This window comes from Vibrio sp. 2033 (assembly GCF_033339735.1).
This window is the reverse complement of record NZ_JAWOVC010000012.1, coordinates 1-56629: the sequence shown is the minus strand read 5'-3', so window position 1 is coordinate 56629 and position 56629 is coordinate 1. Positions and strand designations below refer to the sequence as shown.

The 56629-nt window shown below is 44.9% G+C and carries 58 protein-coding genes and 3 pseudogenes (1 of these 61 cut by a window edge); 19 read left to right on the top strand and 42 right to left on the bottom strand.

Annotated elements, in window-relative coordinates; all coding sequences use genetic code 11:
- Positions 1 to 617: the 5' portion of a LysR family transcriptional regulator gene (locus R7P74_RS15730; RefSeq protein ID WP_005387224.1), read on the bottom strand. 268 nt of this gene lie to the left of the window's left edge; the window shows 617 of its 885 coding nt (coding positions 1-617); its start codon is at positions 615 to 617; its stop codon lies beyond the left edge, outside the window.
- 93 nt (positions 618 to 710) lie between these two features.
- Here R7P74_RS15730 and R7P74_RS15725 point away from each other — a divergent pair, with 93 nt between their 5' ends.
- Positions 711 to 1592 carry a DMT family transporter gene (locus tag R7P74_RS15725; protein WP_005373940.1) on the top strand — a complete coding sequence of 294 codons (882 nt, stop codon included), beginning with the start codon at positions 711 to 713 and terminating at the stop codon, positions 1590 to 1592.
- 63 nt (positions 1593 to 1655) lie between these two features.
- Here the strand turns inward: R7P74_RS15725 and R7P74_RS15720 are convergent, their stop codons facing one another.
- The 4 genes from R7P74_RS15720 to pncB form a co-directional block, all read right to left on the bottom strand.
- Complete coding sequence (locus R7P74_RS15720; protein ID WP_318118868.1) at positions 1656 to 2435, bottom strand: methyltransferase domain-containing protein; 780 nt, start codon at positions 2433 to 2435, stop codon at positions 1656 to 1658.
- A gap of 170 nt (positions 2436 to 2605) precedes the next feature.
- A complete protein-coding gene (locus tag R7P74_RS15715; RefSeq protein ID WP_005373945.1) occupies positions 2606 to 3124 on the bottom strand; it encodes a glycine zipper 2TM domain-containing protein in 519 nt (172 codons plus the stop codon).
- 214 nt (positions 3125 to 3338) lie between these two features.
- Positions 3339 to 3698, bottom strand: coding sequence for a hypothetical protein (locus R7P74_RS15710; RefSeq protein WP_033906302.1), 360 nt, complete (start codon positions 3696 to 3698; stop codon positions 3339 to 3341).
- A gap of 320 nt (positions 3699 to 4018) precedes the next feature.
- Positions 4019 to 5329, bottom strand: a complete 1311-nt coding sequence (gene pncB, locus R7P74_RS15705) for a nicotinate phosphoribosyltransferase (RefSeq protein ID WP_042523435.1) — start codon at positions 5327 to 5329, stop codon at positions 4019 to 4021.
- Positions 5330 to 5627: 298 nt separating this feature from the next.
- On the opposite strand from pncB, the gene R7P74_RS15700 reads away from it, so the two are divergent.
- The 4 genes from R7P74_RS15700 (at position 5628) to R7P74_RS15685 (ending at position 8473) form a co-directional block, all read left to right on the top strand.
- Positions 5628 to 6353, top strand: coding sequence for an NUDIX domain-containing protein (locus R7P74_RS15700; protein WP_005373953.1), 726 nt, complete (start codon positions 5628 to 5630; stop codon positions 6351 to 6353).
- A gap of 32 nt (positions 6354 to 6385) precedes the next feature.
- On the top strand, positions 6386 to 7039 hold the full coding sequence (locus R7P74_RS15695) for an isochorismatase family protein (protein WP_053307171.1): 654 nt from the start codon (positions 6386 to 6388) through the stop codon (positions 7037 to 7039).
- Between the two features lie 29 nt (positions 7040 to 7068).
- Entirely contained in the window at positions 7069 to 7425 is a 357-nt protein-coding gene (locus R7P74_RS15690) for a VOC family protein (protein WP_042523322.1), read from the top strand.
- A gap of 154 nt (positions 7426 to 7579) precedes the next feature.
- Positions 7580 to 8473 carry a DMT family transporter gene (locus R7P74_RS15685; protein WP_005373960.1) on the top strand — a complete coding sequence of 298 codons (894 nt, stop codon included), beginning with the start codon at positions 7580 to 7582 and terminating at the stop codon, positions 8471 to 8473.
- On the opposite strand, the gene R7P74_RS15680 is transcribed toward R7P74_RS15685, so the two are convergent.
- Positions 8474 to 9214, bottom strand: coding sequence for a DeoR/GlpR family DNA-binding transcription regulator (locus R7P74_RS15680; protein WP_054865466.1), 741 nt, complete (start codon positions 9212 to 9214; stop codon positions 8474 to 8476).
- 211 nt (positions 9215 to 9425) lie between these two features.
- On the opposite strand from R7P74_RS15680, the gene R7P74_RS15675 reads away from it, so the two are divergent.
- Positions 9426 to 9905: a peptide-methionine (S)-S-oxide reductase gene (locus R7P74_RS15675; protein ID WP_318122958.1), complete on the top strand. Its 480-nt coding sequence runs from the start codon at positions 9426 to 9428 to the stop codon at positions 9903 to 9905.
- 38 nt (positions 9906 to 9943) lie between these two features.
- Here R7P74_RS15675 and R7P74_RS15670 read toward each other — a convergent pair whose 3' ends face one another.
- From R7P74_RS15670 to R7P74_RS15655, 4 genes are all read right to left on the bottom strand, one after another.
- Entirely contained in the window at positions 9944 to 10999 is a 1056-nt protein-coding gene (locus R7P74_RS15670; protein ID WP_318122957.1) for an NAD(P)H-dependent flavin oxidoreductase, read from the bottom strand.
- 187 nt (positions 11000 to 11186) lie between these two features.
- The gene (eat, locus tag R7P74_RS15665) at positions 11187 to 12590 is read right to left on the bottom strand and encodes an ethanolamine permease (protein WP_170890216.1); all 1404 of its coding nucleotides are present in this window, start codon (positions 12588 to 12590) and stop codon (positions 11187 to 11189) included.
- Between the two features lie 11 nt (positions 12591 to 12601).
- Complete coding sequence (gene eutC, locus R7P74_RS15660; RefSeq protein ID WP_318122956.1) at positions 12602 to 13486, bottom strand: ethanolamine ammonia-lyase subunit EutC; 885 nt, start codon at positions 13484 to 13486, stop codon at positions 12602 to 12604.
- Positions 13479 to 14891, bottom strand: coding sequence for an ethanolamine ammonia-lyase subunit EutB (locus R7P74_RS15655; protein ID WP_318122955.1), 1413 nt, complete (start codon positions 14889 to 14891; stop codon positions 13479 to 13481). The genes eutC and R7P74_RS15655 overlap by 8 nt, the downstream gene beginning before the upstream one ends.
- Positions 14892 to 15075: 184 nt before the next feature.
- On the opposite strand from R7P74_RS15655, the gene R7P74_RS15650 reads away from it, so the two are divergent.
- On the top strand, positions 15076 to 16026 hold the full coding sequence (locus R7P74_RS15650) for a helix-turn-helix domain-containing protein (protein WP_005373973.1): 951 nt from the start codon (positions 15076 to 15078) through the stop codon (positions 16024 to 16026).
- 44 nt (positions 16027 to 16070) lie between these two features.
- Here R7P74_RS15650 and R7P74_RS15645 read toward each other — a convergent pair whose 3' ends face one another.
- Entirely contained in the window at positions 16071 to 16598 is a 528-nt protein-coding gene (locus R7P74_RS15645) for a TetR/AcrR family transcriptional regulator (RefSeq protein WP_005373975.1), read from the bottom strand.
- Positions 16599 to 16720: 122 nt separating this feature from the next.
- On the opposite strand from R7P74_RS15645, the gene R7P74_RS15640 reads away from it, so the two are divergent.
- Entirely contained in the window at positions 16721 to 16942 is a 222-nt protein-coding gene (locus R7P74_RS15640) for a hypothetical protein (protein ID WP_017635120.1), read from the top strand.
- A gap of 98 nt (positions 16943 to 17040) precedes the next feature.
- Here R7P74_RS15640 and R7P74_RS15635 read toward each other — a convergent pair whose 3' ends face one another.
- Positions 17041 to 17412, bottom strand: a complete 372-nt coding sequence (locus R7P74_RS15635) for a VOC family protein (protein WP_005373979.1) — start codon at positions 17410 to 17412, stop codon at positions 17041 to 17043.
- Positions 17413 to 17471: 59 nt separating this feature from the next.
- Positions 17472 to 18362 carry a LysR family transcriptional regulator gene (locus R7P74_RS15630; protein WP_318122954.1) on the bottom strand — a complete coding sequence of 297 codons (891 nt, stop codon included), beginning with the start codon at positions 18360 to 18362 and terminating at the stop codon, positions 17472 to 17474.
- Positions 18363 to 18471: 109 nt separating this feature from the next.
- Between R7P74_RS15630 and R7P74_RS15625 the strand changes: the two genes are divergently transcribed.
- Positions 18472 to 19083: a LysE family translocator gene (locus R7P74_RS15625; RefSeq protein WP_318122953.1), complete on the top strand. Its 612-nt coding sequence runs from the start codon at positions 18472 to 18474 to the stop codon at positions 19081 to 19083.
- Between the two features lie 131 nt (positions 19084 to 19214).
- Here R7P74_RS15625 and R7P74_RS15620 read toward each other — a convergent pair whose 3' ends face one another.
- The 3 genes from R7P74_RS15620 to R7P74_RS15610 all read right to left on the bottom strand — a co-directional run bounded on the left by R7P74_RS15620 (position 19215) and on the right by R7P74_RS15610 (position 21452).
- Positions 19215 to 19424, bottom strand: a complete 210-nt coding sequence (locus tag R7P74_RS15620; RefSeq protein WP_005373984.1) for a hypothetical protein — start codon at positions 19422 to 19424, stop codon at positions 19215 to 19217.
- Positions 19425 to 19529: 105 nt separating this feature from the next.
- Positions 19530 to 21128: a chaperonin GroEL gene (gene groL / locus R7P74_RS15615; RefSeq protein WP_053304624.1), complete on the bottom strand. Its 1599-nt coding sequence runs from the start codon at positions 21126 to 21128 to the stop codon at positions 19530 to 19532.
- Between the two features lie 33 nt (positions 21129 to 21161).
- A complete protein-coding gene (locus tag R7P74_RS15610; protein WP_005373989.1) occupies positions 21162 to 21452 on the bottom strand; it encodes a co-chaperone GroES in 291 nt (96 codons plus the stop codon).
- Between the two features lie 267 nt (positions 21453 to 21719).
- Between R7P74_RS15610 and R7P74_RS15605 the strand changes: the two genes are divergently transcribed.
- Complete coding sequence (locus R7P74_RS15605) at positions 21720 to 22070, top strand: rhodanese-like domain-containing protein (protein WP_025768015.1); 351 nt, start codon at positions 21720 to 21722, stop codon at positions 22068 to 22070.
- A 93-nt stretch (positions 22071 to 22163) separates the two neighbouring features.
- Here R7P74_RS15605 and R7P74_RS15600 read toward each other — a convergent pair whose 3' ends face one another.
- The 4 genes from R7P74_RS15600 to R7P74_RS15585 all read right to left on the bottom strand — a co-directional run bounded on the left by R7P74_RS15600 (position 22164) and on the right by R7P74_RS15585 (position 26330).
- Complete coding sequence (locus tag R7P74_RS15600; RefSeq protein WP_005388696.1) at positions 22164 to 22562, bottom strand: GFA family protein; 399 nt, start codon at positions 22560 to 22562, stop codon at positions 22164 to 22166.
- Between the two features lie 252 nt (positions 22563 to 22814).
- The gene (locus tag R7P74_RS15595; RefSeq protein WP_005373992.1) at positions 22815 to 23078 is read right to left on the bottom strand and encodes a DUF3012 domain-containing protein; all 264 of its coding nucleotides are present in this window, start codon (positions 23076 to 23078) and stop codon (positions 22815 to 22817) included.
- Positions 23079 to 23272: 194 nt separating this feature from the next.
- Entirely contained in the window at positions 23273 to 24292 is a 1020-nt protein-coding gene (gene fni, locus R7P74_RS15590) for a type 2 isopentenyl-diphosphate Delta-isomerase (protein ID WP_005388695.1), read from the bottom strand.
- A gap of 238 nt (positions 24293 to 24530) precedes the next feature.
- Positions 24531 to 26330: a cation:proton antiporter gene (locus tag R7P74_RS15585; RefSeq protein ID WP_104976290.1), complete on the bottom strand. Its 1800-nt coding sequence runs from the start codon at positions 26328 to 26330 to the stop codon at positions 24531 to 24533.
- Between the two features lie 440 nt (positions 26331 to 26770).
- On the opposite strand from R7P74_RS15585, the gene R7P74_RS15580 reads away from it, so the two are divergent.
- Entirely contained in the window at positions 26771 to 29434 is a 2664-nt protein-coding gene (locus R7P74_RS15580; RefSeq protein ID WP_394628231.1) for a DUF2339 domain-containing protein, read from the top strand.
- Positions 29435 to 29522: 88 nt separating this feature from the next.
- Here the strand turns inward: R7P74_RS15580 and R7P74_RS15575 are convergent, their stop codons facing one another.
- Genes R7P74_RS15575 through flgB form a run of 12 tightly spaced genes read right to left on the bottom strand, consistent with a single transcriptional unit; the run spans position 29523 to position 39513 of the window.
- On the bottom strand, positions 29523 to 30563 hold the full coding sequence (locus R7P74_RS15575; RefSeq protein WP_005373996.1) for a flagellin: 1041 nt from the start codon (positions 30561 to 30563) through the stop codon (positions 29523 to 29525).
- An 18-nt stretch (positions 30564 to 30581) separates the two neighbouring features.
- The gene (flgL, locus tag R7P74_RS15570) at positions 30582 to 31481 is read right to left on the bottom strand and encodes a flagellar hook-associated protein FlgL (protein ID WP_005373998.1); all 900 of its coding nucleotides are present in this window, start codon (positions 31479 to 31481) and stop codon (positions 30582 to 30584) included.
- A gap of 13 nt (positions 31482 to 31494) precedes the next feature.
- Positions 31495 to 32868, bottom strand: coding sequence for a flagellar hook-associated protein FlgK (flgK, locus tag R7P74_RS15565; protein WP_225473822.1), 1374 nt, complete (start codon positions 32866 to 32868; stop codon positions 31495 to 31497).
- A complete protein-coding gene (locus R7P74_RS15560) occupies positions 32869 to 33417 on the bottom strand; it encodes a rod-binding protein (RefSeq protein ID WP_005384422.1) in 549 nt (182 codons plus the stop codon).
- A 10-nt stretch (positions 33418 to 33427) separates the two neighbouring features.
- Positions 33428 to 34564, bottom strand: coding sequence for a flagellar basal body P-ring protein FlgI (locus R7P74_RS15555; protein ID WP_086026720.1), 1137 nt, complete (start codon positions 34562 to 34564; stop codon positions 33428 to 33430).
- Positions 34549 to 35220: a flagellar basal body L-ring protein FlgH gene (gene flgH, locus R7P74_RS15550; protein WP_017635111.1), complete on the bottom strand. Its 672-nt coding sequence runs from the start codon at positions 35218 to 35220 to the stop codon at positions 34549 to 34551. The genes R7P74_RS15555 and flgH overlap by 16 nt, the downstream gene beginning before the upstream one ends.
- Before the next feature lie 32 nt (positions 35221 to 35252).
- A complete protein-coding gene (flgG, locus tag R7P74_RS15545; protein ID WP_005374008.1) occupies positions 35253 to 36038 on the bottom strand; it encodes a flagellar basal-body rod protein FlgG in 786 nt (261 codons plus the stop codon).
- A gap of 24 nt (positions 36039 to 36062) precedes the next feature.
- Entirely contained in the window at positions 36063 to 36794 is a 732-nt protein-coding gene (gene flgF, locus R7P74_RS15540) for a flagellar basal-body rod protein FlgF (protein WP_005374009.1), read from the bottom strand.
- A 12-nt stretch (positions 36795 to 36806) separates the two neighbouring features.
- Complete coding sequence (gene flgE, locus R7P74_RS15535; RefSeq protein WP_017635110.1) at positions 36807 to 38003, bottom strand: flagellar hook protein FlgE; 1197 nt, start codon at positions 38001 to 38003, stop codon at positions 36807 to 36809.
- A gap of 27 nt (positions 38004 to 38030) precedes the next feature.
- Positions 38031 to 38714 (bottom strand): flagellar hook assembly protein FlgD, encoded by a 684-nt coding sequence (gene flgD / locus R7P74_RS15530; RefSeq protein ID WP_005384410.1) that lies wholly within the window; start codon positions 38712 to 38714, stop codon positions 38031 to 38033.
- On the bottom strand, positions 38714 to 39148 hold the full coding sequence (gene flgC / locus R7P74_RS15525; RefSeq protein ID WP_005374012.1) for a flagellar basal body rod protein FlgC: 435 nt from the start codon (positions 39146 to 39148) through the stop codon (positions 38714 to 38716). The genes flgD and flgC overlap by 1 nt, the downstream gene beginning before the upstream one ends.
- A gap of 2 nt (positions 39149 to 39150) precedes the next feature.
- Positions 39151 to 39513: a flagellar basal body rod protein FlgB gene (gene flgB / locus R7P74_RS15520; RefSeq protein WP_005374013.1), complete on the bottom strand. Its 363-nt coding sequence runs from the start codon at positions 39511 to 39513 to the stop codon at positions 39151 to 39153.
- Positions 39514 to 39590: 77 nt separating this feature from the next.
- On the opposite strand from flgB, the gene flgA reads away from it, so the two are divergent.
- From flgA to R7P74_RS15500, 4 genes are all read left to right on the top strand, one after another.
- Positions 39591 to 40388 (top strand): flagellar basal body P-ring formation chaperone FlgA, encoded by a 798-nt coding sequence (gene flgA / locus R7P74_RS15515; protein WP_031777223.1) that lies wholly within the window; start codon positions 39591 to 39593, stop codon positions 40386 to 40388.
- A gap of 135 nt (positions 40389 to 40523) precedes the next feature.
- Positions 40524 to 40805: a flagellar biosynthesis anti-sigma factor FlgM gene (flgM, locus tag R7P74_RS15510; RefSeq protein WP_005374016.1), complete on the top strand. Its 282-nt coding sequence runs from the start codon at positions 40524 to 40526 to the stop codon at positions 40803 to 40805.
- Between the two features lie 20 nt (positions 40806 to 40825).
- Positions 40826 to 41263 carry a flagellar export chaperone FlgN gene (gene flgN, locus R7P74_RS15505; RefSeq protein ID WP_005374018.1) on the top strand — a complete coding sequence of 146 codons (438 nt, stop codon included), beginning with the start codon at positions 40826 to 40828 and terminating at the stop codon, positions 41261 to 41263.
- Positions 41244 to 41990: a lytic transglycosylase domain-containing protein gene (locus R7P74_RS15500; protein WP_318122952.1), complete on the top strand. Its 747-nt coding sequence runs from the start codon at positions 41244 to 41246 to the stop codon at positions 41988 to 41990. The genes flgN and R7P74_RS15500 overlap by 20 nt, the downstream gene beginning before the upstream one ends.
- Before the next feature lie 435 nt (positions 41991 to 42425).
- On the opposite strand, the gene R7P74_RS15495 is transcribed toward R7P74_RS15500, so the two are convergent.
- Positions 42426 to 42944, bottom strand: a complete 519-nt coding sequence (locus R7P74_RS15495) for an NUDIX hydrolase (RefSeq protein ID WP_005374021.1) — start codon at positions 42942 to 42944, stop codon at positions 42426 to 42428.
- A gap of 277 nt (positions 42945 to 43221) precedes the next feature.
- Between R7P74_RS15495 and R7P74_RS15490 the strand changes: the two genes are divergently transcribed.
- Positions 43222 to 43488: a putative hemolysin gene (locus tag R7P74_RS15490; protein ID WP_005374023.1), complete on the top strand. Its 267-nt coding sequence runs from the start codon at positions 43222 to 43224 to the stop codon at positions 43486 to 43488.
- Positions 43489 to 43736: 248 nt separating this feature from the next.
- On the top strand, positions 43737 to 44393 hold the full coding sequence (locus R7P74_RS15485) for a hypothetical protein (protein ID WP_005374025.1): 657 nt from the start codon (positions 43737 to 43739) through the stop codon (positions 44391 to 44393).
- Here R7P74_RS15485 and R7P74_RS15480 read toward each other — a convergent pair.
- The gene (locus tag R7P74_RS15480; RefSeq protein WP_318122950.1) at positions 44383 to 45225 is read right to left on the bottom strand and encodes a YdcF family protein; all 843 of its coding nucleotides are present in this window, start codon (positions 45223 to 45225) and stop codon (positions 44383 to 44385) included. The genes R7P74_RS15485 and R7P74_RS15480 overlap by 11 nt on opposite strands.
- 131 nt (positions 45226 to 45356) lie before the next feature.
- Here R7P74_RS15480 and R7P74_RS15475 point away from each other — a divergent pair, with 131 nt between their 5' ends.
- The gene (locus R7P74_RS15475) at positions 45357 to 46727 is read left to right on the top strand and encodes an L-serine ammonia-lyase (protein ID WP_017819764.1); all 1371 of its coding nucleotides are present in this window, start codon (positions 45357 to 45359) and stop codon (positions 46725 to 46727) included.
- A 121-nt stretch (positions 46728 to 46848) separates the two neighbouring features.
- On the opposite strand, the gene R7P74_RS15470 is transcribed toward R7P74_RS15475, so the two are convergent.
- A complete protein-coding gene (locus R7P74_RS15470; protein WP_005374030.1) occupies positions 46849 to 47085 on the bottom strand; it encodes a hypothetical protein in 237 nt (78 codons plus the stop codon).
- Between the two features lie 248 nt (positions 47086 to 47333).
- Between R7P74_RS15470 and R7P74_RS15465 the strand changes: the two genes are divergently transcribed.
- Positions 47334 to 48209, top strand: a complete 876-nt coding sequence (locus R7P74_RS15465) for a LysR family transcriptional regulator (protein ID WP_318122949.1) — start codon at positions 47334 to 47336, stop codon at positions 48207 to 48209.
- 68 nt (positions 48210 to 48277) lie between these two features.
- Here the strand turns inward: R7P74_RS15465 and R7P74_RS15460 are convergent, their stop codons facing one another.
- The 7 genes and pseudogenes from R7P74_RS15460 to R7P74_RS15430 form a co-directional block, all read right to left on the bottom strand.
- Positions 48278 to 49147 (bottom strand): LysR substrate-binding domain-containing protein, encoded by an 870-nt coding sequence (locus R7P74_RS15460; RefSeq protein ID WP_318122948.1) that lies wholly within the window; start codon positions 49145 to 49147, stop codon positions 48278 to 48280.
- Between the two features lie 200 nt (positions 49148 to 49347).
- A complete protein-coding gene (locus R7P74_RS15455) occupies positions 49348 to 50328 on the bottom strand; it encodes an OmpA family protein (protein ID WP_005374035.1) in 981 nt (326 codons plus the stop codon).
- Positions 50329 to 50783: 455 nt separating this feature from the next.
- Positions 50784 to 51908: a M14 family metallopeptidase gene (locus R7P74_RS15450; RefSeq protein WP_017819760.1), complete on the bottom strand. Its 1125-nt coding sequence runs from the start codon at positions 51906 to 51908 to the stop codon at positions 50784 to 50786.
- Positions 51909 to 52021: 113 nt separating this feature from the next.
- Positions 52022 to 53422: pseudogene (locus R7P74_RS15445) on the bottom strand (FAD-dependent oxidoreductase).
- Between the two features lie 116 nt (positions 53423 to 53538).
- Positions 53539 to 54286 (bottom strand): annotated as a pseudogene (locus R7P74_RS15440) (IS5 family transposase).
- Between the two features lie 122 nt (positions 54287 to 54408).
- Positions 54409 to 55947, bottom strand: a complete 1539-nt coding sequence (locus R7P74_RS15435) for a hypothetical protein (protein WP_155489403.1) — start codon at positions 55945 to 55947, stop codon at positions 54409 to 54411.
- 165 nt (positions 55948 to 56112) lie between these two features.
- Positions 56113 to 56447, bottom strand: a pseudogene (locus tag R7P74_RS15430) (transposase); the annotation flags it as partial.
- Positions 56448 to 56629 lie beyond the last annotated feature (182 nt).

The window sequence follows — 56629 nt, the reverse complement described above, 5'->3', positions numbered from 1 at the left end:
CTACACCACTCAGCCCAGTCTTTTCCTCTCTCACGATAAATTGAGTCTGTCGACAAAATAGGGTATCGCCAAAGCGCTTCTGGAATCGGTTGATCTTGCAACTCTTTCCAAATTTTATGGCTGCAGACCGGATACAACGTCTCCGCGTATAACTTTACCGACATGTAGTTTCGCTTTGGCTTTTCTACCGTGATAAAACAATCGCCAACGCTGTCTGTCTGTTCAGGATCACCAACGACCATATTGAGTGTCAGATCGATTTCTGGATGTAAGCGCTTAAAATCAGACAAACGCGGAATAAGCCACTTTACGGCAAGCGAGCTATAAATCGCCAACCGTATGCTGCCTTTGTCCCCTTCTCGCACCTTTTGGCTGGCCATCGCAATTGAGCTAATTGCTGGGCTAATATCCTCTAAATAGCGGGTGCCCGTATCGGACAAAGAGAGCTTTCTGCCTTGACGGATAAATAATGATTCACCCAAATAATCTTCTAATAATCGTATCTGGTGACTAACGGCACTTTGCGTCACATTGAGTTCTTCAGCAGCAAGCGAAAAGCTAGAGTTTCTGGCAACAGATTCAAAACAGTGAACCGCTCTGAGTGGTGGCAATTTCATTATCTAAAAATCTCATACTTAAACTAATAAATATCACTTCACTTCATCCTATGACATCACCTACTCTTTGGCAAAGACAGAGGAGAGGAAAAAGTGAAAGTTACATCGGTCGGAGCAGCGATGCTGCTATTAATTGTTGGAAATCTCATTGCGGTGCTTTCGGACTCTTTAATTAAAAGTGTCGGAAATGAAGTGCCTATTTTTCAATTTGTCTTTTTCCGACAAATTTCAGCGGTGCTTTTCCTGCTGCCAGTCTACTTGCTAACAAAAAATGCGCCTTTTCTTGAAGGGTTTAAGTGGCACGCTGTTCGCGCTCACGTATGGTTACTTGGTGCAATATTCATGGTTTTGGCGATCTCATCTTTACCGCTCGCAACTGCGAACGCGATCTTTTACGCCGCGCCATTGATCATGTTGCCACTTGCAGCAATCTTTTTTGGAGAACAGTTGTCTAAGCAATCGGTCGCCGCAGCGATAATGGGCTTTGCCGGTGTGTTAGTCATCATTCGTCCAGACCAAATCGATTGGGCAGCAATTTCAGCTTTAGTTGTTGCAATTACTTTAGCAATCAATAACTTGCTCATTCGAAAACTGCCCAAAAATCAGTCTGTGATGCAAACGTTATTGATGACAAACTTGGCAGGTATTCCAGTAGCCTTCTTGCTTGTTCTGATCGAAGCAGAACCTTGGGACTGGAGTGCTTTCCCTGTTGCTGCTGGATCAAGTCTGTTCATCATGATTTATGCAGCAACATGTGTCATCGCTTACCGCTCGATCGATAGCAACAAAATTGCCAGCGCTGAATACAGTGGCTTAATTGGTGCCGTGTTTGTGGGATTGATTTGGTTTGGAGAAGTGCCAGATATATTTATGGCAATAGGAACCATTATGATTGTTGTGCCTCTGGTTTGGCTTTCTAAACGAGAACGTCGCAAGAAAAAGTTGCAAGAGCAACAAGAAGCGCACGTTACTTAAAGTTGTGCTCTAACCCAAAGACTAAAAAACCGAGCCGTAAGTGCTCGGTTTTTTTATGTGGCTCTAATCGGTTTTTACGTAAGCGACTACGTGAGATAAAAACTGCCTTGCAAAGCGATCATTAAACCGGATGCGATATTCATGCTCGGCTTCCGACACTAGACGCCAGCCTTCAGCAAAGTATTCTTTGATATCATCAACCGCCTCTTCTTTATTTTTGATGTGTTTCGCGTTCCACTGATAAGTGCAAGAGACAACGATCAGCCCACCCACCTTGGTGGTTTTTTTTAGAGCATTGATCACGCTAAGTGGCGACTCACATTGATCAATCACATTTAAACATACGACTAAATCAAAGCGAGATTGGAGAGTATCGAGCTCAAAAGGCTGGTTAATTAGCGTCAAATCAACATGAGCACATTTCTGTACGATATCTCTATTCTCTACCTCTAAAGTGTTTAAGGTGTTCACATCGTGAAGGTAAGTAAGCTCGACGCGTTGTTCTTCTATTAATAGTTGCTTCAAGCCATCCATTAACCTATTTGAAGGCTCCACAAGCGTCGCTTCTTTAAGGTTAGGTAAGCGTTGCACTAACTCATAATAATTTCTTCCCAGCGCCGCCCCAACCTCAAGTAGGGAATACGGCTGAACGCTGCTTTCGATTACCGCCTGCGCAATAAAATCAGCAACTTGAGAGCAGTGAGGTGATGACAAAAAAGAAAGTGGGACTTGTTTTGAGCGACTGCTTATCATCTCAATCTGTTGATCCTCAATGAACTTGTCGAACCATTGCGCTTCGAAATAACCAGCCAGACCGTGCTCGGTCAGGTAAAAATCTTCCATGTTTTTTCCGTTCGTACTTTAAGAAAAGTGATTGTATCGAACGCGGAAATTAACGGGTATTTCTGGCCGCACATTCCAATAGGAAAACAGATGAAAACGCCGCTTATGTGAAAAAGCCCTTTCATCTCAAAGATAAAAGGGCTTGTTAATCGCTTCGGTTAAGTCGCTAACTATTGTGGTAGAACAACGTTACCATCTTGAATTGGGAACGTTTTTGTCGCTGGCTTGCTCGCCAAACGAACCGTCGTTGGTGCACCTGAAACTTCGTAAGTGACGTCGTAACCCACTACTTTATCAGATGTCGTATATTCTGTATGACACTGTTTTTTCGTCGTTGTTACTACATCACCTTTTTGCACATTTTCCTGGATCTTACGACCTGTCAGTGCACCAGCAATCGTACCAGCTGCAGTTGCAATCACTTTACCTGAGCCACCACCGATTTGGTTGCCCAGCGCAGCTCCAGCTGCTGCGCCACCAACCGTACCAATAATTTTATTGTCATCCGCAGGGGCAACTTGCTCGGTTACTACCACGTCTTTACATACTTGGTGCGGCTTTTTCACCGTTTCAGTCACCGCTTCAACCAAAGTAATGTTTGCTTGAGTTGGAGCTGGTGGCGTTTTGTCTTTACAGCCTGCTAGTACAGCAACAACTGCCGTTGCAATTGCGATAGATTTCATATTCATGATTTACATCCCAGTATGGTTTGCTTTGATGAGCGTTATGGTAAATCGCAAAAGGGAAATCACATCAGACGAAAACAAACCCTCTGTTATTAACAAGTAAAGAAACACTGTTTTATAAGAGATACGTCAAGAAACACTCAGCAGAATGTCAACAGAGCTAAAACTGTATCACTACTGATTATGATTGGACTGGACTAGTCTATGAGATTTATTTTTAAGCCAAGCTCAAAAATAGTTCGTCATCCGTTAAATACTTATGACGGTGGCTTAGATTACGCACGTGCATAAACATAAAATCAGGGAAACCAGGCGCTATAATGTTATTTGGTTCCCAGCATACACCGCCAACAAACACATATCGCCCCTGCTTGCCATCTTCGTGAAGGGGGTTATTAAGAGGAGAAGAAAACTCTGCTCGGCAACCTTCAACCACACAAACAATTTGTCCTTTAAAAAGGCCAATCACGCGCTTTACAAGATTTGCCTTGATACCACACTTCCATGCTTGGCGAGTGGCCATCTCATAGCCATATTTTCGGATCGCTTTCTTTTGCAAATGTACTACTAGGTTCATTTTGACTCCTGATTCAAGCAACTACGTGAAGCCCAAAGTCATAAAAGCAGATAGACGTCTATACCCGAGTGAGCTCATGGTACGTGGGAATAAACTACGTGATTAGACTGAGTTTAGTGTCGGATGAGATACACCGTCCACGATGCTGTAACGTATCGATTTACACCAATCAAAGGCAGATAACACATCAACTTTTGAGTGCTTTCCTGCGCTGTATCTGGTTACTTCTGTATATTACTATAACGAAATCACCCTCCACGTTTACCTATATAAATTTGTCGTAACGATAGAGGGTGCTTATCATGGAGAGAGGATAACGCCTACGCGTCGATGAGATAATTTTGACCTTCAGTTTCTAAACGATCAATCATTTTACGACACTCATTTAAATCAAGAGGTTGTTCAAAGCGGCGCTTGAGATTCATCAAAAAGAAGATATCTTCACACATGGCTTTCTCAGGTTCGTCACTGATTTTGGCGACCGGTGAACCATTGCACGTGACCATTTTTATCACGATAGAAAGTGGCTGGTAGGCTTCACCATCTTTATTGACATAATCACCCATATCATTGGCAAGAAAAGTACCGATACCAAAACTCACCTGAATACGTCCTTGGAAATACTCGCAAATATCTAACGCTTGTTCGAAGTTAAGTCCGTCGGTAAACACCAGTGTTTTTGTTAATGGGTCTATATTCAGCGACTGGTAGTGTGCAATCATTTTTTCACCCCAGCTATAAGGGCAACCACTATCGTGACGTACACCGAAGTACGCGTTACTTAGTTCTTCATCAAAGTCTTTAAGGAAAGCATCGATACCAATCGTATCGGTTAACGCAATACCTAGTGCACCATTAAACATTTTTTGCCAACGTTGCAACGCCACTTTTTGCGAATCTCGCACATTCACCAGAGCTTGGTGTCCCATAAACCATTCATGAGCAACGGTGCCGATAGGCGTCAAATTCAGCTCTTTTGCTAAGTGATAGTTGCTTGTTCCTGTCAAACATTCCGGCACTTCCTGGCACAAATATTCCAGCATAGTGCGCTGAGCTTGGAAGGAAAAACGTCGACGCGTCGACATGTCAGAAAATTTAAAGTTAGTGATGTTACGACGTTTTAGTTCCGACTTTAGGTGCCGAACTTTCTCTTCTAAAACAGTGGTAAATTGCGCAACAGGGATATCTGACCAACGCTGACGGCTACGAACTTCAGACACGATGCTCATGATGATCGTTTCGTACAAGATGGTATCTCGCCACAAACCGTTAATAGTAATTCTTAACTGGCTTGAGCCATCAGCCATGGCTTTGTTATGGAAAGAGACATCGCTTTGTGGGTTGAAACGGAAATGGCGCAGTGCATCAACAAAGTCAGGATTCAGGTAAGGCGCGACACGCTTAATATATTCAATTTCTTCTTGCGTAAATTGAATATCTTGCAGTTTAAGGACTTCGGCTTTTACCTCAGGCAAAAGCTCAGAAAGGTCTTCCTCACTGCGCACGATAAACTTATATGACACCATCGCATCAGGGTAAAGCGCTGTTACAGCACTCATCATATTGACTTTGTAGACATCGAAATCCAAAGCGCTTTGAATGATGCGGGAAGAAAATAGTTTGGTGGTCATTAGGTGCCCTTCTACATGCCCTTCCTGGGTATATAACTTTTTGTTACTAACTAATTTGCGTAAACAATAAACACCCATCTATAGTTTGTCAACTTTTGTTACTAACCACTCATTTTTATAAGGTTTTTTTGTCTAGAATTCGAACAAGAATTGTGAATAAGTCAGAGTCATCCGTAAATTTATGCTCAAACCGTATTACGAACACTACCAAAAACGTTTCTAACAACTCGTTACTTACCCATTGATTGACCACTTGTTATGCGCTAGATTATTTACAAATCAATATTAGGACCCAACCATGATCGTATCTGTCGACATTATTCCATTCAGGCTATCTGGCTGTGCCGATAAGGGATTGGAAGTGTTGTTGATTAAACGTTCAAATCCAAATCGGCCATACCATGGAGTCTGGGCACTACCGGGCGGATTTGTCTTTGATAAAGACTTAACCAGTGAAGGCGGACGCCCGGCCGATGAAAACTTTGAAGCGGCGCGTCGCCGAATTTGCCGTGAGAAAATCCATACCTACCCTCGCCATTTTAGCGAAGCGTTTATCGACGGTGATCCAAAGCGCGATCCAGAAGACTGGAGCTTAAACATTACGCACTACGCCTTAGTTGATCGTAACAATGTAGAGCAAATAAATAATGCAGGTGTACCGGAATGCCAACTTAAATGGTTTTCGCTACAGGCTATTCTCAATGGAGAAGAGACTCTCGCATTTGATCATCAAAAAACCATTGAAAAAGCGTGGCAAAAGCTTCGTGCATCCATTGAATACACATCGGTTCTTTTGTTTGCATTAGACAAAGAGTTTTTGGTTGCGGACATCATTTCTGCTTATCAAGAGTTTGGTATTGATATCAGCCGAATGACGATTAAGCGCCGCTTGATAGATTCAGGCGTACTAAAACCCACTAATAAAGTCGCTTCAACCAACAAAGGCAAAGGTGGAAAACCCGCAATGGTATATACGCTGACTAGCGACGAAGTAACCTTTTTTCAAAACTGTTTGCGTGGATAAACGCAGACAATCAGACAGACAAGGAGTCTGCCATGACTGTTCGAGTAAACTATCAAACTACAGCAGTGATCGACGTTGATCCAGAGAAAGGCTTTAGTGAGTTATGTCCAGATGAACTGCCCGTTGCAGGTGCGTTGGAAATCGTACCGGAACTTTTGAACAATCATGCCAAAGGCCGATTAAAACTGGTCAGTCGTGACTTACACCCACCAAAAGCAAAGTGGGATGCAGAATCGCCATCCAATATGCTTGAGCCCGTTGGTTTACCGAATGTGGATATAAAGTGGAACCGTCACTGTGTGCTTGGCACAACAGGTTCTGAGCTGCTAGATGGCTTACCACCCGTGTTGGACTACGATTTTCAAGTTAATAAAGGTATGGATCCTGACGCACACCCTTACGGTATTTTTTTCCATGATATTGCCGACACCAAAACGACAGGCGCGCATGAATTTCTAAAGTTCAACGGGATTGATACCTTAGTTATCGGTGGCCTTGCCTTAGACTTTTGCGTGAAAAAATCCGTCATGCAAGCGCTGGAACTTGGCTACAATGTGGTAGTTAATCTTGCTTCAACTCGTGCGGTGCTGCCTGATAATGTAGAGAATGTGCTGACAGAGCTCAGAGATAATGGCGCATTATTTGTCGAAAAAGCGGACGACATCATCGTAGAAAAGTTCGCTTAGAAACGATAGTAACCGAGAAGGATTTCACCATGCATCAACATGAAAAATTGAATTACGTTGAATTTGGTTCCACTAATGTCAGTGCGACCAAACAATTTTTTGAGCGTGCTTTTGACTGGAGCTTTACCGATTATGGTCCAGAATATTCTGCATTTTCAGGACAAGGGTTGGATGGCGGATTCTTCAAATCTGAGTTTATAAACCAAACCGCAAATGGTGGCGCACTTTTAGTATTTTATAGCTCAGACATTCAGGCCACTCAGACAAAAGTAGAGCAGCATGGTGGAAAAATTATCCGCCCTATTTTCGAATTCCCCGGCGGCTGTCGATTCCACTTCACTGAACCGAGTGGAAATGAATTCGCAGTATGGTCAGAGAGCCATTAAGTGATCACAAATCAACAACACACCATCAACGTGAGCCCAAGCTAGCCAGATCCGGAACTGGCATTACATTTCTGGTTGACCTCATCCTTGGTTTAATTCACTGTTAGCGCAACAATTAATCGATGAGGCGCTAGACCTCGACCAAGGATGTCAAATGACTGCCGTCAGTTTTTTTCGCTTACTCTGCCTTGCTGCTATTTGGGGTGGCTCGTTTCTGTTTATGCGAGTCGCCGCCAACACATTCGGGCCGGCTTACTTAATCGAATTTCGAGTTACATTTGCCGCCGTCGCTTTGTTATTGATCGCCGTATATTTGAAGAAGAAACTCACGTTAACTGCGCATACTAAACACTTCTTTATTATTGGCTTATTCAATAGCGCAGTTCCATTTTTACTCTTTGCGTACGCAGCCCAGACACTGAATGCATCAACTTTAGCAATATTGAACTCAACCGCCCCAATATGGGGAGCACTAGTTGGCTTTGTTTGGTACCGCAGCCCACTCACAGCGAAATCTGTTCTCGGTATGCTAATAGGCATTGGAGGCGTTGCAGTCTTGGTCGGCTTAGATACTTCAACCATAGGTGAAGAAGCCATGCTCCCTATTGCCGCCAGTTTGATGGCTTCTTTCAGCTATGGCATTGCTACCAACTACACTAAAAATGCGCCACAAGTGCCTGCTTTTGACAATGCTCACGGCAGCATGTGGGCGGCGGTTATTTGGGTACTGCCGCTGCTACCATTCTTACCAATGCGTGCAGAACCAAGTCATTTCGAATGGAGCTCTGTTGTCACGCTCGGCGTTGTATGCACAGGGTTCGCTTATTTGCTCTATTTCCGCTTAGTTTCTGATATCGGCCCAGCGTCAGCACTGACTGTCACTTTTCTTGTTCCTGTTTTTGGTATCTTATGGGGCTACTTGGTGCTAGATGAGCCCGTCGGCTCTAACACCATCATAGGAACAATTCTAGTGCTTAGCGGCACTATGCTAGTCACCGGTTTCTCCCCAACAGCAATGCTCGCGAAGAGAAAACGAAGCGTGGCTTAATCAGCCTAATATAACTTCCACACCTCGCTTTTTGATTTGTTCAAGGTCGCTTTTCGGAGCGGCTTTGTCAGTCAGCAGCACTGATATTTCGTCAGTCTTACCAATTGATGAGGGATAAATTTGCCCAAATTTACTAGAATCCGTTAGAACAATATTGCGCCTTTTTTTCGCAATGATGGTTTCTGCGATCTCAGCGCGCATCATGTCGCGGCTAGTAAAGCCAGTGTCTTGATGGAAGCCGTCAATACCCAAGAAGGCCGTGCTGAAATGAATGTTCTCAATACACAACTTAGTCAGCGGTCCGACCAAGCTCTCGCCTTGGTGCTGATACACGCCACCAAGCAAGATAATGTTGGCAGAAGTGTTACGGATGAGATGGGCGATATACGCCGATGGCGTAATAATGGTCACATCGCCGCGCTCAGCCAATGTCCGAGCCAACAACGCATTGGCACTGCCTCCTTCAATCAGCACTGTCTCATTCGATGCGACCAAATCCGCAGCTTGGTTTGCGAGCGATTGTTTAATATCGAAACGTACTTCTAGGCGGGCATCAATGTCATCACTTTGCAAAGCGGTAGCTGCGCCGTGAACGCGCTTTAGGTAGCCCTGTTGCTCCAGAAAGTTCAAATCCTGTCTGATGGTCACGCCCGACACGCCAATGATGTCAGAAAGCTCCGTGACTTGAACGCGTTTACGGTCGTTCACTAATTGCAGAATTTCATTTTGTCTTGGGTTCACAGGTTCGCTCCTTATTGATGAGCTTACAGTATACTCACCTGATGTTTCATATGAAAAGAACTTGAAAGTAAAAAGGAAAAAACGCGTGGTCTGATTAGCCAAGCTGTACCTTGCGAATATCGCTCCCATCAACAGATAATAGGGCAACGAAAATGGGATGTAGGGGTTAACTCCCTACATCCCAACAACGATAGAGACTAGGATAAAAGTAATGGAAGAAATTTACTTCGCAGGCGGCTGCCTTTGGGGCGTGCAAGAATTTATGCGCCACCTTCCGGGCGTAATCAACACAGAAGCCGGGCGAGCAAATGGCACAACGGATAACACTCAATCCGAATACGATGGCTACGCAGAGTGCGTGAAAACCCAGTTCGATGCTGAGCAAGTTTCGGTTGAAACTTTAATGGGGTATTTGTTTGACATAATCGACCCTTACAGCGTTAACAAGCAAGGTGAAGACGTAGGTGAGAAGTACCGTACTGGTGTTTATAGCCAAAACGAACAGCATCTCACCATCGCGAAAGCGTTTATCGCAGCACGACCGGACGCCGACAAGATCGCCGTAGAAGTACTGCCACTCACAAATTATGTACCAAGTGATGATGAGCACCAAGACAGACTCACAAACTTTCCGAATGATTACTGCCACATCCCATTAGATTTACTACATAAATACAGGGATAACTCGTAACCATTCAGTCAGCATCGCTTTAAAAGGCAAGATGCATATCAGTTTAAATCGATGCCTTCCACTAATGACAATGTCATTTCTGCCGCCGATATTTCCTTACAACCCGACGAGTTTTGTCCGCACCACAACGGTGTGAATTCATCTCGGTTTTGCTTTTCCATAAGCGCTCTTAGTTGAGCCATTTCAATGGAGGCGTATGGGAATTTCGGCGCAAACTCACTGATGTAGCCTAGCTCCGACATCGCGCGATTCACAATGCCTCTCGCTGGTCGGCCCGAGAAAACATTGGTCACAGCGGTATGTTGCGCGCGTTCACTGGCAATGGCATATCGATGTAAAGACGATGTTTTCGCCTCATCACACAACAAATAGGCGCTGCCAACTTGAACGGCACTCGCTCCTAATCTCAACGCGGCTTCCACCCCACTTCTATCAGCGATTCCGCCTGCAGCAATAACAGGCAAATTCACCCGTTTGGCGATTTGTGGTAATAACGCCATCAAACTTAATTGAGTAGTTAAATCATCCGATAAAAACATACCTCGGTGTCCACCAGCCTCCAAGCCTTGGGCGATAATACCGTCAACGCCTTTTGCTTCTAGCCAAAGTGCTTCGTCCACCGTAGTCGCTGACGAAAGGATCTTCCCTCCCCACCCTCTAATTCGAGCTAACAGATCATCGTCTGGCAAACCAAAGTGGAAACTGATCACTGGCGGTGCAAATGGTTCAATCGCGTCAGCAATATCAAGATTGAAAGGCATCCTTGTCAGAGCGTTTGGCTGAGCCTGAACGGTTGCATCAACCTCGGAAAAATACGGTTGCAGCGTTTTTTGCCACTTTTCGTGCTTGTTGGCGTCATACTCCGGCATTTCATGGCAAAAGAAATTGAGGTTAAACGGTCGGTTAGTTGCCTGCTTGATAAGTTGAAGTTCTTTTACGATGGCGTCTTTGTTCAGCATTCCACAAGGTAACGAGCCAAGCCCGCCAACATTACTGACGGCTATGGTCATTTGGCTGTCTTGCGCACCGGCCATTGGCGCTTGAATAATCGGTAACTCTGTTCCCAAAAGTGTATTAAATACCTTGTTTATCATGCTCTTTCCTTGAAAACTTAACCTTTACCTGTGATGGATCTGCGCCATCGTTATCCAGACTAGACTTTCACATGATTAACCGCTTATAAAGTTAAAGTGATGCATTTGTGCGCTATGCACTTTTGATAGAAATGACAAAGGGAGCCTATGGCTCCCTTAATATGCTGAATAACAAGAATCAAAGTGACTATCGTACGACATCTGATTCAAGCTCTAGCTCTGCTACAGACAGCATGGCAAACTCTTCCTCGGCGGTTGATGCCACCAGTTTGTTGCGGCTGTATAACCCATAATAAACACCACCGATAAGAAACAATCCCATTGTCATGAAAAAGGCTGAGGGATCAAAAGCATAAACACCTGTCATTGCGATCAAAGAAAGCACCAGAGAAATACTCGAAGTAATTATCCCACCAGGCGTTTTATATGGACGAGTTAATTCCGGCTGTTTAATTCGCAATAAAATATGGCTCAAGGACATTAATGCGTACGATACAGTCGCACCGACAACAGCCATCGCCAAGATTAAGTCCCCCTCACCCGTAAGTGAAACCAAGAACCCAAAAACGCCCGGAACCAAAAGCGCACGAGAAGGCACTTTTTTGTCACTGGTTAATGACAAAGTTTGCGGTAAATAACCCGCGCGGGAAAGCGCAAACACCAAGCGACTGTAACCATAAATGATTGAAAAGAAAGAAGCGATAAGGCCAGCCAATCCAAGTAAGTTCACGGCCATTGCTACCGTTGAATTGCCCGTAAGCTTTAGGGCGTCAACTAATGGCACCGCGCTATCGCCTATGACCTTTGAGCCAACCGCACCAGCCAAAAGGACGACTACGAGAGTTGCGGTTAGCAATAAAAACAGCATCGCACCAATGATGCCTTTGGGAACATCTTTTGCCGGATTTTTTGCCTCCTCTGCCGCTAAAGGCACACCTTCAACCGCAAGAAACAACCACATTGCAAATGGCAACGCAGCCCATACGCCATACCACCCAAACGGCAAGATTTCTGTTGCCTGAGCCGTCGCCGGAGCAATATCGAATAAGTTATTAACATCAAAGTGACCAATAAGCACAGCAGCAGTAATGAGAATAGCTAGCACAGCCAAACCGCTGATGACCATCATCACTTTGAGAGCTTCGCCAACACCTGCCATATGAATAGCGATAAAGACGGCGTAGAAAAGTGCGTAAACAACAGGGCCATCGATACCAACCAATTCATTCACGGCTGAGCCAATAAAAATCACTATCGCAGCAGGCGCGAGCGTATATTCAATCAAAACTGATAAGCCAGTGAAAAAGCCGCCTGTCGGCCCCATCGCCTGTCTTGCGAAGCTGTAACCACCACCCGCAGCAGGAATAGCCGCAGACATTTCAGCTAAAGACAATACTAGCGTGAAATACATTACTGCCATCGCGATAGCAGCAATAAGAAAGCCTCCCCATCCTGCTTGAGCGATGCCAAAGTTCCAACCGGCGAAGTCACCAGATATAACATACGAGACACCTAAGCCAGCAAGTAAAATCCAACCTGCGGTGCCTCTTTTTAGCTGCCTTTTGGCCAAGTACTCCTGATGTTTAGACATAGTAAATCCTTCTACTTTGATGAAATTAAAAAGTTGTCGCTGTGTTTATCTTCAACGCTTGCGCCACTTGGCTCATTGATATCTGAGCGATCTTTCAGATTCACTCCTGACAGTTGTAATTTTCGAGCTTCCTTGAGCAAGTAAAATGCGCGTTCACAGGCATCGTCATAGTTGAGCCCCTGAGGGCGCACATTGGAAATGCAGTTTCTTTGGGAATCTTTAGAGCCTCGTTTAGCCCCCCAAGTGAGATACATCCCCATGCTATCCGGAGAGGTTAGCCCGGGCCTCTCTCCAATTAAAACCAGCACGGCCTTGGCGTTAAAACATTCACCAACATCATCCCCTACCGCTACTCTTCCTTGCTTTACGATTGTGATAGGTGCGAATTTCCATTGATGTTCATCATCAGCGCTTAAAAGAGAAATCAATCGAGTAACCATAGGCACGGCATGGTTTTGAATTGCGACGGAAGAAAGTCCATCAGCAATAACAATCGCAAGATCAATGTCAGTGTTATGCTCATTTGCTATCAAGTTGAGCGTTTGCCAAGAAGATTCATCAAGCAGCCTTCCTAAATCGGGCCTTTGCAGGTACATAAGCCGGTCACTCACTTGACTGCTCACTACCACTGGAGGTTCTAAGGTATTTTCAAGAATCGAGTAAGAGTCCGACAAACCAGCAACGAGAGACTCAATATTCAAACTGCAATGCACTGCATCCATAGCTTGGGCATGATCCAGCTGAAATGAGAGTAACTCGTTGGTTGGTACACTGTTTCCGCTGCGACCCAGAGCGATCCGAGCAGAGGTGAAGTCGCGTAACTTGCCCCAAGGGCTGTGTGTGACAACTCCAGACTCATCTTGTGGGGACTGAGCAATGGTGATTACTTTACCCATGAGAATACCCCTTATTCAGTTGGTTAATTGCTCCCAAAAACGAGCGAGAGATTTGCTCACTTAACCGAACGTCTTGCACGCTCTCGAAAATCTGCATCTCCATTAACCATTTTTCAAACTCTGGTGCTGGCTTCAAACCGAGTACTTTTCTTGCGTAAAGGGCATCGTGAAATGAGGTAGTTTGATAGTTGAGCATGATGTCATCAGACCCTGGAATACCCATGATGAACGAGCACTCGGCCACACCTAATAGTGTCAGCAAGTTATCCATGTCATTCTGATCGGCATAGGCATGATTGGTGTAACAGATATCGCAACCCATAGGTAAACCAAGCAACTTCCCACAGAAATGATCTTCAAGCCCAGCACGAATGATCTGTTTGCCATCAAACAGATACTCAGGGCCAATAAACCCAACGACAGTATTAACCAACAAAGGATCGAACTGTTTCGCGACAGCATAAGCACGGGCTTCACAAGTCTGTTGATCGACCCCATGAAATGCATTCGCAGACAGCGCTGTACCTTGTCCGGTTTCAAAATACATCACATTGTTTCCTACGCTACCTCGATTCAAAGACAGCGCGGCTTCATGGGCCTCTTTCAAAATCGACAAGTCGATTCCGAAGGTATCATTCGTCCCTTGCGTGCCGCCTATCGACTGAAAAACGAGATCGACTGGTGCGCCCATTTCAATGGCTTCGATCGTGTTCGTTACATGAGTTAACACACAAGACTGAGTCGGTATTTGATAGTGTTGAATCACCTCATCCATTAAGTTCATTAACTTGATAGCTTGAGGCACATTATCTGTTGCCGGATTGATACCGATAACCGCATCGCCATTTCCGTACATCAGACCATCAAAAATGGTCGCTGCGATACCGTTGAGAGAATCAGTGGGATGATTCGGCTGTAAGCGAGTAGACAGGCGACTCGGCAAACCTATCGTATTCCGAAAAGCCGTGACAACTTGGCATTTTTTAGCAACGAGAATCAAATCCTGGTTGCGCATAATCTTACTGACTGCGGCCACCATTTCTGGTGTTAAACCTTGACGAATTTTAGCCAACGTTTCACCATCGGCTTCTTCACTCAGCAGCCAATTTCGAAAATCTCCGACCGTCAAGTGCTCAATCTGCTTAAAGGCTTCAAGGTCATGCGTATCGATAATTAGGCGAGTGATATCGTCGCTTTCGTATGGAATAACCGCCTCGTTAAGAAACGTTTTAAGTGGTAACTCAGACAGCGCCATTTGTGCGACTACACGTTCTGCCGCTGACTGAGCACAAACCCCGGCTAACGCATCGCCTGAGCGCTCCGGTGTCGCTTTCGCCATCAAGTCAGCTAATGACTTAAAGGTATAGACTTTACTTCCTTGTTGCCGACGATAAGTTGCCGTCATTGCTCTTCCTCTTCACTATTTGGTTCGCTTTTTGCTGAACTATCAATAAGCTTTAAGAAAGTATTGCCAAATGTGTTCCGTAGCGTTATCAAAAACTGGCAACATTTATAAACCAATAATAAACAATGAGTTATGTAAATACTGCTCCAACATGACTCACAAAAAAGGAATGAGCATCACAAGGATGAGTAACCAAATGCCCCAAACTGCACCAATGCTGTGCATCCATCACACTAAGGATGCAAACCAACAAGCTGCGAGTCTGATAAACTGGCAACAGGAATATGACCAACTCAGCGATGGTCGATTTTTAGGTCAAATTCGAGAACGACGATTTCCCAATTTCCACGTGTTTCGTGAAGACAGTAACCGCTCGCTAAGACAGCAATGCAGGGTTGAAGAGGGAGGTATTTGGTTGGGTTTGAGTGCGGAAAATAAGCCGCTACACCTAAATCACAGTCAGTTTAATTCAAGCCAACTTTTGCTTAGGCAAGGTGGCGCTGATTTTGAGTTAATGACACCGGAGCAGTTTTCTATCTATGGAATAGTGCTCGACAAAAACTTCGTTCACATCATAGAAAATCAACTTGAGCTTGGGAGTATCCAAAACAACACATTACACTTAACGGGTTTGACGGAAAAACACATTCAACAACTTAAATACTACTTAGGCACGTTACTTGGTTCCGCCGAGCCAAGATGGTCTGAAACCACACATCAAGCAATCTTAAAAGATATTGTGCTGGAGTTGTTCTCACTCAGTTCACTGCACACGAGCCATCCGATATCAATCTCTCATCGTCAACACGTGATGCACCGTATAAAACAACAGCTACAGGATCTAGACTACCGTACACCGATAACCGTCAGTGAACTGTGTGACGCAGTACACGTCAGTCGTCGCACACTACAGTACACCTTTGAACATTGCTGTAATACTTCCCCAAAGCAGTTCATACATCGAATGCGCTTGAATCAAGTACGTAGAGTGCTACAAAGCCCTGAAGATAATCGAACAATTGCAGAAATCGCTTTTGACTTTGGTTTTTTCCATCTCGGGCAGTTCAGTCAAAGCTACAAGCGGCTATTTGGTGAGACGCCAACTGAAACGAGAAAATGGGAGCCCAGCAAATAAAATGACAGGCAGTATATTCTTTCAGATCCTGCGTTGGGGCCATGTTATGCAGTCGCAATGATTTGCTGAAACTTAGCATGAAGCTCTTCAAGTGCCGCTTCAACATCCGGTTCTGCACGGCTCAAGTGCGAGATTAACGTCATAAAATAGCAGTCAAAAATCAGCGGTATTTTTCCCTCAAGGACGGAGCTTCCGTTTACAGATTGAAACAAAGCTTGGTTAAACGACTGATAATAATCCAAATCCCAAATCACTTCTTTCAACAAAGCTCGGCTCAGCTCAACGTTCGCAAAATAGTAGCGATAGTATTTCTCCGTCAGCGCCAAACCAATGTCGATATCGGTTTTACCTTCCACACTGACTAGCGTTTCTTGGCTGATCTGTTGCAGTTGCGCCAGCATCCCTTCGCGCAAAATCGACAGTTTAGTCGGGAAATGGCTAAACACTGTACCATCGGCTACTCCTGCTTCTCTCGCTATCTGCCTTGTGGTCGTCATGTCATAGCCATTTTGAGCAAAAGATGCCCATGCGGCTTTTAGAATTTTATCTCTGGTTTGTTGTCGCTTCGTCATTGATGTGTCTGCTTAATGAGCCTGAAAGGATCATACCTTGCGTGGTTGAGATTGACAAATTGAGCGCGCTCATTTATAAAATTGAGCACGCTCATTTTATATAAAAACAAAAGGAATCGCTCATGTACGTATTAAACAAACTAGGCCAAGGATTGATTTTCTTCCCGACCATCTTCTGCTTTTCGTATATTTTAAGACCGATATTAATGGTCATCCTTATTCCAGGAGGACTCGCACTTTTGGCGTTAATCGGTGGCGCAGAAGTCAGAGCAGAACTCAAAGCCATGCTGCTTGAGGAGTTTTTTGGCGTTAGCCCATCGCACACCACCTCGAAAAAGGCGTGAGTGCGCTACAAACGTTGGCAAGGCTAAGTAAAAAAGAAAACGCGCAGATATCGAGATCTCAATACCTGCGCGTAGATGTGGTGAAAATAAGACTGGCGTTAGTCAGTATTCATGTTCTGACCAATTCGCCATAAAACGCCGCTAGGGTCAAACAAACAACATTCGCGCATGCCCCAAGGTTGCTCGACCAGCTCAGTCAAACGCGAACCAAATTCTTCATGACCCACTTTGGATAAGTGCTGATGCCAGCTTTCTGCGTCTTCTACGAGCAAGTGCATCATGAAGTTATTACCGTGTTCTGGCTCATAAAAATTCTGTAAAAGAAACGCGCAGCTACCTTGAGAGAAGTATGCTACATCACCGAAGTCCGATGCCATTTCAAAGCCAATCGCCTCATAAAAACGTTTTGATAGCGCGTAATCTTTCGCCGGAACAAATGATTTGATTTCAACAATATTGAGGTTTTCCATTTCCAATTTCCTAAGCCTTTTTCCATAAAACTGACTGACGTAATCTCGCTCTATGCCTTCTATTCGCCTTGCGTAATCTGCTGTGATGACAGTGGCACACACTCTGCCATTTGCGTTTGTAACCACGTGATAAATTTATGTTCGAGTTCTGTACGCTTTTTATCTTGACTCAATAAAACGTAATTGCAACTTGATGGAGAAAACCCAAATGGTGCGACCAAATTACCACGCTTAATATCGTCCATGACAAAAGGATACGATCCCATTGCGACGCCTAAGCCATCCACCGCTGCTTGTATGCAAAAATAAAAATGCGCGAATGATTGCTGAGTGTTGCCGTTGAAAGTTTCACAACGTGTTGATTGCTGCCAATCCGCCCAAGCATTCGGTCTGGTTTGGCTATTCAACAATCGAGCTGCTTTCAAATTGTCTTTAATGGATTGCCAATACTCAGGAGAAAATACCGGCCCCACCCACTCTTCCACAAGAATGGTTTTGTCGTAATCGTGATGCTGCGCAAAATCGTCTCGACGAATCGCCATCGAAAGCCCAGTTGCTCCTAATGTTACCGGGCCACCAGCCGTCGACAAACGAACATCAGCACGGTGTTCATCATTAAACGCGGCCAACCTTGGCATCAACCAGCGCATGGTTAATGTCGGTTCACAAGACACTTCAAGATGCTGATGCTTCTCTTGAATAAGCGTATTCACGCCTGTTTCTAGCGTTTGGAATGCCGTTTCTGTGTATGTCTTGAGTAATTCGCCTTCCGCCGTCAACACGACTTTCCTGCCCTCTTTGAAGAACAAAGGTTGAGACAGATATTGCTCAAGTTGCTTGATCTGCTTACTCACGGCTCCGTGGGTAATGTTCAGTTTGTCAGCCGCTTCAGTGTAGCTTGAAGAACTCGCCGCAACGTGGAAGACATAAAAAGATTTCAGGTAACGCATCTGTGAGTTTTTCTCACCAATATGGGAATGTTTTTCGATTATAGTCAGTAATAAAGACGCCTACAATTCCGCTACATCCCAGACTTCATCATTCAAACAGGAAATCGATATGGAATTTGTAACTCTTGCGTTATTAGGTGTGCTTATTGTTATTAGCCCTGGCGCAGACTTTGTTTTGGTATTAAGAAATAGCTTAAATCAAGGACGAAAAGCAGGCGTATACAGTGCGATTGGTATCAGCATGGCGATAAGCATCCACATCGCTTACTCCATGCTGGGGATCAGTTACTTAATTTCACAAAATGAATGGTTGTTTAATCTCGTGCGCTATCTTGGGGCCGCTTATCTTGTCTACCTTGGGATTAAAGGAATATTCTCCTCGCAACCTGCATCAAACTCAGAAACCGTTCAACAGAGCGAGTATTCAATGTGGCGATTTTTCATGCAGGGGTTTCTGTGTAATTTACTCAATCCCAAGACGATGCTGTTTTTTCTGAGTATTTTTAGCCAAGTGATTTCTCCCGACTCTAGTCAGCAACACATCGCCTTGTTCTACGGGATTTATATGATTGCGCTGCATGGTATTTGGTTTTCTATCGTTGCTGTTTTATTCACGTCATCCCAGCTACAAGCTTTCTTGTTGAAGATTAAGCATCGACTCAATCAAGCATGTGGGGCGGGATTGATCATTTTCGGCGCGATGCTGGGCTTAAAGGTGTAGTACGCTTGCGGTCCGATTACCCCAATTCAAATTGATCATTGAACAAGTGGCAGTAATCAAATAAAAATCTACACTATCAATACTTTAAATTAGAAAAAAACAGCCAACGTGCGCTGGCTGTTTCGATACAGTTAATGGATGACCCGAGCGTCCCCTTTAAATAACTGAGACAGATCGATAGTGAATATCGTCACTGTCGGACGTTTAGGCAGAGCATTTTCGATCGAAAACTCTGGCCCAGCTGGAACGAGGGGGAAGTGAATAGCAGTCGGCCACGTTGACGAAGCTTCATTACCGCCCGGCTCAGATATTGAGAAAGAAAACGCAGGTAAACGGGTCATAACACTTACCTCAAATGACTGATTAGCGGGCTCAAGCGAGCCCGCTTAGGTTTTGCAATGTTATTGTTATTTTAACGCTTATTTAATCACTAACGATTGATGACGTTAGATATCAAGTTCTTTGTCTTCAACGTGGTTGGTGATCATCGCTTCAGTGGTGATCATCAAGCCAGCAACAGACGCTGCGAATTGAAGCGCTGAACGTGTTACTTTCGCAGGGTCCAAGATGCCCATTTCGATCATGTTGCCGTATTCACCTGTTGCAGCGTTGTAACCGTAATCGGAGTCACCAGCTTTGACAGCGTTCGCCACAACAGAAGCTTCGTCACCTGCGTTAGTTGCGATTTGACGAAGAGGCTCTTCCATTGCACGTAGCGCAACTCGGATACCCACGTTTTGGTCATCATTGTCGCCTTTTAGATCCGCCAATTCTTTCGCGATCTTAGTTAGGGCAACACCACCACCAGCAACAATACCTTCTTCAACCGCTGCGCGAGTAGCGTGTAGTGCATCGTCCACGCGATCTTTCTTCTCTTTCATCTCAACTTCGGTTGCAGCGCCGATCTTGATCACCGCTACGCCGCCAGAAAGCTTCGCAACACGTTGTTGAAGCTTGTCTTTATCGTATTGAGAGGTGGTTGTTTCGATTTGTTTTTCAATCGAAGCCACACGATCAGCAATCGCACTTGCTTCTGCTGCACCACCCACAATGGTTGTTGTGTCTTTGGTGATGGTCACTTTCTTCGCACTACCTAGTTGCTCTAACGTTGCTTTTTCGAGCTCTAGGCCGATTTCTTCAGAGATGACCGTACCAGCAGTTAGTACCGCAATGTCTTCCATCATCGCTTTACGGTTGTCACCAAAGCCAGGCGCTTTCACCGCGGTCGCACGCACGATGCCGCGCATGTTGTTCACAACCAATGTCGCTAGCGCTTCACCTTCGATGTCTTCAGCAATGATCAATAGCGAGCGAGAAGATTTCGCCACTTCTTCTAGTACAGGCAATAGCTCGCGGATGCTGCTGACTTTTTTGTCCACCAATAGGATGTAAGGGTTGTCTAGCTCTACGCTGCCATTTTCTTGGTTAGTGATGAAGTATGGCGACAAGTAACCGCGGTCAAATTGCATACCTTCAACCACAGACAATTCGTTGTTTAGACCTTGGCCTTCTTCAACCGTAATCACGCCATTGCGACCCACTTTCTCCATCGCTTCTGCAATGATTTCACCGATCGCGCGATCGCTGTTTGCAGAAATGCTACCCACTTGGGTGATGGATTCTTTGTCGCTGCATGGTTTAGACATTTCACGTAGTTTCTCAACCGCCGCTTCAGTGGCTTTGTCGATACCACGTTTTAGGTCCATTGGGTTCATGCCAGAGGCTACCGCTTTAAGACCTTCATTGATGAAAGATTGCGCCAGTACGGTAGCGGTCGTTGTACCGTCCCCCGCTTCATCATTCGCTTTGGACGCCACTTGTTTCACCATTTGTGCGCCCATGTTTTCGAACTTATCTTTCAGTTCGATTTCTTTCGCTACAGACACGCCATCTTTGGTGATGGTTGGCGCGCCGTAAGATTTATCAAGCACAACGTTGCGGCCTTTCGGGCCTAGTGTCACTTTTACTGCGTCCGCCAGTAAGTTCACACCTTTCAGCATTTTTTGACGTGCGTCATTAGCAAATAATACGTCTTTTGCAGCCATGGTTATCTCCTCAAAAAACTACTACAAAAATAATTACTCAACGATTGCTAACACATCAGATTCGGACAGAATTAAGTATTCTGCGCCGTCAATTTTCTCGGTTTTCACGCCGTAACCGTCATTGAAAATGATTTGGTCGCCCACTTTGACTTCCATCGCAGCGCGTTCGCCATTTTCAAGACGTTTACCTAAACCAACAGCAATGACTTTCCCGCGGTTTGATTTTTTCACCGACTGAGAAGTTAAAACGATTCCCCCTTCAGATTTATTTTCCACCTCTTGTCTTTCAACAATTAGCTTGTCATTTAAAGGACGAATTTTCATTTTTAAGTGCCTCCTACTTGGAACCAAAAATAAAAGACAAAATAAACATCAAGATGGATTTGCGAGTCGACAGCTCGCTTTCGATGAAAATAATAAGGTCGAAAAATTAGAGTTCAAGAGGTGAATTTGATAAAAATTTTTTATTAAATTAAATAAAATTTTCTATCGAATTATCGCATTCACAACCACTTAGCATCTCTTTATGATGGAAAATGTGCTCAATCAAATCTAGAGTGGTTACGTACTCTTAAAAAGGATAATCAAACAATGAAAAAGGCCGTATCTCTATTTCTTGCAACGTTATGCGTTGGCTTCCTCTCACCCAACGTGTCAGCTTCTGAACGCGCTGAACAAGGTTGGCAATTGATTGACGAGGGCGCGATGATTGTCGATGTGCGCACGCCGCAAGAGTTTTCTGAAGGGCATTTGGATAATGCCGTCAACTTCCCTTTATCTGAACTTGATAAACATTTTCAAGACGTCGATAAAGATCAAGCTATCGTGTTGTACTGTCGCAGTGGTAACCGCTCTGGCAAAGCGTATCAATACTTACAATCGCAAGGCTTTACGAATCTGCACAATGCAGGTGGCTTTGAAGAACTACAAGACGCCAAATAGTCGTCTCCGTTCTAATATACAAAGTAAAAGCACAGAGCGCGTCGCAAGCGTATTGTAACGCGCTCTGTTTCTAAATACTTATCTACAACAACTCTATTTTGGCCCTGCATCAAATTGAGTTAGGTTATCCGATATCTCGAGCCACGGCGCTTTCGACGCGACAAAAATATGGAAATCAGGCTTGTGAGAAGGTGTGTCATCCAAGATACCAAGGCGAATATTGACGATCCCATTGTTCTTTTTCGAATACAGACTTGATCCGCAGTGGCGACAAAAGCATAGCATGGTATTTTCGCTTTTCTGATAAGTTTGAATATCTTCTTTCCCTTGGATAATAAGCAGTTTATCCAACGCAATACCACCGGCAGATGAATAGTCAGAACCTGTGAACTTGCGGCATTCAGAGCAATGGCAATTTCCCATGTACTTAAATTCATCTGCCACTTCCAACTTTACCTTGCCGCACAGACATGAGCCTTTTAGTACTTCCATTTGAATTCCTTTTTGTTATGAATCTAATTGAATTAGATGGCTATCTCGACACCATGCCACTGCAATACGAAAAATTAAAGACAGGCAATACAGGTTTTCAAAAATGAAACGAAAATGTAAAACATTCCATTCAGAGGGAAGTGCGCTCGACACGTGAAAAATCGAGCTATTTTAGATACAAAAACACCAAGCAATAACGCTTGGTGTTTACCTCACAGAATGTCGCCTCAGAAAAGGCGCTTTCCGCTGTGCTTAAAAAATGCAGTGTTTAGTAAAGCTGGTCGCTTCGTTTGCAGTCCAGTCACCTTTCGGCTTATCTTTCAGGTTTTCACACCATTGCTCGCTGCCGACACCATCTTGCAGAACACAATGCTTTGCAAAGTCTACCGCGTTGTCTGCTGTCCATTCTGTTTTTGGCTTATCGCGCATGTCGTTACACCAGCCTTCAGTGCCCACTTCATCACTACAAGCGGTCAAAGCAGAAGCCGCCAACATCAGCATGACTAGTTTTTTCATAAATTTAAGGTTCCAGTTGCAAACAATAGTAAAATTAAACTCAATCTCTTCAACACATGCCCATTCAAGTGTCTGAATAAAGGCGTCACTAGCTGAAGTGACTTTTGTATCAACTATAACGAAATTATCAGTCTACGTGTTAAGACACCGAAAAATTATTGAGCGACTCTGTGTAAAGCGCGCCATTCTAAAAGCTATAGGCAGCGCGCTTTTGTTAGCTCACCAACCTTAAAAGAGCCAGTACCAAAGCACGCTAAACGCAGCTCTAATGCCATTTGTTCAAAGTGATCGACGACAGACTGCGTGCTGATCGTCGCAGCTTTTAATACCGCACCAGCTTGCCCAATGAGATTAGCACCCAAATGAATGGCTTTCGCCGCTTCAAGTCCGTTATGAACACCTCCCGAGGCGATCAAGGGTAATGTAGGATGCAGTGCGCGGATTTGAGCCAAACATGTTGCTGTAGGGACACCCCAATCGCGGAAAAGCTCGGCTGCACGCTGCATTTTCGGATTATCTTGGCAATACCCTTCAACCGCACTCCAGCTTGTGCCACCCGCGCCCGCAACGTCAATTGCATCCACACCAGCATCAATTAATCGCTGCGCAACGTGTCCGCTAATACCAAAACCGACTTCTTTGATAATGATAGGAACCTTCACGCGAGATTTAAGCATCTCAATTGCCTGGAAAACACCAACCCAATTGTGGTCGCCATTTTTCTGAAACGCTTCCTGCATTGGATTAACGTGCACAAACAAGGCATCGGCTTGAATCGCCTCAACCGCACGTTGCGCATTATCGAGTTTACCTTTATCGAGCAATTGAGCGGCTCCAAGATTGGAATACAATGGTACTTCTTTCGCCAACTCACGAATGGTTTTACCCAAGCCCGAATGCTGACTTTCTTCTAAGCTAATCCGTTGCGAGCCCACACCCATGGCAATACCTAATTCACTTGCTGCTTCAGCTAGACGACAATTGATCGTTTCTGCGTCTTTTGCTCCGCCAGTCATCGAGCTAATCAAAAACGGTAGCGCTAATTGATGACCAAGAAACTCTGTCGATAAATCGATCGCGTGAAAGTCACATTCTGGCAGCGCACAGTGTTCAAACTCGACAGACTCAAAACCCGCCGTTTTATGCTTCATGCTCATATCATGATGTAAAACAGCATCTAGGTGTAAATCTTTTCGGTTAGTTTGCGGAGCCATAATGTCACCCTAAAGTAAAACAGTCGCGCAGTATTGCGATCCTTATCAGTAACGTCAATGCGAATTTTGTGAATTTACCGGATTACTTTTCCGAAACGAGTAATGAATCTCGACTGCCCCTGACATTATAAGAAAAGAAACTCGCTTTCCGTTTTAAACAAGCCGGCAAGTTTCTCTTCAAATTGAGATAATCAGCGTACGATACCCATGATGAAAATGGATCACATTGCTCTGTAGTTTACTTTACGCTGTCCGACAGAATTAGCGACACAACAGTGCTTGTCGTCGTTGGTTCAAACTGTTCGGGATCATCACAGAATTGAATTTTTCCTTTTTCTTCTACATGGAACAGCGGTACAACTGAACTACCTTTGTGATGCGCTAAATAATCTTGATACGTGAAGTTATCGCTCAATTTCGTGTGTTTAACCTCTGCACCACGACTTAACATACTGGCTAGCTGGGTATAGCTTACATTGCCGCCCATCAGCAATTTACCATGGTACTCCTGAGCCACGGAGTGCTTCTCGCTGTCATTGCTGTTGGTTTTCACTTTTTGTAAGCAGTGAACTTTATCTTCCCCAAACTCGTCGACGAATTGCATGCAAGCCATAATGTTGAAATGCTGATCGGGCGTTAATGCAACCACTTGACCTATTCCTATCAAGTTCAAGTTGTCGTCCGCGTGACTAGAAATAGGGTTGCCGTAATAGTAATCCAGTCCCAACATACGAACCTGACTGATGTACTCCCAGTTTGAGTCAGTCATTAATACGCGACGGTCATAACGCGACAACGCCTGCCCTATTTCTCTTGCTACTCGGTTAGCACCAATCAACAAGAAGCCGCGTGGTGCTGGCTCTGCGACGCCCAATGTCAGCGCTACAGGACGTGCCGTCGCACTTTGTAACACGACCGTTCCTATAATCACCATGAAGGTCATAGGGACCAGTAAAATCGCTTCATCAATGCCGTATTCAGTCAATTTGATCGCGAAAAGAGACGAAATCGAAGCTGCAACAATACCGCGCGGTGCAACCCAAGACAAAAACAGCTTATCTTTAAGACGCAAGTTGCTGCGGAAGGTTGAAAGAAAAATCGATAACGGACGCGACACTAACTGCATAAATACAAACAACAATAACGCACCGCTACCTAGCGCAGCAAAATCATCCAGACTGATTCGAGCCGCAAGGAAGATGAACAATCCGGTGATCAGTAAAATGGTTAAATGCTCTTTAAAGTGCAGAATTTGCTGAATATTGATGTCTTTAGCGTTTGCGAGCCACATACCCATTACGGTGACGGTTAGTAACCCAGCTTCAGACTCAATGTGGTTAGAGACCGAAAATACACCTAGAACCACCATCAAAACCGCAAATGGCTGCAAATATTCCGGTAGCCAAGAACGACGCATGATCGTCGCAACTGCATAGCCTGAGGCCGCACCTAGCATGACACCGACAGCAATGATCGTCCCAAACACTTCGACGCTATTTATCGCACTGTGAGATACGATAAACTCGTAAACCATCACAACAAAAAGCGCACCGAGCGGGTCAATCAAAATCCCTTCCCAGCGCAAAATGTTAGCAAGCGTACTGTTAGGTCTTACGGTTCGTAGAAGTGGCACGATGACCGTCGGCCCTGTTACTACGGTTAAGCTGCCGAACAACATGGCAAGCTCCCAAGTAAAGCCGAGGAAATAGTGTGTTGCGATACTGGTCGCTGCCCACGAAATGATCGCCCCGATGGAAACAATGCTCCATACCGAACCACTCACGCCACGAATTTCTTTAAAATTTAAGGTCAAACTGCCTTCAAATAAAATCACTGCCACCGCCAAAGAGACCAACGGAAAGAGCAAATTACCTAATATCTCATCAGGATTTAACCACTGCATAAATGGCCCGACGATCAGCCCTGCCAACAACAAAAATAAAATCGCTGGCAAACGCAATCGCCAAGCTAACCATTGGCAACCTAAACCAATAACCCCAACCGCTGACAGCACCAGCGCTTCATTACCCACTTGCATCAATAATTACCTGTTTTTGTCTTTTTTCGCGTGAATGCGCTATACCCGAATACATTCAGCCTTACGGTCAAATAGAAACAACCGAACGTGCAAATCAAACGACTGACCTTCGATGACATCGCTACGAAACGCACATGTTTGAAGTCATTTGGCGATCGCATCAGAACTATGAATATAGTTGACCCCCAATGACTTAACGACTCATTTTTGTTCATCAGGTTTTAAAGTGGCACACAAGTGTGCGACTTTGTCGAATTCATCATTACGCATTGAGTTTCATTATGTAGAATGATTTCTAAAGAAAGCGCGGAACCTAGCACTATATGAGGCTAAGGCATAGAGCATGAACTAAGCTTTAGCGTAAGTGCTCAAAGTTAAGAATCGTGTGTCACGCGACGTACGCAAGGAGAAATGGATTGTACGTAATACTAGCACTGTTCATGGCGTGTCTCGCCATCCTCATCGGAGTGAAAGCCGCCAACCGAGCTGCACTTTTAGAAAAAGAACTAGCCAAACTTCGTGAGGAAGTCACATCACTACGAGCCAGTGTCCATGGGGGCTCAAACCAACAAGCGCACCAACAATTCAGCATCGAAAAAGACACACCATCTGTAGCGACGTCACCTCACATAGAATCACCACAGAAAGATGTCTCATCCTCTGGGGAACATGATCCAGCTACCAACCTAGACTTGGACCAGAGCGCTGCGAATCAAGGGTACGCCCAGACAAGAGAAGTGCAACTGGATGTTTTTAGTCAAGAAAATGAGTCATTCCTTCAGAGTAAAGTTCAGAGCCTGCTTAGCAACATTCAAGAAAATTGGTTGGTTTGGGTAGGCGCATTGGCCATGCTGATCGGTGGAGGTTATCTCGTACAGGTAATTGGTAGTCACATCCAGTTTTCGCCATTTATGCGAGTGTCCTTTGCCTTTGTGCTCTCATTACTTATGGTGCTTGTTGGCGAGTGGTTTCACCGTAAAGAACAACAGAATCCGCAACGGGCAGCACGAGCCCAAGGTTTTACGTATGTTCCTGCTGCTGTTACCGGTACGGGATTAACGGGCATTTACTGCACCGTCATTTTTGCCTTTGTGGTTTATCAAATGCTAACGCCGAGTATCTCGTTGATCATCTTGGCTTCAGCGGCATTTTTCAGTTTAGCATTATCATTGCGACAAGGGCCGTTAATGGCCGTGCTTGGCTTAATTGGTGGCTACACAGCACCACTGTGGATTGGGGGTAATGAACCCAACTACTTCTTGTTAGCCGGATACATCTGCGCAATTTCGTTCGCGGCGACCTTATTGATGCAAAAAGTGCGTAGGGCATGGATTACGCCAAGTATCGCGATTCCACATGTCATTTGGATGTTGCTGTTGATTGAGAGTGTACCAACAGAACGGTTGTTCTCGTGGCTCGTGATTTATCTCTCCATCACTTTGTATCTCATTTTCGCGGTTCCGAGAATGGGTTGGATGCTCAATCCTCGCTTTCGTCACTATCAAAGCAAGTGGACAAACTCGCCGACCGCTACCGCTCTCGCAACTGCTTTATTGACCTTTTCTGCCGTCACCAGAATGCCGGAGCTGAACACTCTACAAATGGCGTACTGTTATACGCTGCTTGTTGCGAGCATCTGGCTACCAGCACTTCGTACAGGCTGGTCATTACGTGTATTTTTGCCATCCATACTCGTCTCAGCAACCGCGCTGATAGTTCTTACCATCGCTTTTGATGCGCTGTATATGGTAGAGCGAGAAGCTAGCATCCTATTCGCATTGGCGGTGAGTATTGCGCTGATCTGCTATCGAACATATTGCCAATCACTTAGTGACCGTTCGCAACTCAGTGGGCTGCTTCTGCTGGTACTGGCTCCCGCGATGAGCTTAATTACGTTGTTTTATATTGACGAATTTATGCAGGGCTACCTGTGGTATTGGACTGCATTCTGCGCATTGATGGCCACTTACTACGTTGTGCTTGGTCAGCGTGCACGTTCGTTGGCATTAGAATGCTCTGCCGTTATGCATGCTTTAATCATAGGTATTGCTTTTGTTTGGTTGAGCGATACTTGGTTAACAACAGCAATCTCAATACAAGTTGCGATAATGGCCTTACAGGCTCAAGTCGGGTTATTTCGACCTGCGAGTTGGGCGATTAAAGTGACAATGGGAATACTGGTTATCCGACTCACGCTGCTACCTTTCATCCCCGAATGGCAACCGGTAGAAGCTGGGCATTGGGCTTGGGTTCTGGTGAGTTATATGCCTTCTCTCTTCATCTTGTCTTATGCTCGTTCAACACTAAAACAAGTGGACCGAGAACTGACCAACTGGTTTGAAGGGGCGTTTTTACATGTATTCTTAATGGCATTGTTCACCCAAACTAACTACTGGTTAACGGGGCAATATGGTTACTTGGGGCACATCGACTTCACAAGTGCGGCAGTCTTTGCCAATCAAGCATTAGTTATGGGTTTGGTATACAGCTACCGCAGCCAATTTGCTCAACGCTTAAGCCGTATCTACGAAATCTATAGTTACTTGCTTTGGTGCGCGTTCGCTATATTGATTATTTTGCTTAATACGGCAGAATCGCCGTTGGTGACTGATAACGTCTCGGCACAAGCACTTCCCATCTTTAACATGCTGAGTATCGGCTGGCTGTTACCAGCTTGCATCCTGCTTATCGCAACGTTTAAGCGCTGGAATACGTTGCAAGTTCATCGATTTGCGATTGCTAGTCTAGGCTTTTTACTTGCAGCCATTTGGTTGGGGATGTCTATCCGTCAATTCTGGCAAACCACATCGATGATGCTGTATCAGCCAACCAGCATGGCAGAGTTGTTCAGTTATTCAGTGGCTGGCTTGCTCGTAGGTGGATTGCTTACTTGGCGCGGCGTGACCCAACAGGGGCTGATGATGCAGCGTGTCGGTCTAGTGGTCCTTGCCTGTGTCGCACTGAAAGTATTCTTATGGGATGTGAGCTCTCTCGATGGGTTCTGGCGAGCAATAAGCTTCTTAGGCTTAGGTGCGTCTTTGATAGCACTTGGATGGCTATTCCAGAAATTGAATCGTTCGGTGGCAAAAGCACTCGAGCCCTAGACGAGCCAAAGAGAGATTCCCGACAGTGCGCTGTTTTCGTTATTGGGGGACGATAACAGTGTAAAGCCGGGAATCATTGGAGTGTTCGTTACTTCAGTAAAGCGACCACGGTATGACGACGCACGTTTGCTTGCGCATTCAATGCCTGAAAAGTTGAAGTAAACTCGCCAGACTTTTGCATGAATCCATCCAGTTTTGCATTCACTTCATTGACTGAAAGCTGTGCGGTTTTGGTTTGGATAGAACGCATTTGAGTATTCAGTTCACCATGAAAAGCTTTCGCTTCCTGCAAGCTCGTTTGAACTTGTTTCAGATGCTGATTTACTTTGGCAATCGTCTGCTTGATGCCGTCGCGTGAGCCTAGATCAAACCCGAGCTCCGCAATACCATCTGGCTCAGACTTTAAGTTCAAAACGTTAGGCTGTCCCGCAGGGAAGCGGTGCCCTTCCCCCGTTACCATCACCTTTTGTTGCATTTGTTGATAAGCGTTGTCTCTGGCTTCAAATAAAATGCTGCCATCATCGGCTAATGAGGCTCGCATTCCTAACGCAATCAAGCTGCGATCCAGCATTTTGACCGTTCGCTCACCGTCTGATTGTCCATCAAACTGAATCATCACCGCTTGACCTTGAGGAAAATCCAAACGGATTTGCTCGGCCTTGTCGCTTAAGCGATGAACATTCAAACCTGGAATAGAAAAGCGACGAATGTCCGCTTTATCCAGTTTTAAGTGCAGTTCGTTATTTAGGACTTTCTGGCCATCGAAACGTGCTTGCTCAACGACTTTTTGGATGGTGGCTTTAGATCGAACCAATGTATCCTGCAAACCAGGAACATTTTGTACGCCTTGATTAATAGCTTGCGTCAAACCACGTTTAATTTGCGTGAGCTCTTTGCCAATCACCTGCAGCGATTTGGACGCGATCTGAACCGCCGTGGCTTGCTGCTGACCCTGCGTAAGCTGAATACCAGATACAGAGTAGGCTGACGCAGTGTCAGCCTGAATTTGCGCCGGGCGCGGTTTAATTGCCGTACTTGAGTCTGCAGAACGGGTCGGCATGATAGAGGCTTGTTCTTGTCCACCTAAGCGTATGCTATGGGGTCTAACCTCTACTGTACTCATTACCATAAAAAGAACTTCCTAACCTTATAAACGGTCAAACAGCGACAAACCATCGATCTTCACATAGCTTGCTTGCGTTGCTTGCAAAGCGGCCATGTAATTACTCAATCGTACCGACGCTTCACCATAGTCCAGAGCAGAGAGGTCTCCAGATACTTTGTCAACGAACAGCTTGTTTTCACTGTGCGCGCCACCAACAAGATCTAAGTTGTTGTGTCGACCACCAATCTCAGTCATGGTCCCTAGTACGTTTGAAAAAGTATCGTCGATAGCGCTGATACTCGCCTCAACTTCAGCTCTGAAGTTGGCGGTAGGGCTCTCAAACTCTTTGATCAGCGCATCAATTTGGTTAAGCACGTTATGGCCTCCCCCAAGGTCCAATATTTCTTTTGCAGTCATATTGGAATCCATCGTGACACCTTTAGCAATTGTTACTACACGCTTGTCACTATTACCTTCAATTACGTAGCTGCCGCTCGCTTTACTTACAGCCGCAGTATCCGTTTTAGTACCAGAGAAAAGGTAGTGCCCTTCTTCATCCTGCGCGTTAAAAGACGACTCAATAGAGTCACGGTAACTCTTAAGCTCTGTAATCATACCGCCACGACTTTCGTCAGTAAGAGAGCCGTTCGCACCCCAAAGCGCGATGTCTCGCATGCTTTTTAAGCTTTCTTTGATCGAATCTAAATGGGTTTCTTGACTCGATAGCGTCGTTTTTACGTTTTCAATGTTGTTTTTGTACTGAGCAATCGCACTGGTTTCTCGGTCTAAGTTAAGCAACTTGATCGAAGCCATTGGATCGTCAGACAGCTTGGTCAAGCGCTTGCCAGTAGACATCTGTTGCAGAGCTTCGCCTAATCCCGCGCTATTGCTCTGCAAGCTGTGCAACATCATTTGACTAAATTGATTGTCACTAATTCGCATCTAAACTTTCCTCTTAGAATAACTGCAGAATAGAATCGAGCAGTTGATTTGCTGTGCTGATCACTTTCATGTTGGCATTGTGCGCATTAGCAAACATCATTAGGTTAGCCGCTTCTTCATCGCTGTTTACGGAACTAACATTATCGCGAGCTGCGTGCGCTTGCTTGTTCATGGCTAACTTCGCTTGATAATCAGCATTAGCTTGGCGTGCTTTAATTGCGGTTTGACCCACCATTGAACTAAAGGCATCGTTCAAGCTTACTGAGCCGTAACCTGATACCGCCACTGGCTTGTTGCTTAACTCGATCAATGATTGCAACGCATCTGCGTTACCAGGTGTTCCATCACTTGAGAACGCAAGCTCATCTGGAGTTAGCTTGGTAATATCCAAACTGGCTGCAGGGTTTGCTGGGTCATAGCTGAACAAAGGTTTACCTGGGTTGCCATTTAAGTCTTTGCCAGTCGCAAGCACGGCGTTGTATTCATCCGCGAGAGCTTTCGCCATGTCATTCAGAGCCAATTGGTTTGGTTTCAACACTTCGGTTTGATAGTCATTAATCGCACCTAATTTGCCACCAAGCGAGTCACCAATCGCAAAACTTTGATTCGAGAACGTGACGTGTAAGTCCGCCAAGTAAGGATCACTCGGGTCAGGAATGGCTTCCAGTTTGCCATGGTCCGTACCCATCACAAGCGGTTGACCAGAGGTTAGTGTGACCTGAACACTGCCGTCATGCTGCTGTGTTGTTTTGATTTCAATGGTTTGAGATAACTCACCGATTAACCTATCTCGTTCATCCATTAACTGTGATGGGTTACCACCTGTACCTTGCATCTCTACCAGTTGCTTGTTCACCTTCGCGATATTGTCCATAAGGCTATTCGCGTGGTTAAGCGCTGCATTACGTTGATCGCTCATGTCTTTATGTTGATTGTATAAAGATTCGGTAAGCGTATTAAAACGGCGGGCCAAAGCTTCAGATTCGTTAATGATCTGCTGGCGGTAAGGTATGGATTCCGGCTTAACGGTCGCATCGTTAAGCGCAGCGTTTAGCGAGTCCAAGCCAGCCGATATACTGAAACCATCGGCACCAAGCGTATTCTCCAGCTGACTCATGTTACTGGTGTATCCAGATGCGTATGCCGCCATACTGTTAGTCGACCACGTTTGCTTAATCAGAAATTGATCAGTAACGCGGCGAATGCTAGTGACTTCTACCCCTAAACCTGGACTTAAGCGATTGGCTTTACCATCATCGACAGACGCCATCAACGCTTGTTGACGACTGTAACCCACGGTATTCACGTTTGCCACGTTTTGCGCGGTTACGTCTAGGGCCACACGGTTCGCGCCTAAACCTGAAAGGGCAATATTAACTAGGTTCATTTACAGCTCCATTTTTCTGATCAACGGCTGAGAAAACGCGGTAGTCATACCGGCCTCACCGAATACCTGTTTAACAGAGGCGACGGCTTGAGAAGCGGTATTAAATAGGCTTGAATTCTTCTCCACCTCTTTAGAATCTACTTGTGAGATAGATTCAGAATTCGAACCTTTACCATCGTTAGCGGATGAGATGTTGCGCGCAGCATCGAAAGCAACCTCACGCATAGACGGGCTCAGCTGCTGGATGAGCATATTGGCAATGCCTGAGCTCTGTTTCTTTGCTAGTTCCATCGCCAGCTGACCGTCATACATATCACGGAATACCCCTTGTTGCTGACTGGCAAACGGGCTGTCTTTATCAGCAAGAGCGTCACTACTGCTACGCATTTGGCGTAACACCATTTGTAGGAACATTGCCTCAAATTGACCTGCGACGACTTCAAGTGCGCCTTCTTGATCACGACTATGCTTGATGTTAGCCAATGCACTGTTGTCGTGATAAAGCATCGAATTTAACTGAGTTTGTTCATTGGTACTGTCTAGCTTCATCCTTAACTCCTTATATCACGACCAATTCAGCGTTCAATGCACCCGCTTCACTCAAAGCTTGCAGGATAGACATCAAGTCTGTAGGCGTGGCACCTAAACTATTTACCGCATTAACTATGGTGTTAAGTTCCGTGCCTGGAGGCCAAATCACCATCTGAGCGAGATCTTCATTCACATCAAGGTCCGTTTGGTTAACGACTTTCGTATCGCCATTTGCAAACGCATTAGGCTGACTAACTTGTTGTGATTCAGAAATTCGCACGGTCAAGTTACCGTGACTTACTGCTGCTTCACTCACTTTGACACTCTTACCGATCACTACGGTGCCAGTGCGAGAGTTAAAGACAATACGAGCAGGTTTACGGCCTTCAACGACGCTCATTTCTTCAAGCATCGACATCATGACGACACGCTGCTGTGTATCTTTTGGTGCACGCATATCAATGCGCGCTTTATTGATCGCAACTGCAACGTTAGGCCCAAAAGTGTTGTTAATTTCACGCGCAATATTTTTTGCTGTAGTGAAGCTAGGCTTGCGCAGGTTTAGGGTGATTTCATCACGTTGGTTGAAATCAGTTTTGATTTCTCTCTCTAAAGTCGCACCATTCGGAACGCGACCCGCCGTTGGTGTGTTTACTTCTACTTTGGAGCCACTTCGCCCCTCTGCAGATAAGCCGCCCACAACCACGTTACCTTGCGCAATCGCGTACACTTCGCCATCAATACCACGTAAAGGCGTTAGCAATAACGTACCACCGCGAAGGCTCTTTGCATCACCGATTGAAGACACAACCACATCCAACGTTTGTCCTGGGCCTGCCATTGGGTCAACGGACGCTGTCACACTCACAGAAGCCACATTTCGTAGCTTAGGGTTCATACTGTCATCAATTTGAACCCCAAACTGACGTAGCATGTTGGTAATAGATTGAGAGGTAAATTTCACTTGGTTTCGGTCACCTTGGCCGGCTAAGCCAACTACCAAACCATAACCAACCAGTTGGTTTTCTCGAATGCCGCGAACATCGACCAAGTCCATGATCGGAATTTCCGCTTCAGCACGTGAAGTGCCTGGTAGTCCCAAGGTCAACACCAATAGGAGAGACATAAAGAAAGATTGCATTGTCTTCATTAGAAAGGTACCCATGGGCTGTTGAAGAACTGAGTTAGCCACCCGGCTGCGTTGCTGTCAGCTAGCGCTCCGCGACCTGCGTAGGTAATTCTTGCATCAGCAATTCGTTGAGAAGAAACTTGGTTACTGCGGTTAATATCATCCACACGGACGATACCGGTTAGACGAATAAACTCGTCGCCTTGATTCAGACGAAGCCATTTTTCACCGCTGATACGCAATACGCCATTAGGTAATACTTCGTGTACCGTTACCGTAATGGCACCTTGAAGCTTGTTGCCTTGTGAACTTGATGCACTGCCATCGAAGTTACGTTTGCCATCCACGCTAACCCCTAACTCATCGATAGTTTTCGTGCCTATGGTCGGCGCCACAAAGTTAATTGCTGAACTTTTACCGAACTTAGTACCCGCATTTTTACTCGATGAGGTTTCTTCTGATAATTGAACCGTTAATACATCGCCAACTCGGTAAGCACGACGATCCTGGAACAGAGTCATCGTGTATTGGTGACGATAAAGGCTACCAGATTGGGTTTCCGGCAGCGTGTAATCGAGCGTTGGTGGTGCATATTCCTCAGCATTCGGCTCAGGCGGAATAAATTCCTGACGGCCAGCACATCCCACCAGCAACACGGCGGCTACTGCCCAACTCTTAGAAAGCCATTTCATTGCTTTTTCCTTCATCATCACCAATTTCATACTTACATTGATTGCGAAACAAACTTCAGCATGTCATCTGCAGCAGAGACCACTTTCGCATTCATCTCATACGCACGTTGAGTGGTGATCATGTCGACCATCTCTTCTACTACTTGTACGTTTGACCCTTCCAGTGCACCTTGCTTGATAATGCCGGCACCATCAGCTCCTGCAATCAGCTCATCAGCTGGACCGCTAGCTTCCGTTTCACGGAATAAGTTGCCACCCATGGCCTCTAAGCCTGCTGGATTGATGAATTTTGCAAGTGTAATTTGACCAAGCTGCTGAGGTGTTGGATCGTCTGCTGTTGTTGTAGTCACGGTGCCATCAACACCCACAGAGAAAGAGACCGCATTGTCAGGGATCTGGATTTGAGGCTCTAAAGGCAGGCCCTGACTGTTCACCATTAAGCCTTCTGAGTTTCGATGGAACTGACCATTACGTGTATACATGATCTGTCCGTCCGAGTTTTCTATTTGGAAGAAACCCTGACCCATTACAGCAAGATCCAACTCTTGCGTTGTGTTTTGGGTATTACCTTGCGTGAACACTTTTTGTGTGCCAACAACGCGAACACCGCTACCTAGCTGAATACCACTTGGTAGTTCGTTAACTTGGTCTACTTGAGCGCCTGGTTGACGCTGAATGCTGTAGAAAAGGTCTTCAAATACGACTCGGTCACGCTTAAAGCCAACCGTGTTTACGTTTGCTAGGTTGTTAGAAATGGCAGTCATCTTCGTGTCTTGCGCTGCCATGCCTGTTTTACTTACCCATAATGCTGAATGCATTTTTTACTCCTTGCGGGGCGAGACTTAGCTCGCCGCCATTAATTTGTTACCAGCTTTTGCTAGAGTTTCCGCCGTTTTCATCATGCGAACTTGCATTTCAAAGTTGCGCGTCAGCGACATCACACTAACCAATTCATCAATAGCAGATACGTTACTGCCCTCAATGTGCTCAGGAGAGAGTTGCACGGTTTCATCTGCCGCGAATGGCACGCCATCTACGCTGTGCAGCAAGCTATCGCTCTCTTTTTGCAGTTGATTAATTTCCGGTTTAACCAACTTCAAAGTGCCTGCCACAATTTCTGCACCGCCACCTGGTGGGATCACTGAGACTTGACCACGCTCGCTGATTTCAATCTTTTGATAATCCGGCACAACCAAAGGACCATTGTCACCGAGGACAGGGAACCCATTGATTGTTAGAGCGCCAAAAGTATCGACCTGAATATTGCCTGCACGGGTGTAAGCTTCGTTACCCGCTGGGGTTTCTACAGAGAGATACCCCTCACCCATAACCGCAACGTCCAACGGACGTCCTGTTTTCACAATATCGCCAGCGTCGAAACGTGTTGAGGCAGAGTTGGTCACAACCATAGTGCGACCATCAAAACCTGGGCCTTGCATCTCTACACTACGCACACGCTCCATATCCGCTCGAAAACCCGCAGTATCAGCATTTGATAAGTTGTTTGAACGAACGTGCTGCGCTTTAAGAACTCGGCTGGCACCCGACGTTGCCGTAAATAACAAACTATCCATGCAAAACTCCCATTACACCGCGTTAAACAAAGCTTGAGTAAGCTTGTCGCTGGTAGAAATTGTCTTTGCGTTTGCTTGGTAGTTGCGTTGTGCAGTCATTAGAGCAACAAGCTCGCTGGTTAAGTCAACGTTAGAACCTTCTAATGCACCCGGAGTTAGGTCACCCATCGTACCTGACCCCGGAACACCCATAATTGGAGCACCTGAGCTAAAGCTTTGAGTCCATGATGTTCCACTCACTTTCGCTAAGCCTTGTGTGTTTGCAAAATCAGCAAGAACAACCTGACCTTGTAGCTGTGATTGGCCGTTAGTGTAAGTCGCGTAAACCATGCCGTTACCTTCAACGCGTACACCTGCAAGTTCACCTGACGTGTAACCGTTAGGGCTATTAGTACTTACGCCAAAAGCTGCACCAAATTGTGTGCTGCCTTTCAGGTTAATATCTACACTCATCGCGTTCGCGCCTGCTGCAGGGAATGAAACATTAAACGGCGCAGTCGGTGTTGAAAGCGAGCCATCTTTACCAAACGTTACAGGCACAGTTGCTACTGGCGTTGTACCGCCATCTACTTGAACGTTCACTTCCCACGAGTTAGAAGCAGTCTTAGTAAAGTACTGAGTTACCGTGTGCGAGTTACCCAATGAGTCGTAAACTTTTGTTGTGTAAGACGAGTTAAATGAGCTTGGATCTTTTGGATTGAATGGCGTTACGGCTTTATCAATAACAGACGCGCTTGCGTCGAAGTTCGCAACAAAATCTAAGCTATCTGTTGCTTTAGCATTCAGTGAGGAAGTCGATACCTGAATATTACCCACAGAACCTGTCATTAGGTTGTTGTTGCTATCGACACTGTAACCTTGAAGCTTTGCACCGCTGTTAGCCGTAACAAAGTTGTTCTTATCCGTTGAGAACACACCTGAACGTGTGTACAACATTTGGCCCATATTATCTTTAGTAACAAAAAAGCCACCGCCATTAATAGCTAGGTCCATCGCACGGCCAGTTCCTGTGATACTGCCGTCTTTGTCGAAGTTCTGTGAAATTGACGCGACTTCCACACCACCAGGTTGCATGCCGTTATATACAGCGGAGAATTCTGTGCGGCCACCTTTAAAACCATACGTTGATGCGTTGGCAATGTTGTGGCTGATTGTGTTTAGCTCTGTGTTGGTCGCGTCCAGACCACTTAGTGCGATGTTAAAACTCATAAATAGACCTCTGATTTCCGTATTTGGTTAAGCACCAAACTGAGTGATTTGATAGAAAGGAACGTTGCCAACGCCATGGACATTGACTAATGCTGCGCCACCGGTATTAGGAATGCGCACTTGCTCAACAGTGCCTGCCATCAGCACATTTGGACTTGCTTGCCCTTCTTGCACTTCTACGGCCACTGAGTATTTGCCTGGTTTAAGACCAAGTTCTTCAGGATTAATTGAAAAGTCGACGTCACCTTTGCCGTGAGCACCTAGTGGCACTTTAGTTGATTGACCAAATTCATCTTTAACAACTAACGTGACTTGGTTTGAGCTATGAGCGAGTTCGATTTTTCCGTTTTGTACGTCTTCACCAAGCTGAAATTCATCCGCATTGACGTAAACCGTTTGCCCAACAAGGCCCGCTGTTGACAGCACTTGCATGTTGTCCAGTAACACCATGCTCTGTTGCATTGTCTTAGACATATTCTCGGTACTTTGTACCTGCGAGAACTGAGCCAATTGACCAACGTATTCCGTACCATCAAGGGGATTAAGTGGGTCTTGGTTTTGAATTTGAGCCACCATCAAAGAAATAAACTCATTCTCCAATGAAGAAGCGCTGTTCATGTCTTTAGGGTTTGGTGAGATACCGTTGCTGTCTTTTGCTTTTGTATTTACTGGAGCGTCAGACGATAAAGGGGTGTATTGTGCAATACTCATTAGCTGCCCTGCCCTAATCTAAGCAGACCTTGCTGCATACTTTTTACATTGGCTAATACTTCAACATTCGTTTCGAAGCTGCGTGTTGCGGACATCATGTCTGCCATTTCAGCAACTACATCAATATCTGGGTAAAACACATAGCCTTCATCATTAGCCAATGGGTTGTTCGGCTCAAAACGCTTCTCTGCATCTCCAGCATTTTTAACAACGTCAACAATGCGAACTTCTGCATTGGGATAAGCTCCATTTTCTGTTGTCATTTGCGTTTTTTGGTACACAGTCGCAAATACTGGCTTAAGCGCTTTATAAGCATCTTCTGGATTTGCAGATACTGCATCTGCGTTTGCTAAGTTACTGGCTACCGTATTCAGACGCACAGTTTGTGCTGTCATCGCGGAACCAGTGATCGAGTAAATATCAGTGAATGACATAATTAACGTCCCTCAATCGCTTTCGCTAAGCCATTAAATTTCATGTTGAGAAACGTCAGGCTAGTTTGAAAGTCCATGTTGTTTTGCGTGAATTTTGCTTGTTCAACACCAAGCTCTACGGTGTTGCCATTTTTGCTATTCTGGTAAGGCACCGAGTATTGGGCCTGAACCTGGAACTTTGGCACCGGTTTGTTCACACCACCTGCCGTTACTTGGTTCATTACGGTGGTGAAACTTAGGTCTTTCGCCAAATACCCAGGGGTGTCAACATTTGCTAGGTTACTGGCGAGGACTTTGGTACGCTGAACGCGAAAATTAAGTGCCTCTGGATGTACTCCTAAAGCATTTTCAAATGTGATCGCCATGCATCTTCCTTACAGTTGGCTCGAATACGCCAACATACAAACAAGATACGTGCCATAAAAAATATCTATATATATCAATGACTTATAAACAAGGATGGAAGCCAAACTTCCGGTTCTCGGAAAGCATTAAAAACAAGAGGAAAGTGTCCACTTCCTCAACAATAATGCTGACGTTACTCGCTTTGACATCAGAACAAGCATTCGCCAACACCAATGACAAAACCCTCAGCGTTGAAGAGATAAAATCCGTTGTAGCAACGGATTTCGAACAAGAGGTGGATCGCGTAGCGCTCTCCAATCAGTGGGGGGAGTACAAACTGGACTTCGACATGTGGGTGCCCGGTTCTGCCAATCACTTGCCAGAATGTCAATCGCCTTTAGTTATCACAGGTCGTGACAACAACACGTTGCCAGTCGGTAACCTCAAGCGCTCAGTCAGCTGCGACAATATCGCATCACCATGGCGAATTAACGTTACGATAAAGTCTTCGCTGACTCTGCCTGTTTTAGTCGCGACAACCACGGTTGGCCGAAATGAAGTCGTAACGGCTAAACACATAAAGCTTGAAACCCGAACCATCTCTCGCCAAGACGATTTTTATACTCGCCCCGAGCAAGCAGTAGGCTTAGAAACCTCTCGTCGTTTGCGGGCTGGACAAGTGGTTAATCCATCCAATTTGTCGGCCCCACCTCTAATCGAGAAAGGCAATGAAGTCATAGTCATTGCGAGCAAGAATGGATTTAGTGCCAGCACAAAAGGAGTCGCCTTAGAAGATGGAGCGAAAGGGCAACAAATTGACGTGGAAAACCCAAGTTCGGGCAAGGTCATAAGAGCAGTCGTAACTGGATTAAACCAGGTTCATACTCAATTTTGATTTTTTGACTCGGGGTAACATTTTTTAATTTTGGCTCTCGTCAGTAACACTGAACTTCGAGTACAAAAAAATATTTAATGTTTATCACATTCTAACCGCCTACTTAATTTAGAACATGATGATGAGGACCACAGCATGAAAATCGACAAAGTCGCGGGCGGTCATGTCCCACAAACAAAATTACAGCAAGCAAGCAAACAGCCTGTCGACGTCGTCGAACAGAGCAAAGTACACGAGCCTGCATTTCAAGCGAATACCGTAGCGATAGATCGCGCTCAAGCTGAAATGGCATCACTACCTGATGTTGATATGGAAAAAGTAGAACAAGTACGCAACGCATTAGCGCGTGGTGAACTTAGCCTAGATACAAAAGTGCTATCCAAGGCAATCATGCAGTTCCATACAGGTCACGAGTAATAAAACGCTAGGAAGACATCATGGCAAGCGCAGTATCGCAGCGAATTCAACAATTTGTTCGCTCTATATCTGAGGATATTAAGCTTTATCAACAACTGCTTCCTTTGCTTCAGCAGCAAAAGGTATTGTACTTAAAGTTTGATGGAGAGGCACTGAACGACAATGTTCAGAAACAAATGCCGATACTCAATAAACTCAGCCGCTCCGCCAATGACAGAAGCCAGTGTATGCGAGCGCTGGGGTTAGCGTGTAATGACGCCAGCGTAAAACGAATTTTCAATGCTTTGCCTGCCCAAATAGGTATGCAAGCTAGAAAACAATGGGCGCTATTGGAAACGTTGGTAAGTCAGTGCCAACAATACAATCAGAGCAATGGCCACAGCTCTGCGGCGTTCCATGAGTTGGTCAGTCAACTCAAACAACCTGTGCAACACACTTATGAAGATAAATCGTTCTAAACGATGTTCGTCTTGCCTACAGATTCAGTCGCCATCTCGGCTGAGTACTGTAGGCCTTTTTATTTTTACTGCCTTTCTGTCCTGCCTTCCATTCACATGCCAGGCAAAACCAAATGCTGTCGATATTCAAACGCAGTATCAAGTATTAGCCCCATACAAGCCACAAATTGCCAAGCGTCTCGATTCATCCAAACCGGTAATTAACCACATTTTCAAACAGCTTCAAAACCACTCATTACCAAATAGCCTAGCCTTAGTGCCAATGTTAGAGTCTTCTTACAATCCCAAAGCCGTTTCTCATGCTAACGCCGCCGGACTTTGGCAATTGATACCAACCACAGCGAAACGATTCGGATTAACGATAAATACAAAACAAGACGATCGCTTTGACACAGAAGCCAGCACAACGGCCGCGCTCAAGTACCTGGCGTTTTTATACAACAAATTCGATCAAAATATGGCTCTCACTTTAGCTGCATACAATGCCGGAGAAGGACGTGTTGCACGTGCTATTCAGCGAGCAGGAAGTCGAGATTTCCAACAACTCACGCTGCCTAACGAGACTCGTCAATACGTCAGCCGCTTCTATGCATTGGAAAAGTTGATAGATATCGGTCAGTTACAATCCTCATCATTTCAACCTTTACTCTTGTTTGCTCCAGACGCTCCTATGATTTCACAACCGCTGGTCGACTTTAGCCGACTGCCTCCGCTAGTTAATTTGTGATAAAAGCTACGACAGAGCTCAATGTCAGAGAAACGTAAAATTACAAGATCCTGTTCGGCGAATTTGAAAACTCGTGATCTCTATGCAAACGTGTGCAAAAAAGTTGAGGTAAGGTATCTCAAAGATAAGAAAGAGTAGTGGTTTACTAAAAAGCGCCCCAATTACGCTTGGCAATTGGGTAGATATGCGTCACATTGTGTTTGCAAAAAAACATGAAAACCAATGGTCAGACCTAATAATTATTTACACACTAAATGTAAAACAGCTATTGTTTTCATAGTTCGAAACAAATCTAACATATCAAGATGACGCTTCGCTTGCGCGTCTGGAATAAGTCCGGGTTCCGGGGGGGAGTCCGGACTTTTTTATTGCTCTAAAATCTTTGCCAACAATAGCGCCAACAGATGCTAAGTCGTAATGATGCAAGCTAGCTGTTTATAGTAATTCTTTAGAAATCAACTGAAGCAAAAACGTTTCGCGCTCAATGCTCATGCCTTTTTTCGGGCTTTCTGCCATCGTTTTTTCATTGTGTGCAATTGCTTCGTGAATGTTCATCCATACCGGGCGCATTCCATTTTTAACTTCGTAATCTTCATACGCCGTTTCGCCTAGCTCACGTTCGATTTTACATGTATAACAATACGACACCATGTGCATCACGTCAGCGTCATCCTTGTACCACGGACGAAACTCCTCAAAGATTCCGAAAGGCTTAATACCATGTATATTTTGGGCGCCCGTTTCTTCCTCTAATTCACGGACTAATCCAGCAATGACATCTTCACCATCATCAATACCACCGCCTGGTAGCGTGTAGTCATGGTAACGTTCTGTATAGAGCAACAGCACATCTTCACCATCAAGTACAATGGCTCGCGCTGCATTGCGCTGAAAAACAATTTTGTCATCCAAATGCTCTATGTCTGGATGAACGGTCGATTTTAAATGTCTCATCGAAAATACCACGGTCAATGTTTTGTGCGCATATTACCGAATTTCACACTTTAAATCATTGTTGTAGGCCAAGTACGTTCGAGCGCTTGTCAGGAAGTGATTGATATGACCTTCACAACAATACGCCAAGAACAGAAGTGTGACGTGCTAATCAGCAATAAATGAGAATATCTAAATTCTTATACGTCCCTCTTACTTTTAACATCGATAAGACAATAATCTCTTAAAGTTGCCTATAATCAATACAATACTCGCCCACCCCATGCGGAGATAAAGAATGAAAAAGACAAATTTAATGATGGCTATGGCTGCAACATTGGTACTGGCTGGTTGTTCAACTTACGAGGGAGCGACCCGATCAACTGAGTATACCTCCGTTGCAAATCCCGCAGCCGTATACTGTGTTCAGCAAGGTGGTGAGCTGGATACCGTGTCGGAAAACGGCGAACGTGTCACTTACTGTGTGCTGTCGGACAATGAACGCGTCGAGCAATGGGAATACTATCGCGAGAATCACAAAGAAAATGAGGGTGACAACTACTAATTATTTTTATCGATACGTCACCTTCCCTCTATCACTTAGGAGCCTTTGGGCTCCTTTTTATTTGATTTATCAAAGTGTTCTTACGTTGTTTTTACATATCTCTGACTTTACCGCACATCGACCCTATATCGAACAGTGTTCTATTCTTGACATTCCCCTGACATAACTTTCCACTTGGACAATAAAATTCCAAACACAGATCACACTAATTCACATTTCTTCCACATTTTCTGGGACAGGTGAGCAAGATGAAAACACAAATAGTAAAAGAAGCCGAGTCAGCCCCAAGCAACGTTGTTACTGAAAAATCAAAGCGCATTATTTATAAATCGAGTTTAAACGCCTTGATGATTGTCGCTATAAGTATTCTCGTTAACCTTAGTCTTCGTCTTGATTATGTCGTGTTGGGATCAAGCCTTGGCGAGCTTTCCGTTACAGAAACTCTCCAGCTTGTGATGCTTGCTATTGCATCATGGTCGTTTTTCAGCTTATCGAAACAACAGCCTCAGCTAAAGCATGCGGCTATTTTGATTGCAGGATTTTTTGCAGTACTGATTATTCGCGAAACGGACTATTGGACAGACATGATTCATCATGGCTCTTGGGTTTTCCCAGCACTTGCTGTCACCGCACTGGCTTGCGCCAAAGCCTACCAAGGTGGTAAAGGTACCATGAACGAAATGGCGACTATTTTAACAGTGCCACATATGAAGCTATTAGTTGGCGCTGTGATGCTATTATTAGTCTTCTCTCGTCTGTATGGTATGGGCAGTTTTTGGCAACAAGTGATGGACGAAAATTACATCCGTGATGTTAAAAATATCTCAGAAGAAGGTATAGAACTGCTTTGCTACTGTTTGATCGCATTAAGCGCCGTCCGCACAAAACGCGAGCTTAATGAATAGACTCTGGGTCAAAGCGACGGTTCAATGCAGTCAGTATCGGATGGAAGATACTTAATGCCTTTTCCGCAGCACCCACAGATTCATCCAAGGCCGTCATTTCGACGGCCTTTTTCATTTCTTCAATATGTTGCAAAGCCTCTTTATCGAGCGGTAAAGAGAGCAATTTGCGAATAGCATCTCTTGCGATCATCAGTGGCTTTTTTCGGACAATTGATAAGTCTCGGAAAAATGCGCCATGCTTGACCCCTTCTAAATAAACTCGGTAGGTTGTGAGTTCATCGAGTAGCAAGAATGTCTCCGCCATAAGCCCTTTATGTGGGTATGGCACGCTAATATGTTTGCTGATATCCAGTGGAATATTGAGAGTCACCCCCATTGATTCGCAATCGGATTTAAGTACTCGTAATAAGCCTTGCTCATCCATCAAATTCTGGATATCAATGATTCGTTCGAGGTGGTAGTCATTAGACAGCAAGATAACCTCAACCGGATGCCTCGACCATAACTCGAACAACCCACTTTTGCACAAAACTTGGGAAACATAACGCATGTTTTGAAACGTGTTCAACGACTCCGTTTCTAAGAGTATATGACGTTCAGGGAACGGATTCACAGATCCTGCGTTTAGGGTTCTAAAATACACGTACATCGCCTCTGCTTCAGAAACACTTTGTCCTTGCGTTACTCCGCCACAAAAAATAATCGCCGTTCGCTCTGACGGTAGTGATGCAGTTCTACAAGACAAAGCTTCGACTCTGGTTATGCCCTCAGAGGTCAATCTGTTATTGACGAGGCGTTTACCTAAAACGATGACGACGTTGTCTAACTTCATTTAAAAATCTCGCGCTTAGTTGGCAGTGTTACAAAAATCTTCTTTCACTCCCGACTCACAAGCTTTAACATCTAGTTAACAACACTGTTCTAGAGACCTTTATAAAGGTTCACTGCTAAAGGAAGTCAATTATGCTGTCGATTTTCGATATATTTAAAATTGGTGTCGGGCCATCCAGCTCCCACACTAATGGTCCTATGCTTGCCGGATTCCATTTCACTCAGCTAGTTAGCGACTCTATGGCGAAAGTGCATCGGGTGCAAGTGGACCTTTATGGCTCATTGTCACTGACAGGTCGAGGGCACCATACAGACCGAGCCACGGTCCTTGGTTTGATGGGAAATAAACCTGATACCATCAAAATGAGCAGTGCCAAAAGTGCGCTACAAAATACCATAGACAATAATACGCTCATGCTCGCCGGTACACACCAGATTGAGTTTAGCTACGACCATGACATCGTCTTTCATAGCGACAACCTTCCCTTGCATGAAAATGGCATGACGATTACGGCATTAGACGCTGCTGGAGATCAAGTCGCGTTTGAAATTTATTACTCCATTGGGGGCGGATTCATCGCCACCGCCGACGAACTAGAGAACGGCACGCAACAAGATGAGGTCGCAGTACCATTTCCGTTTACATCCGCAGATGAGATGCTGGAAAAAGCCGAGACGAACGGTTTCAGCTTGGGAGGCATGATCCTCCAAAACGAACTCGCATTTCGCTCAGACGAAGAAATTAACCAAAGAGCAGAGCAAATTTGGAAAGTGATGTCGCTCTGCATGCAACGTGGCTTCGATACGGAAGGGATTTTGGAAGGTGGTCTAAATGTCACTCGTCGAGCACCAAACCTTTTGAAAAAGCTCGAAGCCAACGCTGCAGTTGAAAACGATCCGATGGAGATCATGGATTGGATCAATCTCTTCGCCTTTGCGGTTAGTGAAGAAAATGCAGCAGGAGGGCAAGTCGTTACTTCTCCAACGAATGGTGCAGCAGGGGTGATTCCGGCGGTATTGATGTATTACCATCGCTTCATCAAAGAGCTCGATGTTAAACAGCTAAAAGACTTTCTCGCAGTCGCCGGCGCTATCGGCATCTTATATAAAACTAACGCGTCAATTTCTGGTGCAGAAGTGGGGTGTCAGGGAGAAGTTGGGGTTTCTTCATCCATGGCTGCCGCTGGCTTAACAGCGCTAAGAGGGGGCAGTAACGAGCAGATTTGTATTGCTGCGGAAATTGCGATGGAGCATTCATTGGGTATGACTTGTGACCCGATTGGCGGCTTGGTTCAAGTACCTTGTATTGAAAGAAATGCCATGGGAGCAATGAAAGCGATTAATGCATCGCGTATGGCATTAAAGCGCACAAGTAAATGTTTAATTTCGTTAGATAAAGTTATCGAAACCATGTATCAGACTGGTAAAGATATGAATAAAAAATACCGTGAAACCTCTTTGGGGGGCTTAGCTGTCATTCATATGGCACCGCCATGCGAATAATGACAAGTGGTCATTGCGCTTAGCTTCTCACCATACGCTTATCCGGTAATTGTGATCTGATGATATTACATATAGAAATGCCGCGTTCTTCGCGGCATTTTCTTAACAAGAAACTATTCGATTAATCACGTCGACCACGAAGTTCAATTTTTTGAGTTGCAGCATCCGAATGGATTGTTACACCGCCATAGGCCATTTCATTGCGACCCTTCAGCGTCAATTGAGAATCTGCACGCTCTACGTCAACCTGATTTTTCGTTGCCATCGTCATATCAATCGTGCCCGTGTATGACCCATCGCCAGCAAATGCTACGTTTGTTGAGCAAACCATCAAAACAAGTGCGATTAGTTTTTTCATACATCACCTCTATTATCGTTCTTACTTTCTGTCGGTGGAAAAACTGTAACAACAGAAACGCGCTCATACGAGGAAAGCCATTATTTACCAAATGGAAATCCATGCTAATAAACTGATGTAACCAAGAATAACTTATCGTTACCTTCAATAAATCAGGGATAAGGCAGCGACTTAAATTGACCGAGCGTTGTCTTTTCTTAAGAAATTCAGCGATATGATTTGTCGACAAAAGCCAAGCGAGACAATGTATGAGCGTTAATCTGGATATTCAAAATATTTTGGTATTAAAACGGATGTATGAGTTACGTAACGTCCGGTTAGTCGCAGAATCACTCGGTAAAACGTCAGGAGCAATCAGCAAAAATCTGACAAAGATGAAAACTCAGCTCAATGATCCGCTATTCGTTCAGACCAAAAATGGCTTTGAACCAACAGCTTTTGTGGAAGCGAACATTGCGCATTTTGAGCAAATAATCAACAGTATTGATTCCATCAAACCACAGCATTTTTCACCAGCTCATTTTGACGGTTCAATCACTATTTATGCCAACACATTGTTTTGGGAGTACTTTGGTGACAAGTTTTACTTGGATTTACTAAAGCACGCCCCAAACGCAAAATTCTCATGTTTGCGCTGGGGTAGCGAAGCAAAAAAACGATTAATTGACGGTGAAAACGCCATTGCGATTCATTACTTTGATGAAGATCTGCCACAGTCAATTGTTCAGACCGAACTAGGGCGAGGAAAAGCGGTATTTTTTGTTCGACAAGATCATCCCGCTCAAAACTCCCAAGAACTAGAAGAATACCCTTTTATACTTTTTAAAACGCCGGGATGGAACGACTACCGATACCCTGTGTTGGAAAGGCTCAAACATATGGGTTTTAGAACCACACCTAAAGTGGAAATTGAGCATCCAGCGATGATTCAAAAAGTGCTTCTGCAAACGAATCATTTTGGCATAACGATGAGTGGACATGTTCCTAAGGGTTGCCGAAGTATCGCGCTTCCTGCTGGGCTAGAGCTTGATGTTCGCTACGTGATGAGCTGCCGTCGCTCTCAACAGCAAGCTCCGGTAAATCAGTGGTTATTAGATGTCATTAAGCATGTCGCTCAGTCCTAGACTGATGACTTGCCATTGCTAATAAGAGCCAAACCACACATGCGCTCTACTCACTCGCTGAACGAACATTAAAGACTCTGTATTAACCATTGAGCAAAGGTGTTTACGTGTGATTTTTCGGATGCTCGAACCATCATATAATGTGCACCAGAACTTGGCATATGCCAATTTCCAACCTGGACTAATACGCCCTGTTGCAGCTCATCCTCAACAAGAAAGTCTCTTACCAGCAACACGCCAAGTTGATTAATCGCAGCATGAATAGCAAGCAATGAATGCTCAAACTCGGCGACGACTTTGCTCACCTTCCCTTGATAACCTTGGTGCGCAAGCCAGTCTTGCCAAGATTCATGATAACCGCTAGTACAGATTTTAGGCACTTTAGCTAACTGCAAGAGGTCATTTATCGGGTTTAAATGCATAAAGCCCGGGCTTGCGACAACTATCCAGTTTTCTTGGGTTAATCGTATGGCTTCTTGCTCTTGCCAATCTCCATCTCCGTTAATAATTTCGATATCCGCAATCGCACTGGCGTTTGGAACTGTATTAGCAGTTGTCGAGACTTTAAAGGAAATGTCTGGGAATTGTCGCTGAAAATCAGCCAATCTTGGCATTAACCACTGAGAGCAAAAGCTGTGAGCGACATGTAAGTTAGCTTGCGTATTCTTGGGACGAGTAAATAAATGCTGCGTCGTGGTCGATAATGTTTGAAGCACATGATTAACCACAGGCCAGTATTCTTGTGCGGAGCAGGTCAGCGTAAGGTGAGTGCCCTTACGCTCGAATAACGTCGCATTGAGCTGTGACTCTAGCGATTTCACCTGTTGGCTGACGGCCGCACGAGTCACATTTAGCTCCTCTGCGGCTTTTGTAAAACTCTGTAGTCGCGCCGTGGCTTCAAAAGCTCGGAGCAAATTGAGCGGCGGTAAACTTTGCATATCATTCTCCCAAACACTTGGCTGTCATGCTATGAACTGGTGATGACAAATTGATGAAGGTGCTGAGTTTACGTATGTTGAGCACATGTCAAAGCGTCCCGATATAACTATGTTTCTACACAACTACTTAGTTAGTTAAGCGGGATCAAAAAAGCCAGCGTGATACACGCTGGCTTTTGGAACTTTATCTTAAGCAGGAATTATTCTGCTTTTTCAGTTGTTTGGTATTCAAACGCAGGAACAACCACTTCAACACGACGGTTCATTTGACGACCTTGACGTGTCTCGTTGCTTGCCACTGGGTTAGCTTCACCCATGCCTTTCACTGTCATACGCTCAGCCGCAATACCTTTTGCTTGGAACTCGTCAGCAACGGCTTTCGCACGTTTTTCTGTGAGTTGCTTGTTGTAAGCAGCAGAACCTGTCGTATCGCTGTAACCCGTGATCTCAACTTGAGCTTGTGGGTAAGTATTCATCAAATCAACGGTACCAGAAAGGTTCGACGCGTCTTTCACTTCTGCACTTTCTAAGTCGAATTGTACTGTCGCTGTTGTTTGAGCAGGGTAAACGTGATCTACAATGCGTGTTGCAGGACGTGCTTCTACCACCTCTTCAACGGCTTTTTCTTGAACGACAGGCTCAGAGCCAAACTTGTAGTTGAAACCGATACCGAAGAAATCTGAATCCATGTCTTCAATTACATCATCAGACATATCTTGGTAGCGTTGGTATTCAGCACGTAGGCTCCAGTTGTAGTTGATTTGGTATTCAGCACCCAGAGAGCCAGTTGGTACGAAATCTTTCTCGTCACCAGCCATCATGTATGCAGCACCAACTTTCGCGAATAGATTCCAAGAATCCGTTAGCGGTAGGTTAAATTTAGGAGCAAGCGTCAACGCCCAAAGATCACCATCAACGGTGTTTAGGCCAGGCTTTTTGAAGTTTGCAGTGAAGTCACCAAGGTAATCAACACCATACTCTGCTGCAACGTACTTGTTGAAGCTGTAGCCTAAGTGCATAGATGCTGCAAAACTGTCGTCGTCACAAGGTTCGTTTAGGTAACACGCATCGTTTAGAGAGTTGTAACCTACTTTACCGCCCATGTAAGTGTCAGCAAGTGCAACGTTTGAGATCACACCACCAGCAAGTACAGTAGCCACTGCTATAGCGATTTTTTTCATTATTCTTTTCCTTTTTCTTGTACACAAAGCAACACATCGCGGCAGCATACTGCCGTAAAATATGAAGCCGTAACTTTCTCTTTTCTTCGAATAGAAATAGCTAAATAGCGTAGGAAAGAATCAAAAATGATATTCAAACGCCAATGACGTAAAACGGAAAAAGGTAACCTCAAGACCATCTATTCATGAGCTTCATCCGCATACCCAACCGAAAAATAAAGTTCGTTGCGTTGGTTTAGCCATAGTCAATTCGTTGCGGAGAATATCACAAAGAAGCCAACTTTCTGTGACGCAAATCACCATAAAAAGCCACTTTCTCAAATTTAAGAATCATCATTTAAGCTTGTGAATGGCAACAAATTTTTACAGGGGAGCGTGGATATGGAGAGCACAAAAAAACAGCTCATTTAAAATGAGCTGTTTTCGAAATAATGAAAAAGCGTTAACTCGTCGCGCTAAATTTTATCCGCTACGGTTAACGTTGCAGCTAATACATCTTGTCCAAACAAGACACTACGCTCAGGAGACCAACCGTAAAGTGGATCTGGGTGATTGTTGTTATCTTTAAATGGCATTTCGATTGTGTAAGACAAGCATTTGAACTGCTCTGCAACCCAATTTGAACCCACAGTCAAATTCGCTTTACCAGGCTCATCTTTATCGTAACCAATCTCATCTTGGAACTCTGGCGTAATAGTCAATAACGCTTGCTTAAATGATGTCTCTAAAGCGGCAAGATTTTCATCGTAAGAAGGAATACCTTCTGAGCCAGCGACGAAGTTATAAGGAATCGCTTCATCGCCATGGATATCTAAAAACATGTCAACACCCGTTTCCAGCATGCGCTGACGCACAAGGTAGACTTCTGGGCTCTTTTCCATTGATGGCGTTTGCCATTCACGATTTAGGTTTACGCCTACTGCGTTGGTACGCAAGTGACCGCGAATACCACCGTCTGGGTTCATATTTGGTACGACGTAAAGCACCGCTTTTTCAAGCAATGCACGCGCAACCGTGTCGTTTTCATCTAACAGACGTTGGATCATACCTTCCATGAACCATTCCGCCATTGTCTCACCTGGGTGCTGACGTGCAATCATCCAGATTTTCTTTTTACCTTCTTCTGGCTCACCGAAAGTAAGCAGGCTCATATCATTGCCGTCTAATGTGTGGCCTAGTGTTTCAAGTTGGCAGTGGTGCGCGCTTTGTGCCATGTGTAACAAGTCTAAATGGCGATCGTACGTGTATGGCGCAAAGTACGCGAAGTAAATTGAGCTGCGCTCAGGGATTACAGTGAAAGTCAGCGTGTCGCCATCGAACTCTGCCGGTACTCGGAACCATTCTTCACGATCGTAAGACGCAACCACATCGTAACCTTGCCATCCTTCTGGATAAGCCGATTTAGCCAAATCAAGCAATTTGATGGTGTGTGATTGCTCAGCTTCTGTCTCAAGACGGAAGTGGAACCACTGGTAGAATTCCGACATATTGTCGTTAGGAATTTTGAGTTGGATGTCGTTTTTGTCGTCCGCTTTCACTACGTGAATGCTGCCGCTATCGAAGTTGCTGAATACTTTCATTTTATGACTCACCTTTTAAATCTGAGCTTGAAAGACAGAGGCTAACACAAGGCTTCATCGCGCCCCAATGACTTTCACTGCAAACTGTCTCGTTTGTGGCTAAAGTCTTCAGTTTAGTCAAGCTTATCCGCTTTGCCTGCTGGTCCCGCGAGTTTTGCTAGCCACTTATCCCAGATAAACGGCGTTTTCTCGTTATCTTCTGCTTCCTCTTTGCGACGTACCGCGTTGCGCACTATCATAGCCCCGGTCCAGCGAAGCGGTTCTGGTGGGAAATGCCCCAACGGCCCTTTGGCTAAACCGCTTTTCGTCCATTCATTATCGATTCCCAATGCCAACGAAGATAAGATTTTTCCGCCCATTCGAGTCTGCGCTACACCATTGCCTGAATAACCAAATCCGTAAAAGATATTGCTCTGTTTATCTAGCTCGCCGAAAAAAGGGAAACCAGTAGCAGAACGATCAGAGCCCCCCGTCCATGAATAAGCAAACTCCTCTCCTCTCAAATGAGGAAACAACTTATCGAACGACTTGCGCAGTAGACCTTGGTAGCGTGTTGGCTTGTTAAACATTGCGTCAACTTGGTTATTGAAAGAAAACTGATTGCCGCCTTTCCCCAACATCAAACGGCCATCTGGCGTATCTCGGTAATAGTGGACGAAGATACGTGAATCCAACACGCTAGAACCTGCCTGCCAACCAGATAGAGGTAGTGCGTCACCAAGCGGCTTGGTGATCACCATGTCGGAAGAGACCACCACGATACTGTTTTTGAACTGTTTAAACTGCTCCACCATCCATGCATTTAATGCCAATACCACCTGCTGCGCTTGAACATTTCCTTTAGGTGTACAGACAGTGGCAGGTTTTCCATAATCTAGACGCGTCATCGGCGTATTCTCATAGATTTCAACACCCAACTCCATTGCGACGCGTCTTAATCCTCTCGCCAATAAAGCAGGTTGAACGCTGGCTGCATCTGGAGAGTGAAAGCCTTCTATATTGCGCGGCGATCCCGCATTGGCACGCAGTTCCTCCACCGAGCAACGACGCCAACTGTTCACTTCTAATCGCTTTAACTCGTCCACAACTGGCTGCATTCCCCCAGTTTGAGCCTGATTGGTTGCAGTGTAATAAACCCCTTTCAACGATAATTGCGCATCGATGTTGTGCTACTGACAAAAGTCGTCAATCTCTAGCACTGCTTGTTCCGACTCTTTTACCAACCAAGCAGCATGTTCTTCACCGAATAACCGTTTCAATGTCGGAAACTTTGTCGACCAAGTCAGCATACAACCGCCGTTTGCGCCCGATGCACCACTGCCACAAAGGCCTTTTTCAATCACGACTACCTTTTTTTCCGGAGATTGCTGCTTAATCATAATCGCGGTCCAAAGTCCGGTGTATCCGCCACCAACAATCGCAACGTCAGTATTAATGTTCTGCTGTAACGGTTGTGGCGTTTCTGGTTGCTCAGCTTCAATTGCCTGCTTGAACCAATATGAATGATGTGTCATCGGGTATCCTTTGTAGAAGTGACGCACACAACCGTGCTTTGTCACCACTTTACAAACCTACCGAATATTCAACGAGCTAGAAAAACTTACGCTGAGCATTAGAAAATATTTAGATCCTATCCCAAAAGGGGTTTATTCCAAACAATGAGGCCACAAGCAAAATGCGACATGGCCTCGTAGTTTTCTATTTCTTATCCCAACGAACAAGCAATCTACGATAATGGTTTAACCAGCTATGGGTTCGCTCCACTACCCAACTATGAGCCTTAAAATCATCCGATTGTTTTAAGCTAGCTGCCTCTTCTTCTCGTGATTGAACATGAGGGATGTAGTTCAAAGTAACCAGTTCATCATGTAACCTCTGTCGAGATACAGTGGCGCTTGTAAAGGTGGTCGATAGCTTTCTAATGCATCTAAAGTTTGAAGTACCCATTTGATATCGTGAACGTTGGCACCACGCTGACTACAGCAAGTGGCAATCCATTCGCATCCGTCAACAAACTGCGTTTTATGCCTTGTTTTTGGGTTCTTTGCTGTTTTTTTGAGCCAGATAAAGGCACTTTAGTTTGGCAGCCATCCATTGATATAGAGCGCCAATCAACACCAACGTAAATCATGCCATTTTGCCAAAATCGCTCAAAAACGCCTGCATCTCGCCACTCTTGAAAGCGACGATGTGCGAAGCTAGAGGTACAAATGCCCGTTGCGTTAAGCGCATTCCACTGACAACCAGTTCTAAAGACAAAAAGAATGCCGTTCATCGCATCACTATTATCGACTCGTTTTCGATGCGTACCGAAGGATGGTTAGTCTTATGAACGGGCAACAATGGCTCAATTTTTCCCAGAGCACATTAAAGATCAGGTATTATGTTGAACTCATTTACAGTATTTTCAATAGGTGTTGATTTAGCTCAGGCAACACCTATTGAGATAGGTTCTTAGCTCGAGGGCTGCGATATCACTTGGGAAGTCGACGATTGATTATTACATGGGGGTCGCTAAATAGAGTTTGTCTTTGTCTCGATCGACATACACCACATAAGGGACATTGCCAACACGAAATCCATAGGGCTCAACGGCAGCTTCTATCGGAATAACTCGTTCGATTTTACGGTTGAGTAAATCAACTCGCCAGATGCAGGCATAGGCTGATGAGTTATCAAAATAGATTTCATAACTATCGCCCCCCCAAGAAAGGTTATTGATCACCCAGTTTTCGTAGTGATCATTAATCAGAATGCTTTTATGGTAGGGGCTTTCAACGAGTAATTGGCCGTCATCGCTGCTTATTTGACTTTGTTGGTCGGCTGATACTAGCGGTACGGACGAATAGCGTCCTTTGTGCGGAGGTGGCACATAGGGAACCTGTACCAGAGAGGGGGATGCTGCAGTGAGATCTAGCTCAAAATAATCATCCTGTTTGTTTTTTATATACAGCAGTGATTCTTCGATACTATGGACATAGACCTGTTCAGGTGCTGTGAATACGGTCTTTTTGTTACCCGTTAGCAAATCAAGCGTCTTTATATCATTGCCAAGATTATAAATTAGCTCAATACGGTCCTTATATTGAGCGACAAGGAAGTTTTCCTCACTAGCCATTTCATTGATGTCGATGAGCGCTTTATGTCCCCACCAGTTGTATGGGTCGACGGTAAAATCTGTCGTTATTGTTTTTTCTAGCTCAGTAAGGTGTTCCGGTGAGTAATCATTGTCGCTTTTGCTCTGTACCATACCGGTATTGAGCTGTGCGACTTGCTGTTGCGTTGTTTCGTTGGTTTGATAAGCGCGTAATGAATAGTATTCGGTACGTTTGTTAACGGATTGGGGTTGCAGGGGGCCTTCTGTGTTAAAGACATAGGCAACCATCATAGAGCGTTCGTCGCCAAGGAAGAGAAGACGGGTCTTGCCATCGTTGGGTATAACACCGTCGAAGGGAATGCGAATTGCTTTATTTTCGGTGTCCGCCTTTAGTAAGGTTAGTGATGTCCCTTGTGTTAATGTTTTGGGGCCAATACATTCTATCGAGTCATGATTTGCGACTTTGCCTTGCCAAGATGCCGGCACGGAAAGGAAGTTTTTGTCAAAAGCACAACTTGAGCGAGTAAGCCGTGTATCAATCCGTGATTCGGTTTGCTTAAGTGAACATAGGCCAAGGTTGGTTTGTATTGCTTGGGCGATACGGGAATGTTTCTGTAACGTATCGGCCTTAACAAGGGAGGCTATGTCGTCACATGCTTTTTGATTATCGCTCCGTGATGCCGCGAGAGAATAGTCGCTAAGCAGCCATAGTGTTTCTACTGACGGTGAATGCGCCGAAAACAAAGCTGGGCAACTATCAGCATAAAGATAAGCTGCGTAGTAGGCTGCTGTGTAATCTTTTTTCTGATAATGCTTTAAAAATAGTGCTCGCGTTTTAGCAGTGGTTGTATCGTTGCATGCATTGTTTTCCGTATTGGCTTTAAGCGCAGTGGGAAGTGCAAAAAATCCAACCATGACAAGCGGTAAGATAATTTTTCTCATTAACTGGTGTAATTGTTGTTTATGGTATCAGCACTATAACAGAAAATAGTGGCAAGGCGGTGATGTTAAATCAGCGAAACAGAGCCAGCGAAAGAGTTGAGCAGTTTCATTCTGGTTTGTGGTCGGTATGAACAGTGCTAAGAATCAAAAGGATTGTCGCTCATAGCCAGCAAAAGGTGCTTTAGTTTGGCAGCCATTGATCTAGAACGCCAATCAACACCCTCGTAAATCAGACCATTTTGCCAAAATAGCTCAAAAACGCCTGCATCTCACCACTATTGAAAGCTACGATGCGCAGAGCTAGAGGTACAAATACCCGTTGTGTTAAGCGCATTCCATTGACAACTAGTTCTGAGAACAAAAAGAATGCCATTCATCGCATCACGATTATCGACTCGTTTTCAATGCGTACCGAGAGGATGGTTAGTCTTGTGAGCGGGCAACAATGGCTCTATTTTTTCCCAGAGCGCATCGAAGATTAGGTATTGTGTTGAACTCATTTACAGTGTTTTCAATAGGTGTTGATTTAACTCAGGCAACACCTATTGAGATAGGTTCTTACGAGATATTACATTTAAGACACACATTCATCAGGAATATATATTTAATAGTAAATTACCACCTTCTAAAGAAGGTGGCTTTGTGTGAGCCCCCTAAAAGGGGGCCTTTGTTTAGTCCAGCG

Excerpts from the sequence above, each read along its gene's own strand:
- R7P74_RS15555 (WP_086026720.1), bottom strand. The coding sequence starts at position 34,564 with ATGGGTACCTTTCTAATGAAGACAATGCAATCTTTCTTTATGTCTCTC.
- R7P74_RS15655 (WP_318122955.1), bottom strand. The coding sequence starts at position 14,891 with ATGACGGCAACTTATCGTCGGCAACAAGGAAGTAAAGTCTATACCTTT.
- R7P74_RS15720 (WP_318118868.1), bottom strand. The coding sequence starts at position 2,435 with ATGGAAGATTTTTACCTGACCGAGCACGGTCTGGCTGGTTATTTCGAA.
- R7P74_RS15465 (WP_318122949.1), top strand. The coding sequence starts at position 47,334 with ATGAGCGTTAATCTGGATATTCAAAATATTTTGGTATTAAAACGGATG.
- R7P74_RS15630 (WP_318122954.1), bottom strand. The coding sequence starts at position 18,362 with ATGCGTTACCTGAAATCTTTTTATGTCTTCCACGTTGCGGCGAGTTCT.
- flgE (WP_017635110.1), bottom strand. The coding sequence starts at position 38,003 with ATGAGTTTTAACATCGCACTAAGTGGTCTGGACGCGACCAACACAGAG.
- R7P74_RS15715 (WP_005373945.1), bottom strand. The coding sequence starts at position 3,124 with ATGAATATGAAATCTATCGCAATTGCAACGGCAGTTGTTGCTGTACTA.
- flgM (WP_005374016.1), top strand. The coding sequence starts at position 40,524 with ATGAAAATCGACAAAGTCGCGGGCGGTCATGTCCCACAAACAAAATTA.
- R7P74_RS15575 (WP_005373996.1), bottom strand. The coding sequence starts at position 30,563 with ATGGTAATGAGTACAGTAGAGGTTAGACCCCATAGCATACGCTTAGGT.
- flgF (WP_005374009.1), bottom strand. The coding sequence starts at position 36,794 with ATGGATAGTTTGTTATTTACGGCAACGTCGGGTGCCAGCCGAGTTCTT.
- R7P74_RS15485 (WP_005374025.1), top strand. The coding sequence starts at position 43,737 with ATGAAAACACAAATAGTAAAAGAAGCCGAGTCAGCCCCAAGCAACGTT.
- flgH (WP_017635111.1), bottom strand. The coding sequence starts at position 35,220 with ATGAAATGGCTTTCTAAGAGTTGGGCAGTAGCCGCCGTGTTGCTGGTG.
- R7P74_RS15480 (WP_318122950.1), bottom strand. The coding sequence starts at position 45,225 with ATGAAGTTAGACAACGTCGTCATCGTTTTAGGTAAACGCCTCGTCAAT.
- R7P74_RS15620 (WP_005373984.1), bottom strand. The coding sequence starts at position 19,424 with ATGACCCGTTTACCTGCGTTTTCTTTCTCAATATCTGAGCCGGGCGGT.
- flgC (WP_005374012.1), bottom strand. The coding sequence starts at position 39,148 with ATGTCATTCACTGATATTTACTCGATCACTGGTTCCGCGATGACAGCA.
- R7P74_RS15435 (WP_155489403.1), bottom strand. The coding sequence starts at position 55,947 with ATGAGAAAAATTATCTTACCGCTTGTCATGGTTGGATTTTTTGCACTT.
- R7P74_RS15455 (WP_005374035.1), bottom strand. The coding sequence starts at position 50,328 with ATGAAAAAAATCGCTATAGCAGTGGCTACTGTACTTGCTGGTGGTGTG.
- eat (WP_170890216.1), bottom strand. The coding sequence starts at position 12,590 with ATGTCTAAACATCAGGAGTACTTGGCCAAAAGGCAGCTAAAAAGAGGC.
- groL (WP_053304624.1), bottom strand. The coding sequence starts at position 21,128 with ATGGCTGCAAAAGACGTATTATTTGCTAATGACGCACGTCAAAAAATG.
- R7P74_RS15635 (WP_005373979.1), bottom strand. The coding sequence starts at position 17,412 with ATGGAAAACCTCAATATTGTTGAAATCAAATCATTTGTTCCGGCGAAA.
- R7P74_RS15645 (WP_005373975.1), bottom strand. The coding sequence starts at position 16,598 with ATGACGAAGCGACAACAAACCAGAGATAAAATTCTAAAAGCCGCATGG.
- R7P74_RS15460 (WP_318122948.1), bottom strand. The coding sequence starts at position 49,147 with ATGCAAAGTTTACCGCCGCTCAATTTGCTCCGAGCTTTTGAAGCCACG.
- R7P74_RS15470 (WP_005374030.1), bottom strand. The coding sequence starts at position 47,085 with ATGAAAAAACTAATCGCACTTGTTTTGATGGTTTGCTCAACAAACGTA.
- flgL (WP_005373998.1), bottom strand. The coding sequence starts at position 31,481 with ATGCGAATTAGTGACAATCAATTTAGTCAAATGATGTTGCACAGCTTG.
- eutC (WP_318122956.1), bottom strand. The coding sequence starts at position 13,486 with ATGGGTAAAGTAATCACCATTGCTCAGTCCCCACAAGATGAGTCTGGA.
- R7P74_RS15675 (WP_318122958.1), top strand. The coding sequence starts at position 9,426 with ATGGAAGAAATTTACTTCGCAGGCGGCTGCCTTTGGGGCGTGCAAGAA.
- R7P74_RS15495 (WP_005374021.1), bottom strand. The coding sequence starts at position 42,944 with ATGAGACATTTAAAATCGACCGTTCATCCAGACATAGAGCATTTGGAT.
- R7P74_RS15685 (WP_005373960.1), top strand. The coding sequence starts at position 7,580 with ATGACTGCCGTCAGTTTTTTTCGCTTACTCTGCCTTGCTGCTATTTGG.
- flgB (WP_005374013.1), bottom strand. The coding sequence starts at position 39,513 with ATGGCGATCACATTTGAAAATGCTTTAGGAGTACATCCAGAGGCACTT.
- pncB (WP_042523435.1), bottom strand. The coding sequence starts at position 5,329 with ATGACCACCAAACTATTTTCTTCCCGCATCATTCAAAGCGCTTTGGAT.
- R7P74_RS15650 (WP_005373973.1), top strand. The coding sequence starts at position 15,076 with ATGAGTAACCAAATGCCCCAAACTGCACCAATGCTGTGCATCCATCAC.
- R7P74_RS15700 (WP_005373953.1), top strand. The coding sequence starts at position 5,628 with ATGATCGTATCTGTCGACATTATTCCATTCAGGCTATCTGGCTGTGCC.
- R7P74_RS15560 (WP_005384422.1), bottom strand. The coding sequence starts at position 33,417 with ATGAAGCTAGACAGTACCAATGAACAAACTCAGTTAAATTCGATGCTT.
- R7P74_RS15610 (WP_005373989.1), bottom strand. The coding sequence starts at position 21,452 with ATGAAAATTCGTCCTTTAAATGACAAGCTAATTGTTGAAAGACAAGAG.
- flgA (WP_031777223.1), top strand. The coding sequence starts at position 39,591 with ATGACTTATAAACAAGGATGGAAGCCAAACTTCCGGTTCTCGGAAAGC.
- R7P74_RS15605 (WP_025768015.1), top strand. The coding sequence starts at position 21,720 with ATGAAAAAGGCCGTATCTCTATTTCTTGCAACGTTATGCGTTGGCTTC.
- R7P74_RS15625 (WP_318122953.1), top strand. The coding sequence starts at position 18,472 with ATGGAATTTGTAACTCTTGCGTTATTAGGTGTGCTTATTGTTATTAGC.
- R7P74_RS15580 (WP_394628231.1), top strand. The coding sequence starts at position 26,771 with ATGGCGTGTCTCGCCATCCTCATCGGAGTGAAAGCCGCCAACCGAGCT.
- R7P74_RS15710 (WP_033906302.1), bottom strand. The coding sequence starts at position 3,698 with ATGAACCTAGTAGTACATTTGCAAAAGAAAGCGATCCGAAAATATGGC.
- R7P74_RS15595 (WP_005373992.1), bottom strand. The coding sequence starts at position 23,078 with ATGAAAAAACTAGTCATGCTGATGTTGGCGGCTTCTGCTTTGACCGCT.
- R7P74_RS15585 (WP_104976290.1), bottom strand. The coding sequence starts at position 26,330 with ATGCAAGTGGGTAATGAAGCGCTGGTGCTGTCAGCGGTTGGGGTTATT.
- flgG (WP_005374008.1), bottom strand. The coding sequence starts at position 36,038 with ATGCATTCAGCATTATGGGTAAGTAAAACAGGCATGGCAGCGCAAGAC.
- R7P74_RS15640 (WP_017635120.1), top strand. The coding sequence starts at position 16,721 with ATGTACGTATTAAACAAACTAGGCCAAGGATTGATTTTCTTCCCGACC.
- flgD (WP_005384410.1), bottom strand. The coding sequence starts at position 38,714 with ATGAGTATTGCACAATACACCCCTTTATCGTCTGACGCTCCAGTAAAT.
- R7P74_RS15600 (WP_005388696.1), bottom strand. The coding sequence starts at position 22,562 with ATGGAAGTACTAAAAGGCTCATGTCTGTGCGGCAAGGTAAAGTTGGAA.
- R7P74_RS15475 (WP_017819764.1), top strand. The coding sequence starts at position 45,357 with ATGCTGTCGATTTTCGATATATTTAAAATTGGTGTCGGGCCATCCAGC.
- flgK (WP_225473822.1), bottom strand. The coding sequence starts at position 32,868 with ATGAACCTAGTTAATATTGCCCTTTCAGGTTTAGGCGCGAACCGTGTG.
- R7P74_RS15670 (WP_318122957.1), bottom strand. The coding sequence starts at position 10,999 with ATGATAAACAAGGTATTTAATACACTTTTGGGAACAGAGTTACCGATT.
- R7P74_RS15450 (WP_017819760.1), bottom strand. The coding sequence starts at position 51,908 with ATGAAAGTATTCAGCAACTTCGATAGCGGCAGCATTCACGTAGTGAAA.
- R7P74_RS15490 (WP_005374023.1), top strand. The coding sequence starts at position 43,222 with ATGAAAAAGACAAATTTAATGATGGCTATGGCTGCAACATTGGTACTG.
- R7P74_RS15500 (WP_318122952.1), top strand. The coding sequence starts at position 41,244 with ATGAAGATAAATCGTTCTAAACGATGTTCGTCTTGCCTACAGATTCAG.
- flgN (WP_005374018.1), top strand. The coding sequence starts at position 40,826 with ATGGCAAGCGCAGTATCGCAGCGAATTCAACAATTTGTTCGCTCTATA.
- R7P74_RS15695 (WP_053307171.1), top strand. The coding sequence starts at position 6,386 with ATGACTGTTCGAGTAAACTATCAAACTACAGCAGTGATCGACGTTGAT.
- fni (WP_005388695.1), bottom strand. The coding sequence starts at position 24,292 with ATGGCTCCGCAAACTAACCGAAAAGATTTACACCTAGATGCTGTTTTA.
- R7P74_RS15690 (WP_042523322.1), top strand. The coding sequence starts at position 7,069 with ATGCATCAACATGAAAAATTGAATTACGTTGAATTTGGTTCCACTAAT.